Genomic DNA, 55,693 nt, shown 5'->3' with positions numbered 1-55,693 from the left:
TAGAACTATGCTTTTCAGACATCTTATTGACTGTTCTCTATGTGCGGCCCAAATGAAAATTGATGATATCGATGCCTTTGTCGAAGTGATCCGTTGCCAGTCCATCAGCCACGCCGCCGAATCGTTGCAGCTGACTCAGCCCGCCATTACCCGGCGGGTGCAGAACTTCGAGCAAGCGTTGGGCGTGGAATTGTTCGACCGCAATACCAAGCCGCTCAAGCCTACTTTGATCGGAACCCGGGTGTATGAACAGTGCCGTTTGATCCTTCGGGAAATGGACGCGCTGCGTGAACTCGTGGCCACCGACGCACCGCCCACCGGGCTATTGCGCCTGGGCGTGCCGCAAACCATTGGCGATGTGGTGCTGCTCGATGCCCTCAAGCATCTGCGCGTCGAATACCCGGAACTGCGCGCCCAGGTGGCGACAGGGTGGGGCAGTCAACTGGTGGGCAAAATCGAACGCGGTGAACTGGATGCCGCCGCGGCGCTGTTCCCGGCGGGCAAGATTTTCCCGGACAACATCGTCGGCGAATCCATCGGCAAGATGGAGCTGGTGGTGGTCTGCGCCAAAGACCAAGTGCCCAAGCGTCCGTGCAAACTCGCCGACGTGTACCAAAGTGGCTGGATTCTCAACCCCGACGGTTGTGGGTTCCGCGCCGGGCTGCAACGCACGCTGTCGGATCAAGGACTGGCGCTGCGGGTCAACCTGGAAACCTTTGGCACCGAGTTGCAGTTGGGCCTGGTCGCTGATGGACTGGGTCTCGGACTGGTGCCGCGTCCGTTGCTGGAACGCAGCGCGCATTTCGATCAATTGGCGGTGGTGCCGCTCAAGGATTTCAAACCGGTGATGGACCTGTGGCTGATTTACCCGCACTTTCTCGGCAACCTGCAGGGGCCGGTGGATGCCTTCGGAAAACTGGTCGCCGGGTCGCTGCAAAAGATCAAGAGCGCCGCATGACGGGAGGCTCAAGACATAAAAAAAAATGATAATTAGCTTAGATTAAAATGTGCTTTTTATTATTTTTTCGCTTCCCATAGGCTGGCTGCAATTCTTAAGGCCATCCAGGAAGTTTTGCCATGAGCAGCGTCAGCCCGTTGTCCAGTGTCTCGAAAAATGTCCGCCAGCGCGTCACCCCTGAAGAATGGGACGTGCGGGTCAAACTGGCCGCGGCCTATCGGTTGGCGGCGTTGTTCAAGTGGACTGATCACATCTACACGCATTTTTCCGCGCGGGTGCCGGGGCCTGAAGAGCATTTCCTGATCAATGCCTTCGGGCTGTTGTTCGATGAAATCAGCGCCTCCAACCTGGTCAAGGTCGACCTCGACGGCACCATCGTCGACGACCCCACGGGCCTTGGCATCAACTACGCAGGGTACGTGATCCACAGCGCCATCCACGGCGCGCGTCCCGACCTGCAAGCCGTCTTGCACACCCATACCCGCGACGGCATCGCGGTATCCGCCCAGCGCGACGGGCTGCTGCCGATTTCCCAGCATTCCATCGGTTTCTCCGGACGCGTGGCTTACCACGGCTACGAGGGCATCGCGCTGGATTTGGACGAGCGTGAACGCCTGGTGGCGGACCTGGGGGACAAAAGTGTGTTGATCCTGCGTAACCACGGTTTACTGACGGCCGGTGTCAGTGTTGAACATGCCTTCCAGCAACTGCATGGCCTGGAGCGCGCCTGCAACATTCAGATCGCAGCGCAGGCGGGTGGCAATGCCGAACTGGTTTTCCCGCCGGCTGAGGTGGTGGCCAAGGTCGAGAAACAGGCGGAAGTGTTCAAAAGTGGCGACGGGCCGGGCGTGGCGCGGCACTGGAATGCGCTGATCCGGCAGTTGGAGCGCAGCGATACCGCTTACAAAGAGTGAATTCCACACCACATTTAAAAAGGGGACAGATTTATTTTTCCCACATCTGTAGGAAAAATAAATCTGTCCCCTTTTTAAGGTGTGCGATCTGGCAAGTCTTCAAGCAAGTCCGCTGAAGGCACGAAGAACAAGCCGCCCGTGACCGCCGTGCTGAAGTCCAGCAAGCGGTCATAGTTGCCCGCAGGCCGGCCGACAAACATGTTCTCCAGCATCAGCTCAATCGGCTCCGGTGAACGGGCATAGCCGATGAAATAAGTACCAAACTCGCCCGCGCCGGGCCGGCCGAACGGCATGTTGTCACGCAGGATTTTCACTTCCTGGCCGTTCTGGGTGATGGTGGTCAAGGCGCTGTGGGAATTGGTTGGTTTTACGGCGTCATCCAGTTCGATATCCGACAGTTTGGTCCGCCCGATAACCCGTTCCTGAGCCTCGACGGACAGCCCGTTCCACGCGTCCATCTTGTGCAGGTATTTCTGCACCAGCACATAACTGCCGCCGGCAAACGCCGGATCTTCATCACCAATGATCGTGAATCTGGCCATGTGCCGATCATCCGGATTCTCCGTGCCATCGACAAAACCGATGATGCTGCGCATGTCGAAATAGCGGAAACCCTGGACCTCATCGACCACCGTCACCGCATCGCCCAAGGCCGAGAGCAACTGCGTGGCCAGTTCGAAACACAGGTCCATCTGGTCCGCACGAATGTGCAGCAGAATGTCCCCCGGCGTTGCTACCGCGCGCCGTCCCTCGTCACCGAACTCGCGAAAGGCATGCAGCGAAGCCGGGCGCGGGCCGCCGAAGAGCGTGTCCCAGGCACTGGAGCCAAAGCCGCAGACGCAGGACAAGTAACCGGTCGGCACACGTTTGCCGACGGAGCGGGTGAGGGCGGCGATGTCGCCGCACCAGCCTCGGACCTTTTCAGCAGCATCGCTGCCGGGCGCCAGGGTGGCCACGATGAAAATCGCGCTTTTGGTGATTGGGGCGCAGACGGCTTGAGGATCAGGCGTTTGATTGGTCATGGGCGTGAACGCTTTCGTCGACAAAAAGTGCCAAGACAGTAGCAGATTCCGCTCTCAGGGAATCAAGCCCGCCGCCCGGTAGGACGCGATCATTTGGTCATACACCGCGATGTCGTTGCGCCCACGGGACACCAGTTGCGCGCCTTGGATGGCGCCAAATACTGACAGCGCTTGCCGTTCAAGCGCCTCTGGCTGAGCGTTGGGTTGCCTCAACGCCAGTACCTTGCTCAGCCACAGCACATTCGCATCGGTGAACCCGTCCACCTCGACCCGCACTTCGTCCGGGAGATCATGGTGCTCGGCGGCGAGAATTCCGCACAGGCACATGCGATTGTCATTTTCCAGAGCCGCACGGAAAGCCGCGGTGTAGGCGTCCATCATCGCGACGGGGTCCTGGGATTGCGTCAGCAATTGCTCCAGATAACCTGCGGTGTCTTCGGTGTAGCGCTTGGCCAGCGCCGCGCCCAAATCGCCCTTGGTGGGAAAGTGGTAGTGGATGCTGGCGCTCTTGATCCCCACTTCCTTGGCCAGTTCGCGAAAACTCAACGCGTTGTAGCCCCGGGCCTGCACGACGCGGCGAGCGGCGTCGAGGATGGTCTGTTTGGTATCTGTTGCCGTCATAATCTATTTGCCTACCTACTGATAGATATCTGTTGACCGATTCGATCGCTGCCCGCATTGTCTACCTCCCGATAGATAGATAGCAACGGAGTTCACGTGAAGATCTACGACATCCCCGGTTTTCCTAGCCCGTTACGCATTCGTGTGGTCATTGCCGAGAAGGCCCTGGCGTCCAGAATCGAGTTCATTAAGGTCGATTTGCCCGCCGCTGAACACAAGCAGAGCGCGTTTCTGGCGATCAATCCGACCGGTACGGTGCCGGTTTTGCAGTTGGACGACGGCACTTACCTGTCCGAATGCACGGCCATCACCGAATACCTCGACAACCTGGAAGGCAACCCGACGCTCACCGGCACCACGGCGAAAGAGAAAGGGCTGATTCACATGATGCAGAAACGTGCCGACGACCAATTGATCGACGCCATCGGCATCTATTTCCACCACGCCACCGACGGTCTTGGCGCACAACTCAAGCCGTATAAAAAGCCTGAGTGGAGCGACCGCGCGGTGTGGGGCCAGATGCATCGCGACAAGGCGATCAATGGCATGAAGTATTTTGACGAAGTGCTGAAAACCCAGCCGTACGTGGCGGGCGATCAATTCTCGATGGCGGATATCACCGTGTGGGCAGGGTTGATTTTCGCCGGGTTTGCGCAGATTGCGATTCCCGAGGAATGCGCGGCGCTGGTGGCGTGGAATGCCAAAGTCAGTGAGCGGCCGAGTGTGAAAAATCCGGCTTGATCCGCAAGTCATAGCCGAAAGAAAAGGGGCTTGCCGCAAGGTAAGCCCCTTTGTCGTGTGCGCCGGAATCAGGCGACTTTTTCCGCCGCTTGCCGCTCCCGTTCGGCCACCAACTGACGAGTCAGCGGGATCAAGCGTTTGCCGTAATCGATGGCGTCATTGAGCGGATCAAAACCACGAATCAGGAACGTGGTGATGCCAAGATCGTAGTAATCGAGCAGCGCCTCGGCCACTTGCTCCGGCGTGCCGACCAGTGAGGTCGAATTGCCTTGGGCGCCAAGCAGGCCTGCAATCCCGGTCCACAGTCGCTTGTCCAGCCGCGAGCCTTGAGCCGCTGCCGCCAGCAGACGTCGCGAACCCTCATTCGGCGGTTCGCGCCGCACGAAGCCATTCTGTTCCGCCAGGGCCGTGGCCTGTTGCAGGATGCGCTCGGCACGCTCCCAGGCTTGCGCTTCGGTGTCCGCCAGAATCGGGCGCAACGACAGGCTGAAGCGAATGCTGCGTCCATGCTTGGCGGCTTCGGCGCGCACCTGATTCACCACTTCGCGCACCTGCTCGTAGGTTTCACCCCACAGCGCGTACACGTCCGCATGCTTGCCCGCCACCGCGATGGCCGCCGCCGACGAGCCGCCGAAATACAGCGGAATGTGCGGCTGTTGTGGGGACTTCACGGACGAGTGCGCGCCCTCGACCTGGTAGTACTTGCCCTGATAGTCGAAGGGCTTTTCGCGGGTCCATTCCTGGCGCAACACATCGAGGTATTCATCGGTGCGGGCATAGCGCTCGTCCTTGCCGATGTAACTGCCATCGGCGCGCAGTTCGCGGTCATCGCCGCCGGTAATGATGTGCACCGCGGTGCGGCCGCCATTGAACACATCGAGGGTGTTGAACTGGCGGGCGGCGAGGGTCGGTGCGGCGAAACCGGGGCGATGGGCGATGAGGAATTTCAGGTTTTTCGTCACGCTGGCGGCGTGGGAGGCAATCAGTGTGCTGTCCGGGCTGTTGGAGTGGAACGCCACCAGGGCGCGGTCGAAACCGGCCTCGTCATGGGCGCGGGCGACGGTTTCCACATAGTCGGGTTGCAACACCGGGCCGCTGCGAGGATGGATCTCCGAGGAATGGTGGCCGCCGATGTAGCCGATAAATTCGATGCTCATGCTGAGTTCCTTGTCTTTGGATAGGCGTGATTCACCTCCACCGGGCAGGGGGTCGGTCCATGGTGTCGAAAGTAGGCGCAGGAGGGCGGGGCTGTGAAATGCCGTTTTGTTCTAAGTTAATTATTAATTAAATGAATCATAATAAATTACAGATATCAGAAATACGCATTTTATAAGTCGATGCAAGCCGACGCCGTACGGGGCGCGGGCTCAAGGCTTTAATTATGCAAATAATTTATCTGGATGATTTCCTATCTGATTTTTAATCATATTAGGTTATTCCTAAAAAGCCTTTCACTGGCGTTTCTTATACGAATAGCATGAATCCGAAGCCATGTTTTTGATGAGGAAGGAAGCCTGATGACCGAAAAGACCTTCGATACACAGAGCGCCAGCAGCTCGTTTTCTGTCGATAAGGCTGTTGACCGCCCGGATGCCTCAAGGCTTATCCCCGACTGGCTGCGCAACTGGCGAACCCCAGAAGTCTTCCTGCGCTTGCTCAGCCCGATTGCGCTGCTGCTGTTGTGGGAACTGGCGTCGCAGTTCGGCTTGATCCCCCAGCGAGTGATTGCCGCACCGTCGCAGATTGGCGGTACCCTCTGGGCGATGATCATCTCTGGCGAGTTGGGCAAACATTTATTGGTATCCCTGCAGCGCGCGTTGCTGGGGTTGAGCATCGGGGTCAGCGTTGGCGTCGTCGCAGCGCTGATCACCGGCCTGTCGAAGCGCGGCGAGGTGATCCTCGATTCGCCCATGCAGATGCTGCGCACCATTCCTTCCCTGGCGCTGGTGCCGCTGTTCATTCTTTGGTTCGGCATCGGCGAGTTCACCAAAATCGCGCTGATCGTCACCGGCACCACCTTCCCGGTGTACCTCAATCTGTTCTCCGGCATTCGCAACATTGACCCCAAGTTGATCGAGGCCGCCAACACCCTGGGCCTGAACCGTCGTGAGTTGATCTGGCACGTGATCCTGCCGGGCTCCTTGCCTTCATTCTTTGTCGGCTTGCGTTATTCCCTGGGGATTTCCTGGCTGGCCCTGGTGTTTGTCGAGCAGATCAACACCACCGCCGGCATCGGCTTTCTGGCCAGTGACGCCCGGGACTTCATGCGCACCGACGTGATCGTTATCTGCCTGTTGATTTACAGCGTCCTCGGTTTGTTGATCGACGGACTGATCCGCACGCTGGAGCGTTTCGCCCTGGCCTGGCGCCCATCTTTTGTGAGGAACTGACATGTCGAACATCGATATTCTGGACACGCCATCCGCGGCGCCTGTGCAACTGCGCAACGTGGTGCGCCAGTTCGGTCAGCAGCGGGTCATCGATGGCCTGGACCTGGACATTGCACCGGGGGAATTCGTCGCTTTGCTCGGGGCCAGCGGTTCCGGCAAGACCACTTTATTGCGCAGCCTGGCCGGGCTCGACAGCATCGACAGCGGCCAGTTGCGCGTACCCAAGGCCCGGGCGGCGGTGTTTCAGGAGCCGCGCCTGATGCCTTGGAAACGCGCCTGGAAAAACGTGATTCTCGGCCTGCACATCCCGGACGCCAAGGCGCGCGCGGTGCAAGCCTTGACCGAAGTAGGGTTGGCCCATCGACTGGAGGCCTACCCGGCAACGCTCTCCGGCGGTGAAGCGCAGCGCGTGGCATTGGCCCGTGGCCTGGTGCGCGAACCCAAGCTGTTGCTGCTCGACGAACCCTTCGCCGCCCTCGATGCCTTGACCCGAATCAAAATGCATCGGCTGATCATCGAACTGTGGCGCAAACACACGCCGGCGGTGCTGCTGGTGACCCACGATGTGGACGAAGCGATCCTGCTGGCCGACCGGGTCATTGTGTTGGCCGACGGCAAAATCGCCGAGCAACTGACCATCGACCTGCCCCGCAGCCGCGACACCGGGCAGGACGGTTTCCAGGCCATTCGTGCACGGCTGCTGAGCCTGTTGGGCGTTGAAGTCGAAAGCGCTGCGGTGGCTGAACGTCAGCCGGTGCTTCGGCGGTTTGCCCATGCTTGATCGACGACTATGGAAATCAGCGATGCTGTTGCTCTCAGGTGCCGCGCTGTTGCTCGGTGGCTGCGGTGACGCCGTCGCGCCAAAAAAACAGGCGGACTTGTCCAGCGTCAAACTGATCCTCGGCGATCAAGCCAAGGGCCTGCGCACGGTGGTCGAAGCCGCCCATGCGCTGGAGGGCATTCCCTACAAGGTCGAGTGGGCCAACTTCCAGGGCGCCGCACCGCTGTTCGAGGCCTTGCGCGCTGGCGCTGTCGATCTGGGGCCGGCCGGTGATACGCCGGTGCTGGCGGCGGCAACCGGTGGCACGCCGTTGCGTATCGTCGCGGTGCGGCGCAGTCAATCCCGAGGCATCGGGATCCTGGTGCCGCAGGATTCGCCGATCCACAGCGTGGCTGATCTGAAAGGTCGCAACGTGGTGGTGTCGTCGGCGCGGGGCAGCATTTCCCAGTACCTGTTGATTCGCGCGCTGGCCAATGCCGGGGTCGATGAGAAGGACGTCAACGTCGGTTTCGTCCTGCCCACCGACGCTTTGTCGGCCTTCAACGCCGGCAAGATCGACGCCTGGGCCACGTTCGGCATTTACCAGGCGTTTGCCGAGCAGCAGGGTGCCCGGGTGCTGATCAGCGGCGAAGGGATCAACACCGGCCTGACGTTCATCACCGCCTCGGATGAAGTGCTCACCGACCCGCTCAAGCGCCAGGCCCTCAGCGATGTGTTGCAGCGATTCGCCAAGGCTTTTGAATGGGCCCGGCAAAACCCCGATGAGTACGCCCGAGTGTTCGCCAAGGCCAACGATGTGCCGCTGGAAGTCTCGCAGCGGTTGCGCAGTTGGGGCGATGAGTCGCTGTTGCCGATCGAGCCTCGGGACGTTCAGGCCTTGCAGCAGGTCGATGACTTGTTCGTCGAGAAGAAGATCTTTCCCCATCGTGTCGACGTGGAAAAATTCACTGATGCTCAGGCGTTTGCAAAAGAGTGAAATCCGCGCCAGCGTTAGATCGATTATTTCTTTCGGTTATTTATATAGGCGTGCATCGCATATCTATAACCGAGAGAAACACGTTTCCATCTACAAGTTATCTGTCATAAAAGCCGAATAAGAGCAGCAGCAGATAATCCCGTTCCGCTCACCCATTTAAAGTCGCTTGAGCATGCATTCCGGCTGTTTGATCGCCATCTTGCTGCGTATTGGCCAATCCATAGAATCCTCCCCATCAGCTTCGTCCAACTATTCAATCCTTCGGGGAACAACACCATGATGAACGCCATGCAGATGCAAATGCCGATGAACGCCAACATGCCAATGATGCCGATGATGGGCATGCCGATGATGATGGCGACCATGACCTGCGACATGATGGACGACGGCATGATGTGCAAAATGATGCCGGCTGCTGGCATGGACATGGCCATGTTCAAGAACAGCGCTGAAATGATGCAGATGATGATGAACTGCGGCATGCCGATGATGATGCATTGCGGCAACATGAGCATGATGTGCATGTCCCAGGCGGCCATGAGCATGCCGATGATGAACATGATGATGCCGATGCCGATGATGGGCATGCCGATGCCATCGATGAAGTGCGTGATGGAATGCACCCTGATGGACGACGGCATGATGTGCAAAATCATGCCGATGGCCGGCATGAACATGGACATGATGAAAAACTGCTGCACCCTGATGATGAAAATGATGAACGATTGCAGCATGCCGATGATGATGAGCTGCAACGGCATGCCGCTGATGTGCTGCACCTGCTGATTCCGGGCCGCACAAAAAAGCCCCCGCGTCCATAAGGCCGCGGGGGCTTTTGCATTCCAACAAACACCAAAAATCAAAATGTAGGAGCGAAGCTTGCTCGCGAAAGCGGTAGTTCATTAACCAGTGAGGTCGCCTGATACACCGCTTTCGCGGGCAAGCCTCGCTCCTACAGGGGTTATTTGTTAGTCCAGGCGTTCCGGGTAGGTCACCACGAGATAGGCGACCGCTTCGCTATCAGCCGGGTTGCGATAGCGGTGAGGCTGGTCGGCATAGAACAGGATCGAGTCGCCGGTAGAAAGCAGATAGCGCTCATCATTGACGCTAATCTCCAGCACACCCTGGGACACCACCAGATTCTCCTGCACCCCAGGCCCATGGCCCTCGGAAACATCCTCACCCAACGGGCTCAAGCGCAGTTCGTAAAACTCCGATTGCCGCGCCACGTCGAATGGAAACAGCGCCCGGCTGACAAACGCGCCGCTGGCACTGACCAGGCGTTTGCTCTGGTTCGCCGACAACACCGCTACCCCCTCAAACGCCCGGTGCTCAAGAAACGCCGCCACCGACACCTTCAAACCCTTGGCGATTTTGCACAGGACTTTGATCGACGGCACACTGCGGCCGGATTCGATCTGCGCCAGCATCGCCCGGCTCACACCGCACTGGCGGGCGAGGGCGTCGAGGGACAGATGCCGTTTGCCGCGCAGGCGTTGCAGGTTCTGCGCGACACGATCACAGATCGGGTCTTCTTCCAGGGATTCCAGGTTATTCAAATCCACGACAGGTTCGTCGGCGCTCGCCAGAAACCGCGAGGGTTGCTGCCCGTTCACGCGTGACGCGTCTCGGTGGCCTGTTGGGCCGCTTGCACCCACTGCCAGGCCTGCAAACCGGCGTTGCGTGCGTACATTTCCCACATGGCCCGCGCCCGTTGCTGAGCCTGTTTGCGTTTACGGTAGCTGGCGAAGTCGATGATGTTGGCAGTCGGATTCATGGGGCACTTCACTGTGTGATGAATGACGGGATGAACTGACAATACGCGGATATTTTTATAACGATAAATACTGATTTTGTATTTATTAATTCTTTTTGGTTCTTATGTCGCCCACCCCTTCAAGTCTAAACATACAAGCGGGCTTGCTCGCGAAAGCGGCCTGGCTTTCAACATCTTCGTTGACTGACGCACCGCCTTCGCGGGCAAGCCCGCTCCCACACTGGATCACTGTCGCGCACAGATTTTGCGCAAGCAGCCGATCCCCTGTAGGAGCGAAGCTTGCTCGCGAATGCGGTAGTTCATTCAATATTGCTGTTGCCTGACGCACCGCCTTCGCAGGCAAGCCTCGCTCCTACAGGGGATCATCGTCGTACATAAAATTTTCATGCACAGCAAACCCCTGTGAGTGTTATGGCTTCCAGATTTCTACGTCTTTGGCATCCACCGCTTTAGGCAGCAACCCCTCGGCAAAAAACGCATCGGCAATTTTCTGCTGTTCACCCAACTGATCCGCCTTCACCGCTTGCACCTGGTAACTGCGATGAGCGTTCGCCGCCTCGACGGTTTCCACATCCAGATTGCCCCACAACGGGCCCAGCACCTGCGCGGCGTCACGAGGGTTGTGCTTCACCCAGTCACCGGCCTTGTGCAGTTGTTCGTAAACCAGTTTCAAGACTTCAGGGTGTTCCTTGGCGTAGGCATTGCTGGTCAGGTAGTAGCGTTTGTAACTCGCCAGGCCGACACCGTCCGCCAGGGTGCGGGTCGGCAGTTGGCGTTGCACGCCGGTGAGGAAGGGTTCCCAGGTGACCCAGGCATCGACCTTGTTGTTCTCGAACGCCGCCCGGCCATCGGCAGGGGACAGGTAAGCCGGTTCAATGTCGGAGAACTTCAAACCGGCCTTGTTCAACGCGGCGATCAGCAAATAGTGGGAGCCGGCGGCTTTGGTCACCGCGATTTTCTTGCCTTTCAAATCCGCCAGTTGCTGCAACGGCGAATCCTTGCGCACGACAATCGCCTGGGCTGAAGGCGAGGGCGCTTCCTCGGCAAAGTAGGTCAATTTGGCCTGTGCTGCCTGAGCGAAAATCGGCACGGTATCGGCCACATCGGCGCTGATATCGACATTCCCCACATTCAGCGCCTCCAGCAGCGGTAAGCCACTGGAGAACTCATGCCAGGTCACGTCGATATTGTTCTGGGCGAGTGTCTTTTCCAGGGTGCCCTGGGTTTTCAGCAGGGTGATCAGGGTCGATGACTTCTGGTAACCGATGCGCACCGTTTCCCGGGCTTGAGCCGGCAGTGCGAAAGACAAGGCCAGTGCAACCACCAGACCGGTAAGGACAGCATTCTTGAAGGGTTTTGACATGGCGAGCTCGACAGTTGACAACGGAGAAGGTGGCGATCTGTCATGAGCATAGGGTTCTAAGAATTATTCTTTAAATAATTTTTGGATCTTAGCTTAGGGGATTCTTATATGCGATTCAGGAATAAATAAATCGTTATTTATTCCTTTTGTTCTCTCGGTAAGCAGTGCATTTTGAAGGCCTGCACCTCAGTGCGGTTTTGCCCCACATCAGACAGGAAGCCTCAACATGACCATCAAAGCGATCAACGTTCGTAACCAGTTCAAAGGTGTTATCAAAGAAATCCTGGAAGGCGAAGTGGTCTCGGAAATCGATGTGCAAACCGCGTCCGGCATCGTCACCTCGGTGATCACCACCCGCTCAGTGCGCGATCTGGAATTGAAGATTGGCAGCGAAGTGATTGCGTTCGTGAAGTCCACCGAAGTGTCGATTGCCAAGCTCTGAAAGACACCCAGACCTGTGGGAGCGAGCCTGCTCGCGAAAGCGGTGTGACAGTCAACGAATGGGTTGAATGTCAGAGTCCTTTCGCGAGCAGGCTCGCTCCCACAAGGGGCGTGGCGTCCAGGCTTATCGGGAAATCAACCCACGCTCAATCGCGTAGTTGAGCAACGCCGCCGGCTTATCGATGTTCAACTTGCGGCGGATGCTCAGGCGATGGGTTTCCACGGTGCGCACGCTGATGTCGAGTTCGCGGGCCATTTCCTTGTTGTTCATGCCCGACACCATTTTGCACAGCACCTCGCTTTCACGCGGGGTCAGTTCGTTATCGGCGGGGCGGTCTGCGGCCAGTTTTCGGGCGATTTCCGCACTGTAGAACGTGCCACCACTGGCAATCGCTTCGACCGCGGCAATGATTTCCCGGGAAGGGGAATTCTTCAGCACATAGCCGCTGGCCCCCGAGCGCACAGACTCGCTCACGTACTCGTTGTTGTCGTACATGCTGAGAATCAGAATCTTGATCTGCGGGTGCTCGCGGCGCAGTTGCCGGGTCAGTTCCAGGCCGTTCATGTCCTTGAGGCCGATATCCACCAGCAGCAAATCCGGCTGGGTGTCGCGAACCATTTCAATCGCGCTCGCACCGCTGTCGGCTTCACCGACGATGGCAAGAAAATCCACCACCGCCAGTAAGGCGCGGATGCCGTCGCGCACCAGTGAATGATCGTCGACCAAGGCGACGCGGATCGGGAAGGGCAGGCTCATCAATGCAGCTCTCTTATTGTTTTGTGAGGATGACGGGCCTCAAGCGGCCGTCAGGCTCATCGGGATAAGGACGTTCAGTTCACTTCGGCCCGGCGTTGAATGAAGGTCGAGTCGGCCACCAAAATGTTCGACCCGTTCACGGATATTACGCAGGCCGATGCCGGCGTTCAGACGATCGATCCGATTGACGTTAAAGCCAATGCCGTTATCCACGACGACCAGTCGCAACGCCTCTTTGGAGCCCTGCAAGGTGATCGACACCGCGCTGGCCTGGGCGTGTCGTTCAATGTTGGTCAGCCCTTCCTGGGCAATGCGGAATACCGCCACGGCGGCGCCGTCCACCAGATCACAATCGAACAAGTCGCTTTGGTAGTTCACCTGCAAGCCACTGCGCTGCTGGAATTCGGCGGCCAGTTGCCCGATGGCGGCGGGCAGGCCCAGGGTGTCGAGCAAGGACGAACGCAAGTCATGGGAAATGCTGCGCACCTCGCCGATGGCACTGCCCAGTCGCTCCGTGGCTTCGCGCAAAATATTCAAGCCATTGCCGCGCCCGGCCTCGATCAAATGGCTGGCCAGTTCGAACTGAAACTTGATCGATACCAGCAACTGGCTGATGCCATCGTGCAGTTCCCGGGAAACCCGCGAGCGCTCTTCTTCCTGCAAGCTGACGATGCGCTGGTTGAGACGTTGGAGTTTTTTGTCGGCCAGGCGATGTTCGCTGACGTTCAATGTCATGCCGCTGACGAACACCAGCAGCACCGCAATCAACGCCACCGCGGCAATCGCCAGCATGGTGCCGTGGATGCCATTGGCCACTTCATCCCGGGCTTGCTGGGTGGCCTGTTCGACGTCTTCGAGGTAGATGCCGGTGCCGAGCATCCAGCCCCAGCGGTCGAGCATGACCACGTAGGCGAGCTTGTCGGTGACCGCGCCGGTGGAGGGTTTTTTCCAGGCATAGCGCTGGAAACCGGCGCCGGATTCGGCGCTTTTCAGCAAGGCTTGAATCACCGGCAAACCGTGCGGGTCGGTCATGTTCCACAGGTATTTGCCCACCAGATCCGATTGCCGCGCGTGCATCAGGCTGCGGCCCTGGCGGTCGTAGACGAAGAAGTAGCCGTCGATGCCGAAGCTGAGCTTGCGCAGTTCTTCGAGCACCCGCTGCTGCGCCACTTCGTCGCCCTTGCCATCGGCATACAGCGGCTCGATCAGGCTCTTGGCCATTTCTACGTAGTTTTTCAGTTCGGCGCGTTTGCTCGCGAGGATGCTGTCCTCGATCAACTGCGCCTGCTGCTCGCCGAGCTGGCGATTCTGAAACATGACCAAGGCGCAAATAACGGCAATCGCCAGGATCAGCGGCAGGATGCCCAGGGCAACGATTTTATGTTTGAGCTGCATATCTACTCCTGTCCAGACCGGGCGACGGTGCGGCAGGGCCGTTGGCGGGTGGCGTGGTGGGGGCATGATAGGCCAAAAACGGCACGACCTTGCGCGTGTAAAACGCGGTCGGACTAACGGGGGCGGACGATCTGCGTAGTACTACGTAGAAGGGCCTTACGTAGTACTGCGGATTTCACTGATGGCGACATGCGCGGATATTAGGCACGCTCGCATAACGGGCACCATTATAAAAATTATCGCCGCGGCCTATCGGACTGCCGGCAGGAGACACGCAATGACCCGTCTGGTTAAACACCTCGCCTGGTTTGTCGTGGCTGTCATTGGAGCGATTGCGCTGAGTGTCGTGGCCTTGCGCCGCGGCGAAGCGATCAACGCCCTCTGGATCGTCGTCGCCGCCACCGCCATCTACCTTGTTGCCTACCGCTACTACAGCTTGTTCATCGCCAACCGGGTGATGGAACTCGATCCCAATCGCGCCACCCCCGCAGTCCTCAATAACGATGGTCTGGACTACGTCCCGACCAACAAACACATCCTGTTCGGTCACCACTTCGCGGCGATTGCTGGCGCGGGGCCTTTGGTCGGTCCGGTACTGGCGGCGCAGATGGGCTATCTGCCCGGCACGCTGTGGCTGATCGCCGGCGTGGTGTTTGCCGGTGCAGTGCAGGACTTCATGGTGCTGTTCCTGTCCACGCGCCGTAATGGCCGCTCCCTGGGCGACATGGTCCGCGAAGAAATGGGCCGCATCCCTGGCACCATCGCGCTGTTTGGCTGCTTCCTGATCATGATCATCATCCTCGCGGTGCTGGCGCTGATCGTGGTCAAGGCCCTGGCCGATAGCCCGTGGGGCATGTTCACGGTGATGGCGACCATCCCGATTGCGATGTTCATGGGCATTTACATGCGCTACATCCGCCCGGGCCGCATTGGTGAGATCTCGGTGATCGGCGTGGCGTTGCTGCTCGGTTCGATCTTCGTCGGCGGGCAGATTGCTGCTGATCCGGTCTGGGCCAAGGTCTTCAGCTTCACCGGCGTGCAGATCACCTGGATGTTGATCGGTTATGGGTTTGTCGCGGCGGTATTGCCGGTGTGGCTGATCCTGGCGCCGCGTGACTACCTCTCCACCTTCTTGAAAATCGGCACCATCCTGGCGTTGGCCGTCGGGATTCTGATCACCATGCCTGAGCTGAAAATGCCGGCATTGACCCAATTCATCGACGGCACCGGGCCGGTGTGGAAGGGCGGCTTGTTCCCGTTCCTCTTCATTACCATTGCGTGTGGCGCGGTTTCGGGTTTCCACGCGTTGATCGCTTCCGGCACCACGCCGAAACTGCTCGCCAGCGAAGGCCATGCCCGTTACATCGGTTACGGCGGCATGCTGATGGAATCATTCGTCGCGATCATGGCCATGGTCGCCGCTTCGGTGATCGAGCCAGGCGTGTACTTCGCCATGAACAGCCCGGCTGCCGTCGTCGGTGGTGATGTTATCCAGGTTGCGCAAACCGTCAGCAGCTGGGGTTTTTCGATTACTCCGGAAGCGCTGCAAGCGGTGGCTAAGGACATCGGTGAAACCACCGTGCTGGCTCGTGCCGGCGGTGCACCGACCCTGGCGGTGGGTATCGCGCAGATCCTGCACAGCGTGTTGCCAGGTGAAAACACCATGGCGTTCTGGTACCACTTCGCGATCCTGTTTGAAGCGTTGTTTATCTTGACCGCCGTCGATGCCGGCACCCGAGCCGGACGTTTCATGCTCCAGGATTTGCTCGGCTCGTTCGTGCCGGCGCTCAAACGCACTGAATCCTGGACCGCCAACCTGATCGCTACTGCCGGGTGCGTGGCGATGTGGGGCTACTTGCTCTATCAGGGCGTGATCGATCCACTTGGCGGGATCAACACTTTGTGGCCGCTGTTCGGCATCTCCAACCAGATGCTTGCTGGTATTGCACTGATGCTTGCCACGGTTGTGCTGATCAAAATGAAACGCCAACGCTACATCTGGGTGACCTTGTTGCCGGCCGCGTGGTTGCTGATCTGCACCACCACTGCGGGCTTCATCAAGTTGTTCGACGCGAATCCGGCGATCGGCTTCCTGTCCCTGGCCAAGAAATACAGCGACGCCTTGGCCAACGGCCAGATCCTCGCGCCGGCCAAGGACATCAACCAGATGCAGCACGTGATCTACAACGCGTACACCAACGCAACGCTGACGGCGCTGTTCCTGTTCGTGGTGTTCAGCATCCTGTTCTATGCGCTCAAAGTCGGCATCGCCGCCTGGGGCAGCAAAGAACGCACGGATAAAGAATCGCCCTTCCAGGCAGTACCGGACGCGTGATCGAGGATTGCCCCCCATGTTCAATGACCTGAGTCGCCTCGGTAAATACCTCGGTCAGGCCGCGCGCCTGATGGTCGGCATGCCCGACTACGACAACTACGTCGAGCACATGCAAACCAAACACCCGGACAAACCGGTGATGGACTACGAGATGTTCTTCCGCGAACGCCAGGAAGCGCGTTACGGCAGCAAGGCTGGGCCGAAGTGTTGTTGACCTGTCGGCACTGATGTAACGCATCACCCTGTGGGAGCGAGCCTGCTCGCGAAGGCAATCTGTCAGTCGGCGCTGCTGTTGACTGACACACCGCTTTCGCGAGCAGGCTCGCTCCCACATTTGATTGGGGTTGAGCCTTGTATTTGTGAGCGCCGCAAAACCACTGTGGGAGCGAGCTTGCTCGCGATAGCGGTCTGACAGTCAGCATCATTGTTGAATGTTAAGCCGTCATCGCGAGCAAGCTCGCTCCCACATTTTTTCTGCACATTCCTTTCTACTGTTGTGAATCAGTGGCCCTGGTTGCTTTTGATTAGATCGTAGGCCCTGCGCACCAACGGATTCACGGTATTCGGCCGTATCCATAGGTGATACGTCACATCCGGCAATCGCGGCAACCCGTCGTTTTCCCCCAGTACCCGCATGTCCGGCCCGAGCATTTCCATGCTTCTTGGGGTCACGCCCAACCCTGCGCGGGTGGCGGCTTTAATGCCGATCAGGTTCGACGCCAGGTACGCCTGGCGCCATGGGATATTGGCGCGTTCAAGGGCCTCCAGCGCATAACGCCGATAGATACTCGGCTCATCCACCAGAATCAGCGGCAGCGGTTCGCCGGGGTTGTGGATGTATTGCGCCGAGCAGATCCACCACACCGGCGAGGTGCGCAATGCAAAGCCTTCGAGTGATGGATCGGCGCGGGTGGAAATCACCATGTCGACCTTGCCCCGGTGCAGGTCATCCATCAGGAACGGACTGCGCCCGACATCGATCTCCAGGCGCAAGCGCGGCGCCGAACGCGCGATGTGGCTGAGCATCGGCGGCAGGATGGTGTCGGCGATGTCGTGGGGCGAGCCGATGCGCAGCACGCCGCTCAAGCTGCTTTCGCGCAGGGAATTCAGCGCGTCGTCATTCAGAGACAGCATCTGCCGCGCGTGCCGCAGCAATTGCTGACCCGCTTCCGTGAGCTGTTTTTGCCGCCCGCGCTTTTCGAACAGGCTCACGCCCACCTGCTGCTCCAGGCGTTGCATGTGTTGGGTGACGGACGATTGCGTGCGGTCCAGTTGCGCGCCGGCTTCGGCAAAGCTGTGGTGATCGACCACGGCAATGAAGGTACGCAGTAATTCGAGATCGAGGGTCGACATGGCGGCTGCTTTTTATATCAGGGGTGCAAACATAAACATTACATAATTTTATGTATTTGTTGATGGGTATTTTCCTGAAGGATCTCGGGTCCCAGCAAATACGGGGATATAAGCGTTTTACTCAAAAAGGAAATACTGCGAGTTATAACGATATTAGATATTTGTATTTCCGTTACCTGGGCGCTGTACCCAGGATGCCCACTCATTAGGTCGGGGTACGCCGATCATCCATGAGGGGGAAAATCCATGTTGCTCGAGCGCTCACCCGTAAAACGATTATTGCCTGTCATGCTGGGCGCCTTGATCTCCTTGTCCGGCATCACTGCCGCCCAAGCCGATGCCACCCTGGATAAAATCCAGGACCGCCACGTATTGGTGGTCGGCGTGCTGCTGTCCGGCGGCCCCTTCGGCGGGATCGACCCTGCCAGCCAGAAACCTCGCGGTTTGAACGTTGACCTCGCTGAAGAACTCGGTCGGCAACTGAAAGCCGAAGTGCAACTGGTGCCGGTGCTGCCGGCCAACCGCGTACAGTTCTTGCAGCAGGGCAAGGTGGATTTGCTGATCGCCAACATGGAATGGACCGCCGAACGCGGCGAGATCCTTGGCTTTGTGCCGACACCGTTCTACCGCGTCGGCGGCACCGCAGCCGTCCTGAAGGACAGCAAGATCACCCGCTGGGAAGACCTGAAGAATCAACCGGTGTGCACCTCCCAGGGCAGCAGCTATGTGAAGCCGCTGACCGAGTTGGGTGCCGAGATCAAGGCGTTCAAGAGCTCTTCGGAATCCTTGCTGGCCCTGCGCGGCAACAATTGCGTTGCCGCCGTGCACGACGCCACGCTGATCAATCCATTGATCGCCGACACCGCCGAATGGCAGGGCTATCGCGCCATTGCGCCGGAACTCAACCCGGCGCCGTCGGTGATCTGGACCCGTCGTGGCGAAAGCGAGACCCAGGCCAAACTCGACCCGATCATCAAGGAGCTGCACCGCAGCGGCTGGTTGATCGAGGCCCAGACCCGCAATCACATCACCCCGGCATCCCCGGCGCTGGTCGAGTTGCAGAAACAGTTCCAGGCCAACGGCGCCTGAGCCCGGCTCAGCGTTTTCAACCGACCAACGCGCAAGGTAGCCGTGCATGAAGCCACTTTTTTCCGCTAGAACCCTGACCACCCTGTGCCTGGCCGGGTGCGCCGCGCTGGCCGCCAGCCTGGCCCGGGCCGATGCCACCCTGGACAAAATCCAACAGCGCCACGCCATCAGCGTCGGGGTGATTCTCAGCGGTCCGCCGTTCGGCACCATTGACCCGAAGAGCGGCGAACACCTGGGCTACAACGTCGAGCTGGCCAAAGGCATCGGCAAGGCGCTGGGGGTCGAAGCCAACACCGTTTCGGTGCTGGCGCCCAACCGCGTGCAGTTTCTGCAACAGGGCAAGGTCGACATCCTGATCGCCAACATGCAGTACACCGACGAGCGCGCCGAGATTCTCGACTACGTGCCCACGCCTTACGAAGAAGTCGGCGGCGCTGCACTGATTCGCAAAGGCGCGGGCATCACCCAGTGGGACGATCTGAAGGGCAAACCGGTGTGCGTGTCCCAGGGCAGCAACTTCATCAAGCCGTTGCAGGAAACCTACGGCGCCGAGATCAAGGCGTTCCGCAGTCAGTCGGAATCGCTGCTGTCCCTGCGCGGCAATGGTTGCGTGGCGGCGGTGCATGTCAGCCCGACCATGCATGCGTTGTTGAGCGATGCCGAGTGGGCCGGTTACGAGATTCCGCTGCCGGGGGATCTGATTCCGTCGAACTCGGTGATCTGGATTCGCAAGGGCGAACACGATACCCAGGCCAAACTCGACGCCATCGTCCGTGATTGGCACCGCAGCGGTTGGCTGATCGCGCTGGGCGAACGCACCGGCATGGCGCCGTCCCAGGCCTTGCGTGACCTGCACGAACAGTATCGCAACGCCGCACCGCTGGCGGTTCAACCATGAGCCAAGGGTTGTTCGCGACATTGCAGCAGTTGCTCGACGCCAGCCATGTGCAGAGCAGTGAGGAGGCTGCGCCTTACCTGACGGATAAGCAGGGCCGCTACGTCGGGCAGGTGATCGCCGCCGTGCACCCGGCCACTACCGAGGAAGTCGCAGCGGTGGTTCGCGCTTGCGTGGCCAATGACATTCCGGTGGTGGTGCAGGGCGGCAACACCGGTCTGATGGGCGGTGCGACCCCGGACGCCAGTGGCCGCGCCGTGTTGCTGTTGCTCGATCGCCTGAACCGCGTGCGCAACGTCGATACGGACAACGACACGCTGACTGTCGAGGCCGGCTGCATTCTGCAAACCGTGCAGGACGTGGCGCGTAATGCCGGGCGCCTGTTTCCGCTAAGTCTCGGTGCCGAAGGCAGTTGCACAATTGGCGGCAACCTCGGCACCAACGCCGGCGGCACGGCGGTGCTGCGTTATGGCAACACCCGCGAACTCACCCTCGGTCTGGAAGTGGTCACCGCCCAGGGCGAAATCTGGAATGGCCTGCGCGGTTTGCGCAAGGACAACACCGGTTACGACCTGCGCGACCTGTTTATCGGCAGCGAAGGCACCCTCGGCATTATCACTGCCGCGACCCTGAAACTCTTCCCACTGCCCAAGGCCCAGGCCACCGCGCTGTTGGCCTTCGACTCGTTGGCCCAAGCCGTGCAATTCCTGTCCCACGCCAGGGCCGGTTTCGGTGCCAGCCTGACCGCGTTCGAACTGCTCAGCGCCGATTGCCTGGCGTTGCTGCGCGAACAATTTCCCCAAGGCCCGCAACCATTCCTTGGTGCAGTGCAGCCGTGGTTTGCGCTGCTGGAACTCTCTGACAACCACAGCGAAAGCCATGCCCGGGAAGCGTTTGAAACGGTGCTGGGTGAAGCCTTCGAACGGGAACTGCTGGCCAACGCGCTGATCGCTGAAAGCCTGGCCCAGAGCGAAGGCCTGTGGCTGCTGCGGGAAAACATGAGCGAGGCGCAGAAGCGTGCCGGTCGCAACATGAAACACGACATCTCAGTGCCGATTTCCCAGGTCGTAGACTTCGTCGCCCACACCGATGCGCTGCTGCAACAACACTTCCCAGGCGTGCGGAATTTCACCTTCGGCCATTTGGGCGACGGCAACCTGCATTACAACGTCGCTCATCCGCTGGACTCGACGGTCGAGGCGCACATGGCGAACTACGCGGCGCTCAGCCTGTTGGTTCACGACAGCGCCCACGCTCATGGCGGTTCCATCAGCGCCGAACATGGGATCGGCCAGCGCAAGGTCGGTTTGCTGGACCGCTACAAAAGCCCGGTGGAACTGGACCTGATGCGGCGGATCAAGCACGCGCTGGACCCGAAAAACCTGCTCAATCCGGGCAAAGTCGTGGAGGTGTTCAAGCCATGAGTGTTCGCCTGTCCAAACGCGTGCAGCGCGTATCGCTGTCGGCCAACGCAGCGGCCAAATCCCAGGCCACGGCGTTGCGCGAGACCGGTCGCGATATCCTCGACCTGACCACCGGCGAGCCGGATTTCGACACCCCGGAACACATCAAACAAGCCGCGTATGCCGCGATTGCCGCCGGGGCCACCAAGTACACGCCGACCCCGGGGGTGAAAGCGTTAAGACTTGCCGTACAACGCAAACTTCAGCGGGAAAATCGACTGGAGTACCCGCTGGAATCCATCGTGATTGCCAACGGCGCCAAACAGATCATCTTCAACGCCTTTGCCGCGACCCTCGATGACGGCGATGAAGTACTGGTGCCGACGCCGTACTGGCCATCGTTCCCGGACAGCGTGCGTTTCAATGGCGGCGAACCAGTGTTTATCGAATGCGGGTTGGTCCAGGGCTGCAAACTGACGCCGCAGCAGTTGGAGCAGAACATTGGCGAACGCACCCGCTGGCTGATCCTCAACGGCCCGGGTAACCCGAGCGGCGCGGTGTACAGCGCTGCCGAGTTGCAGGCATTGGCCGAGGTGCTGCGTCGGCATCCGCAGGTGCTGATTCTGTTGGATGAGCTCTACGAACATATTCGCTTTGACGGCAAGCAACCGCTGAGTTTGCTTAACGTCGCGCCAGATTTGCAGGCCCGTTGTTTGCTGGTGGGCGGTGTGTCCAAGACCTACGCCATGACCGGTTGGCGCATCGGTTTCGGCGCCGGGCCAAAAACGCTGACCAATGCGATGGCAGTCGTGCAGTCGCAATCGACCTCGGGCGCTTCCTCGGTCGGACAAGCCGCCGCGCTGGCAGCCTTCGACGGCGGACTGGATTTCTTGCCGGCGCAGGTCGCGGCCTATCAACAACGGCGAGATCTGCTGGTGAAAGCCTTAAGCGAAGTCGACGGCCTGGAAGTGCTCGAACCCCAGGGGGGGTTCTTCGTGTTCATCCGCTGCGAAGGCTTGTTGGGGCGTCATCGCCCGGAGGGTGAACCTCTGAACAACGACGCCGATGTCGTCGCGTACTTGCTGGAGGAGGGCGTCGCCGGCGTGGCGGGCAGCGCTTATGGACTGTCCCCGTGGTTTCGCCTGTCCATCGCCACCGCAACCGATAGCGTTGCCGAAGCCGGCCGCCGCATCGCCCACGCCTGCGGGCAACTGCGGGGCAATCCATGAGTCATCTTCTGGAGCTGTTCGTCCACTGGACCGCCGGGTTCGGCCTCAATTACAACTTCCTGCTGGACGCCTACCAGCGCGGCACCCTGGAGCAAGGCGCGCTGACCACCGCGTTGTTGTGCCTGTTCACCATCGTCGGCAGTCTGCTGGCGGGTGTCGGCTTGGCGGCGATGCTGACCTCGGGCAAACCGTGGCTGGCGAAACCGGCGCGGGTCTTCATCGAAGTCACCCGCAACACGCCGACCCTGGTGCAACTGTATTGCGCGTTCCTGGTGTTGAACATGCTGCTCACTCAGGCGGTTGGCGCGGCGAATCCGCTGACACCGTTTGCCTGGGTGGTGATCGTGATCTCGTTGCATAAAGGCGCGTTCCACGCCGAAGCCTTGCGCGCCGGCATCGAAGCGGTGCCGGCAGTGACCCTGGAAGCCGCCAGTTCCCTCGCGTTCAGCAGCCGCCAGTTGCTGTGGAACGTGCAACTGCCCCTGGCCCTGCGCTTTGCCTTGCCATCGCTGATCAACAACCTGATCGACCTGGTGAAGATGACCGCCGTGGCCTCGGCCATCGCCGTGGGCGACATCACCTACGCGGCGATCATGATCTGGACCCAAAGCGATAACGTGCTGGAGCTGATGATCCTGATCCTGAGCTTTTTCGGCCTGCTGAGTTTTATCGTCAATTGCGTGGGGCGCTTGCTTGAAGCGCGCCTGAGGATGCCCGGCTATGGCCATTGAATCGACCGTCAGCGCACCGCTGGCCTGGCCACGGCGGCATGTCGGCAAGTTGCTGTTGTTGGTTGGCGTCGTGCTGTTTTTGCTGTACTTCGCCCCGCAGAGCCCGGTGCTCAAGGCTTTGTTGCAATGGTCGCCGGCCCTGGCGGTGGGCTTCGGTCAAAACATTCTGATCAGCCTGGTGGCGATCGGTTTGGGCTCGTTTTTGGGGTTGCTGGTAGGCGCGCTGGCGGTGTCGCCGCTGCGCCTGTTGCGCCTGCCGGCACAGATCTGGGTGCAGATTTTCCGCAACGCGCCGTGGCTGGTGCTGATCTATTTCACCACCTACGTGTTCCCGTTCGAGATCAAGCTTGGCAGCACCTATGTCTCCTTCCCCGACTGGGTAAAAGTCACCATCGGCCTGGCCTTGCCGGCGAGTGCCAACGTCGCGGAAATCTTCCGGGGCGCCATCGGCTCGATCCCCAGCACTCAGTGGGAAGCCGCCCGCTCCCTGGCGTTCACCCGTGGGCAGATCTTTCGTTCGATCATCCTGCCGCAATGCTTCAAACGCATGTTGCCGCCGTGGATGAACCTCTACGCGGTGATCACCATGGGCACCGCGCTGGCGTCTTTGGTGGGCGTGCATGACGTGATCGACACCGCGCAAATCGCCAGCAACACCGTGAACATGACCGGTTTTACCGTAGTGATTTACCTGAGTCTGCTGGTGTTGTTCTTTGCCTATTGCTACCCGATTTCCCGACTGACCCAACGCCTGGAGCGACGTTATGCCTTCTATTGAAACCGTCGCCGAGCCCCTGGTCAGCCTGCGCGACCTGCACCTGTCGTTCGGCGCCAACCCGGTGCTCAAAGGTATCGACCTCGACGTTCATCGCGGCCAAGCGGTGTCGATCATCGGCCCGTCCGGCTCCGGCAAATCGACGATCCTGCGCTGCATCACCGGGCTGTTGCAGCCCCAACGCGGCAGCATTCGCGTCGGCGCCACCGAGGTGCACACCCTGGCCAAGGAAACCCAGCGCATCGAGTTGCGTAAACGGGTGGGCTTCGTGTTCCAGCAATACAACCTGTTCCCGCATTTGTCGGTGCTGGAAAACCTGGTGATCGCCCCGCGCAAAGTGCTGGGTCGCAGCCGCATCGACGCCGAAAAAGAAGCCCGAGCGTTGCTGGCCAAAGTGCGCATGGAACACAAGGCCGATGCCTATCCGGGGCAGTTGTCCGGCGGCCAGCAGCAGCGGGTGGCGATTGCCCGGGCGTTGGCCATGCGTCCGGAACTGATTCTGTTCGATGAAGTGACCTCGGCCCTCGATCCGGAAACCGTCGGCGAGGTGCTGACGGTGATTCGCGAGCTGACCGAAGAGGGCATGACCTGCGTGCTGGTGACCCACGAAATGCGCTTCGCCGAAGAAATCAGCGACATCGTCTACTTCACCGAAAACGGCGTGATCGTCGAACACGGCAGCGCCGCGCAAATCTTTCAGCACCCCACCAGCGAACGCACCCAGGAGTTTTTGCGTCATGCCCTGGGTGATCCGGGCCGCCGACCGACGAATGCCAATGATCCATACCTGTTGACCAACCTGAGCCGCTACAGCCTGTCCGTGTAACACCGAGGAGCTAATTCATGAGTACCGATAACCGTGCCGTCGTCATTGAGGATTTCCTCAAGAAAATCCGCGTGATCAATCAACGGGGCGTCGACCGCGCCGCGCTGGTGGAAATTGTTGCCTTGCTCGAAACCCTGGCCGAGCGCCGGGACCTGTTCAACTTCGACGCGTTCCCGGCGCCGGTGCCGGGGCAGGGCAGCACTGCGTTTCGCTATCGCCTCAACGACGATGGCGACACGCCGACGCTGTACCTGAATTCGTTGTTGCCGGGTAAAAGCACGATCCCGCACAACCACGAAACCTGGGCGATCATCAGCGCCGTCGAAGGCCAGGAAATCAACTATGTCTACGGTCGCAGTGATGAAGGGCGCGAGCCTGGGTTCACCACTTTGCACCTGGAAAAAGAAGTGATCGTGCAACCCGGTACGTCGATCTCGTTTCTCGGTGAAGACCTGCATGGGATTCGGGTCGAGGGCGAGCAGGCAACCCTGCATTTCCACCTCTACGGCTTGCCGCTGGAATCCCTCAATGGCCGCTATGGCGTTGAAGCCGACGGGCGGATTCTCAACTACAACGCCTCGCAAATGGCGCCATCGATCAAGGCTTACGCATGATCGACTTGTATTACTGGCCCACCGGCAACGGGCTGAAGATCGGCATCCTGCTTGAAGAACTCGGGCAGGAATACCGCGTGCTGCCGATCAACATCCGTACCGGCGAGCAGAAGCGTGCGACGTTCCAGCGCATCAGCGCCAACGGGCGGATTCCGGCGATTGTCGATCATGCGCCTGAAGGATCGGGCGCGCCGTTGAGCCTGTTCGAGTCGGGCGCGATCCTCAATTATCTGGCCGACAAGGCCGGGCGTTTTCTGCCGCCAACCGGGACGGCCGAGCGGCAAAAGGTTCAGGAATGGCTGTTCTGGCAGGTCGGGCATGTCACGCCGTACCTCAGCCAGTTGCAGGTGTTCAAAGAGAAGGCGCCGGAACCGATCCCGTTCGCCCTCGACCTGCTCAACGCCGAAGCGACGCGGTTGTATCGGGTGCTGGAAACGCGGCTGTCGAAGGTGTCGTATGTGGCGGGCGAGTACTCCATCGCCGACATGGCGATCTTCCCGTGGATTCAGCCGCTGCGACAGGGTCAGGACCTGGCGGACTACCCGCACATCGATGCCTGGCGCGAACGCCTCAAGGCCCGGCCGGCCATCCAGCGCGCTTATGCCAAAGGTCGCGAGATCGCCGCCAACGAGCGCTCCCTCGCGCTTCAATAACTCTATTTTCCAAGCGGGACTCCCATGAGCCAGACCGTAACTCCAGGGCAATTGCAGCAGTGGCTGTTCGACGGGCAGGAAATCGCCCTGTTTGACGTGCGTGAGCACGGCCAATATGGCGAAGCCCATCTGTTTTTCGGGGTGAACCTGCCCTATAGCCGACTGGAGCTGGAGGCCCGGCGCCTGGCGCCGAATCCTCAGGTTCGGCTGGTGATTTACGACCAGGACGATGGCGACGTTGCCTTGCGCGCCGCCCAGCGTTTACGGGTGTTGGGCTACGCTCATGTGCACATTCTGGAAGGCGGCGCCGAGGGCTGGCAGGCCGCCGGTTTTCAGTTGTTTGCCGGGGTGCATGTGCCGTCCAAGGCCTTTGGTGAATTGGTCGAGGAGGCCAGTCATACGCCCCACGTCACCGCCACGCAATTGGCCGAATGGCAGGCCCGAGGCGAGCCGTTGGTGGTGCTCGACGGTCGGCCGTTCGACGAATACCGCAAGATGACCATTCCCGGTTCGGTGTGCTGCCCGAATGGCGAGTTGGGCTATCGCGTCCACGATTTGGTGCCGGACGAGAACACGCCGATTGTGGTCAATTGCGCCGGTCGCACCCGCAGCATTATCGGCGCCCAGACGCTGATCAACCTTGGCGTGAAGAACCCGGTCTACGCCTTGGAAAACGGTACTCAGGGCTGGTATCTGGAAGATTTTCAGCTGGAGCATGGCAGCACGCGGCGTTATGCCGATGAAGTGTCATCTGCTGCCTTGCCAGGACAGCGCTTGGCCGCCGCGCAATTGGCGCAGAAGGCCGGGGTGAAAACCGTCGGGGCCGCGCAGGTCGAACAGTGGGCCAACGAGGCTGGACGCAGTCTGTTTCTGTGCGACGTGCGCACCGCCGAGGAATTCGCCGCTGGCAGTCTGACCGGTGCACAACACACGCCGGGCGGGCAGTTGATTCAATCCACCGATTTGTACATTGGTGTGCGCAAGGCGCGGTTGGTGCTGATCGACAGCGATGGCGTGCGGGCACCGATTGTCGCCAGTTGGCTGCGCCAGTTGGGGCATGAGGCGTATGTGCTTGAGGGTGGCGTCGGCAGTACTTTGGCGTTGCCTGTATCGGAATCCGTTGCACCTGAAGCGTTGCCATTGATCTCGACGCAAGCGCTGGCCGATGCGTTGAAGGACGATGCGCTGGCACTGATTGATCTGCGCCCGAGCATGAGTTATCGCAAAGGTCATATCGCCGGGGCGCGCTGGTCGATTCGTTCGTTGCTGGCGGCCGAGGTGGCCGGTGAACAGCGGCCGCTGGTATTGCTGGCCGACGATCCACGGTTGGCGGCGTTCGCGGCGCTGGAGTTGCCCGAACATCAGCGTCGGCAAACCCGGTACGCCGGAAATGTGGCGGGTCTTGAGCTGCAAGAGGACGCCAGCATACCGCCCGACGCGCAGTGCATCGATTTCCTGTTTTTCACCCACGACCGTCACTCCGGCAACAAGGACGCGGCGCGGCAGTACCTGGCCTGGGAAATCGGTTTGCTGGCGCAGATGAGCCAAGCGGAAATCGCCAGTCTCAACCCGCTGAAAGCGTCCAGTGATGATCGGGTCCGCACTCGCTTGGTCCATTCCTCGCGTACCGAAAAGGGCCAGGGTGGTCGTGCCGTCAACGTCCCGGTTACACGCTTAAGCACGGTGCTGTTCGACAACCTCGCACAAATGCGCGACGCCCGCGCCCGCCGCGACCACGAGCGCGTCCTGAGCTATGGCGCCCGAGGCAACCCAACGGGGTTCGCCCTGGAGGATCTGGTCACGGAACTGGAGGGCGGTTATCGCACCCGTTTGTTCGGCACCGGCCTGGCCGCCGTGGCGCAGACGTTCCTGGCCTACCTGCGGCCCGGCGATCATGTGCTGATCACCGACGCCGTGTACTCGCCGGTGCGGCGCCTGGCCCGGGAGTTTCTCCAGCCGTTTGGTATTGAAGTGAGCTACTTCGCCCCTGACGGCAGCGATCTGTCCGCGAAGCTGCAAGCCAACACCAAAATGGTCTACGCCGAAGTGCCCGGTTCGTTGCTGTACGAACTCTGTGATTTGCCGGCCCTCGCCGCACTGTGCAAACCGCGCGGCATTCTGCTGGCCGTGGACAACACCTGGGGCTCGGGCTACCTGTATCGACCGCTGACCCTGGGCGCGGACATTTCGATCATGGCATTGACCAAATACCTGTGTGGCCACAGCGACGTGGTCATGGGCAGCGTGTGCACCCGGCAAGACGTGTGGCAACCGTTGGCGGCCATGAGCGACACCTTCGGCAGCGCCGTCAGCCCTGACGACGCTTATCTGGTGCTGCGCGGCGCCCGAACCCTGGCGCCACGCCTGGAAGTCCATGAGCGCCAGGCGCTGGAAGTCGCCCACTGGCTACAGGCGCAACCGCAGGTGAAACGGGTGTTCCATCCCGCGTTGCCCGATCACCCCGGCCATGCCCTGTGGCAGCGCGACTTCAAGGGCAGCAACGGTTTGCTCTCGTTCGAACTGCGCGACGCGGATGAAGGTTATGTCGAGCGCTTCATCGATGCGCTGCAACTGTTTGGGCTGGGGGCTTCCTGGGGCGGCTACGAAAGCCTGATCACGGTCGCCGAGCTCAAGGAGCGCAATAGCGCCGAGGATCGCGCACGCAATCCAGTGCTGCGATTGCACATCGGGCTGGAGGATGTCGAGGCGTTGATCGAAGATCTGCAGCGGGGATTCGCTGCGGCAACGTGAGGTTTGAAACCTCCCTGGCAGCGAATCGGTGATGAGCGGCCGTTACCAGAATTTGTCGCGCTTGACCGGACCGGTGTTGCGCCGTTCCGGGCCGTTGGGGTTGCCGCTGTCCAGCAGTCGTCTCTCTACCAGCACATTCTGCAATGCCTGGCGGGCCACCGGGTCCAGCTGATGCTCGCGCTCCTTGAGTTCAAGCAGGATAGGGCTGGACCAGGTGCGATAGGTTTGCTCGGCGATACGAACGGGTGTCATCTATCTCTCCTTGATTAAGCGCCCGCAACTAAGTGGGGGCTGTTCGATGAGGTAGAAACGTTAGTTGAGGAAACGGGTTGTCGCCAGCCATGGGGACTGGCGGCGTGACATCGGGCAAACACATCTTGAAAACACTTCTCCCCGAGCAGAAAGCCACGTAACGTACCGCGCAAAATAATCAGACATTCAGGGATGATGCGCGTGGGGGCTTATCGACTACTGCTGGCGATGCTGGTGGCGATTTCTCATATGGGCGTGACGCTGGCGGGCTTCAATCCCGGCGTGATTGCGGTGGTGTCTTTCCTGCTCATCAGCGGCTTTGTGATGACCTCGTTGATCGAGCGCAACTACAACGCGCCTGAGCAATTCCACTTGTTTTACGCGGATCGGGTGTTGCGGCTTTACCCGCAGTTCCTGCTCTACTTCGCCTGCTCCTGCGCCGTGATCTATTTCCTGTTGCCCGGCACGCCCCAAGCGGCGGCGCTGACCGTCAACAACATCGTCACCAGCCTGCCGATCGTGCCCATGGGTTTTTACATGTACGGCATCACCGTGCCCGAGATCCTGCCAGCGGCCTGGTCGCTGGGGCTCGAAATGTGTTTCTACCTGCTGATCCCGTTCTTGCTCGTCTACAAGGTCCGGGGCGTCGCGTATGCGCTGTCCGTGGCGGTGTTCATGGTCGCTTCCCTCGGTTACATCAACACCGATGTCTACGGTTACCGACTGCTGCCCGGTGTGCTTTTCGTCTTCCTCTGCGGCAGTTACCTGTACCGGATGCAGGCCCGGGGAGGGGTGATCATTGCCGCTACCGCCATCGTCGCAGCCCTGATGTTCCTGGCCATCGTCATGGGATTCATTCCCCGCAGGCCCTTTAACGCGGAGGTCACCGCCGGCATTGCCTTGGGCGTCCCGGCGGTGTTCCTGCTGAGCAAGCTGAAGTACCACTGGATGGATGAGTTGCTGGGGAACATCAGTTATGGCGTGTTCCTCAACCATTTTGTGGTGATGTATGTGTTGCGGGCCTTCTGGCCCGTGGTGTACGACGGCCAGATGGTCACGGCGGTGCTGCTGCTCTCGCTCGTGTTGAGCGGCATTTCGTATTACTACGTCGAACGGCCGGCCCTGAAGCTTCGTCATGCGCTGCGGTCTGGGGTCAGGTATGGCGCGGGTCAAAAACAGGGCGGTGGAACCGTCGCTTAGAGCCCTTTTCAGTCAGCGTCATGCTTGATGTGGCGAAGGCAGATATTGCGCAGTCACTGGAAAATGGCTCAGGGTTCGACATTACCTTTCGGGAATTGCGAACGATGACGCTGGATAACCTTGCGCTGTTTTTGATGATCGTCGAGAAGGGCGGCTTGTCTGCCGCAGGCCGCGAATTGGGGCTGTCGCCGGCTTCGGTGTCCGAGCGCCTCGCGGTGCTTGAGAGTTACTACGGCGCGAGCCTGCTGACCCGCACCACCCGTTCGCTCAGCCTGACCGATGAAGGGCGCCTGCTGGCGGACGGTGCCCGCCGTCTGCTGGCCGAAGCCGATGAACTGGAAACCCGCATTCGCCTGGGCACGCAAAAAATCTCCGGCCTTATCCGTCTCAGTGCCCCGGTCGACCTCGGGCAATCGCGGATCGTGCCGATCCTTGACCGGTTTCTGGCCGAGCATCCGTCGGTGTCGATCGACCTCAACCTCACCGATGGTTTCGTTGACCTGGTCAGTCAAGGCATCGACTTCGCCGTGCGTTACGGGGTGTTGGCCGACAGCACGTTGCGCTCCAAACCGATTGGCGAGAACCGCCGCGTCATCTGCGCGGCGCCTGGATACCTGGAACGCAATGGCACGCCCCGACACCCGGACGATCTTTCCCGGCATGACTGCATTGTCATGCGCTTTGGCAGCAACATTGATCGGGTCTGGACGTTCCGGGTGGCGAGCGAGGCCTACCGCGTTGTCGTCAGGGGCCGCCGAGTGGCGAACGACGGTGGATTGGTCCGGCAGTGGTGCCTGGACGGCAACGGCCTCTGCAACAAGTCCATTTGGGATGTCCAGGCTGATCTCGTCGCGGGCAGGCTCGTGGAAGTGCTGCCGGATTATTCCCCCGGTCAAACGGCGCTGCAGATTGTGTATCCGCCGGTGAGTGTGTTGCCGCGGCGTGTCCGGGCCTTGATAGACACCATCAGTTCGGAACTGGCGTTAAGTGATGTCCAGCGTGGACATGATGAATAAATCCAAAACTGCCCGGTGGTTTCGCTGCCGGCGTGAAGCCGCACTGACTGACGCGAGAAGAGGCATCGCCCGATGCCTCTTTTCATGGGAGGTGCACCGAAGTCAGGCGCAGGCCTGGCCGAGGTGATTGTCCAGCGCGCCAGCGATGAGGTGCACCGGAATGTGCTGTTGCGTCTCAACGGACGGGACTTCGAAACTGCCTACGATATGAAGGTGTCGCTCGCTCAGCCCGGTCGACTCTTCTTCCTTTGCCTTAGCCATTCTCGCGTGGTTCATTGCGATTTCATTGAGAGTTGACACGTTACTTCTCCGGGGGACTGACCAAGGTATTGATTGGATGGCTGCCGCGTCAGAATTACGTCGTTCTGGGGCCGCTACGACCGCGTGTGCAAACCCCAAGCCAAGATTTGGTCGCGTAGCGGTGCAGGTTTTTATAGGCGACGAATGGTGTGGTAGAGGGGCCGTGAGAGCGCACCGACCGTCAGACCACTTGAATTATCGGTAGGGGACGAACTCCATTATTCGAGGGGCAATTGCTTCTCGATGGCGGTGAACTCCGCGCCGAGGCAAGTCAATGACATCATTCGAAGACTTCAGGAACCAATCCCAGGCGCTTCTGATCGAGCTGGATGCTGCCACTATAGGCATGATGACGTTGGTGACATCGAAATGCGTTTCAGGGCCGGAATGGGACGCGGCCACCAAGAGACAACACGATGCTTATGAACGCTGGAATGCTTTCCTGAATATCCCTGGCTAGGCCCCGTAACGCGGGCTGTTTGCGATTCGGGCGGAAAATGCCAATGCACTTCATCCAGAGGAGCCGCACATGGACACCGACCAAGTGAATAAGCAAGCATCAGAGCAACGAGTCTGGGACCGGTATTTCTGCGCTGCGCTGATAGCGGAAAGTCATCTGACGGCACCGGTCGTGGGCGTGGCCACTCACGAAGACCGGCAGGATCTGTTGATTGAAAGGGCCAAAATGCTCGCCGACAAAATGATGGAAAGCAGAAAGTGAAGAAAAGAGCCCAGCCACCGTGCCGGGCTTTTTCATGCCTGATCGAAGGCAAGCGGCTGGGTACTCCTTCCCCTAAGAAACATGGAGGGGACGAAAACGTACACTGCAGTGAGGTTCTTTTTGCCCACCCGCTTTTGAAGGAGCTTCGATCAGCCTTTACTGTGACCGCGCTCCACCATCGCGCGCCATTCCTGAACACTCGGTCGCTCCTGCATCCTGGCATGCCAGGCGCGCAGTGCTTCACATTCATCAGGCACCGGCAGTTTCACCAGCGAGGCGAAGATCATGCCGCCAAGTACCGCGATGTCGGCCATCGAAAATTCATTGCCCGCCACAAACGGCCGGGTTGCCAGGGCGCCGTTGAAATAGTGCATCCCGCGCACGGCCTTATCGCGCATCCGCTCACCCCATTCACGGTTCTGGTAAAGCTCGACGTCCGGCCCAAGCCCGGGCGTGGCGTGGTGGAAGTAGGTGCTGATCGCATCCAGGAATTCAATTTCCGCACGTTTGGTCATCATGTGGATGAGGCCCTTTTCAGCGGGGGTTTTACCGGTGAGCAGCGGCTTGTCGTCCAGCACATCAAGGTATTGGGTGATGGCCGTGCACTCGGCAATCAGCGTGCCGTCGTCCAGTTGCAGCACGGGCAATGTGCCGGAGTAGTTGATCGCTAGAAACTCCCGTTTCTTGTGCTCGCCGGTCCATAGGTTGACCGGTACGAACTTGATCCGCGATAGCAGGCCTTTCTCGGCCAGCGCAATACGCACACGGGCCGGGTAGGGGCCATCGAACCAGTCGTAGATTTTCATCATCGGGAGTGTGGATACGTCGGGATGTGGCTGTTGGGTCGTCATGGTTTATTCGCCTGCCTGTCAGTTGGTAGGTAAACCATGGGCGCATAGTTATGCCTTGTCAATCCCTACCTACCAATTGGCAGGTAACAGGCGATGGGAGTAGAATCGGGCCAAACGACCCAGTGAAAGGAGTAAAGACGTGAGCGAAAACGCGCGGGAAGCCATCTTGGAGGCGGCCAAAGGCGCTGCGCAAATCCACGGCTACAGTGGCATCAATTTCCGCAGCATTGCGGATCAGGTGGGGATCAAGAACGCCAGCATTTACTACCATTTCCCAAGCAAGGCCGACCTCGGCGCCGCAGTCGCCAAACGCTACTGGGAACAGACCTCCGGTGTTCTGGAAGCCGTCCGCGCTGCCAACCCCGATCCGGTTCACTGCCTGCAGGTGTACCCGAGCATCTTCCGCCAATCACTGGAAGACGGGAACCGGCTGTGTTTGTCCAGCTTCATGGCGGCGGAATACCAGGACCTGCCCGAAGAGGTAAAGGGTGAAGTGCTGGCGTTTGCCGACATCAACGTGGCGTGGCTGACCCACGTGCTCGCTGATCTCGGCCTGGGAAGCGTTGATCTGTGCGAGCGCCGCGCCCGCGCCATTTACACCGCCGTTGCCGGCGCACAATTGATTGCCCGGACTCGCCTCGATATCGGTTTGTTCGACGAATTGATTCAGAGCTATCAGGAGGCGGGACTGTTTTCGGCCTGACTCCCGGGCTTCAGTCAGCGTCAATCAAAGCCTGGGCCGGTGGATGGCCCCGCGTGTTTGCTGCGACGTGGGCCGCCTCTTTCATTTTATTGGGGTCAAAATCAAGAGAGGCGCCGTAGGGTACTGGACCCGTGTGCGGGGGATTCGGCGTTACTTTGAACATAAGCAGAGTTCTCATATTGTGTGCCAATCCCTCTCGCTACTAAACGAGAAAGGGTGGCAGCTGTACGCAGGTTAGTAGACCGGGGAACTCAGAAAGCCGGCGCGCCGAAGCGCCCTACGTACAGCCACCATCAAGCACAGATATGAAAATCCTGTCCGATGGATGCACGTGCAGCCTGAATTACTGCGGGCTACTAAACCCGACCACTGATGAGCAGTGGCAGGAACAAAGTTACCGACGAGCCTCAAGGCGCACAAGCCGGCGGATTCTGGCGTGCGCGTAGGCAACGACGCAAGGTCTTGTGGCCTTTTATGACGTAACACTGAGTGTCTTTAAACGCTTGCGTGGAAACCTGTTTAAGCGCGGCAAAGCCGAACGACATTCCATTCGTCTTTGCCGTCAAGTTGCGCACGCAGTGTTAGCTGGAAGCCACGGAACGTTGGTCATCATCGATATTTAAGCGGCTGCCGCCCAGCACCGCTTCTGGCCCTGCTACGCTTTGAATGCCTCGAAGGGAGTCGGGCGGTCATCAAGAAACAATGCCACTTGACTGTCGAGGTTGCGGATGTGAAGGGCCGAATGATGGGTGCCGCCATCACCATTGTGGTCATGGGTGTGACGACGCAAGCATTTATGGAATGGAAAGCTGTCGAGAGCCAACGGCGGATTGCGGCGTGCGAGGTCGCACAGCAGCATATGGAAAACCTGGAAATTCAAACACGAGCGATGGCTGCGGGGTTGTCTGTCGATGGGTACGCTGAAGCCGAGAAGACGGAAGCAGGCAAACTGATCAAAGCCCTGGATACCGCGAGTAATGAAGCTGAAGTTGAAGCGGTGATAGATGCACATGCTGCAGAATTAAAATCGCAGGAAGCTTCAACCGATGCCGAGGTAAAAAGTCAGGGAAGCCAGCTCTTTCTGGAGCAGCAGCTGAAAAAACAGCGAATATCCCCTGATATCAAGCAGGAAATCAAACGTGCCGAGAAGGCTCGGAGTGATGCCTGTGATTAATACACTTAATTGGGCGTGGCATTGCGAGTCCGCAGTTTTTGAGGTCAGTGTAGATGGCGTAGGCGATGGGATTCGAACTCCCTGTTACAGTCGACGGTTTTCAAGACCGATATTGAAAGCCGCTGAATAGATGACCAAGCCAACTATCAAAAACAGAAAGCCAGCCATAAGACTTCCACTATCCATATCAAGGACCTGATCCAATTAATTGAATCAGGACTCCACCGTTCGTGGCGCACGGCCACCATTGGTCGCATGAAGTGCCATCATACTGAACGCCTCTCACGTTCCATCCTCTACCTAGAACAATGATACGGGGGGCTCCAATGAGAGAGGCACAGCGAAGACTGGCGATGACAGCCTGGCGCGAGCTGTTCGCACTGACTGGAAGCCAAATGGACCCAGAGGTTAAGTACTTCGGGTTGTTAAGGCGGGCTGACGCCATGGAGCGCGCCGATCTCATCAACAGCGACGAGTGGCGCAAGCTTGTCCAGCAGGCAGGAGCATCACTTGCCAGCACCGCAGAGTGCATGGGCGGGCCGGGTTAGGGCAGAGCGAGAAACCAGATTTAATCGGGTCTGGATTGACCCCGCAGCCATCGACACTATTGCTTTGGTTTCTTCTCTTCTTTAGAGCTGCCCGAGGAGCCAGAATCTTTCTTCTGAGTTTCCGAATCGGCACCGGAATTTGAACCAGAAGCCTCCTCGCCCTTTTTGCTCGCTTTATCCTCGTCAGGCTTGGCGCTACCGGATTGGTTAACTCCGGGAAGAACAGTAGGGGGCACGGCTGACTCCGCAGCCATCTTCTCGACAGCAAGCGAGAAGAGCGGGCAGGACGACAGCAAGCCCGAGAGCGTGAGAGCTGCGATTCTTCTGTTCATGACTGAGGCTTCCAAACAAGGAGACATAAGCTTTGGAAGCGCGGGGGCAGGGGATGGTGCTGTGCACCGGACGAGCGGCAGAACAAAAAAGCCCAATTCAATTAATGAATGAACCTGTGGCGCTCTTCAATGAAGAGTCTTGCGACTTTCACCAATCCTGATCCTGTCCAGCGCTCTATTGAGAGCGTCCAGGGCATCAAGGAGGGCTTTCGCCTCCGCTTCTCGACCGTCACCCCACAGGCGTTCAGCCATTTTATTCAGGGCCTGGATAGAGTGTTCAATTTCAGTAGCTGACGCTGCAACTCTACTTTCTGGCTTGGTCTTCGGCATTCAGTAATCCTTCGGCTGGTATTGCTCTGTCAATTGTGGAGGGCCGACCAGGGCGATGTATAGCAAGGAAGGGAGCAGAACTGAATGGTGGACCGCGATTCCTCGGTTAAAAGACCAGCGTAGCATCGTGTTACATGAAGGATATTTAACGATCGGCAGGACGCCGGAAGAGGGGCAAAACGAGCCTGGTTATGGAACGGTTCCAGAATAGTTATGGAACACATGCCAAAAGACAGTGATTTCACCAAACCCCAGAAACGAAAAAGCCCTGACTAATCAGGGCTCTAACGTATTCAAGATGGCGGAGGCGATGGGATTCGAACTCATGGACCTGTTACAGTCGACGGTTTTCAAGACCGTTGCCTTAAACCACTCGGCCACACCTCCGTTTGCGTTGCGGGCGCCATAATACCTGAATGAAACACACTGTCAAACTCTCTGCATGGCTTGTTACAGAGCGTCTGTTATGATCTTTGCGACTGAACGTTTCAAACCAACAGGAGTGTCGCCATGCGCGAACAGGATTACGCAGTTAATAACAGCGTGCAGGCTGAGCAGCTAGAGGTTAGCCGCGTCCTGCGCAACACATACGGCTTGCTCGCTCTCACCCTCGCATTCAGCGGCGTGATGGCGTTTGTCGCCCAACAGATGCGTGTCGGCTACCCGAACGTTTTCGTGGTGCTGATCGGTTTCTACGGTCTTTTCTTCCTGACCAACAAACTCCGTGATTCCGCATGGGGCCTGGTGTCCGCGTTTGCCTTGACCGGTTTCATGGGTTTCCTGCTCGGCCCGATCCTCAACCGTTACCTGGGCATGCAGGGCGGTGCTGAAGTCGTGAGTTCGGCCTTCGCCATGACGGCGCTGGTGTTTGGTGGTCTGTCGGCGTACGTGCTGATCACTCGCAAGGACATGAGCTTCCTTGGCGGTTTCATCACTGCAGGCTTCTTCGTGCTGCTGGGCGCGACGCTGGCGAGCATCTTCTTCCAGATCAGCGGTCTGCAACTGGCGATCAGCGCAGGTTTCGTGCTGTTTTCCTCGGTCTGCATTCTGTTCCAGACCAGCGCCATCATTCACGGCGGTGAGCGCAACTACATCATGGCGACCATCAGCCTGTATGTATCGATCTACAACCTGTTCATCAGCTTGTTGCAGATCTTCGGCATCATGAGCCGCGACGATTGATCGCAAGCCTTGAGTAATAAAAAAACCCGCTTCGGCGGGTTTTTTATTGTCTGCGATTCAGGATCATTCGTTAACGATAATGCTGCCATCGGCATGCTGCCGGTAGACGGTGTAGGGCAGCAGCAGGGTGTCCGCCACGCCGGAAACGACCGCATCAACCAGCACCACAACCGGAATAGTGGTATGTGTCTGCGCATCGATGCCACTTTCCAGCGGCGCATTCAGATAACAGAAGTCATAGGTCACGCCGCTGTAGATCCGCGGGACAGCGCCGCAGTAACTCTTGCGCTCCTTGAGGTCCTTCGCAGCCGCTTCGTCACTGCGCACCACGGTCTGCACAGTGCCGCAACCCGCGAGCATCAACGCTGCCAACACCATTACCTGAGTTTTCATACCGCCAATCCTTCGCCGGAAAGCCGTCAATCTATCCTATTCATTAACAAACAGCACTTATGCCATCGGCGGCAACCGGCGTTTGACCGGGGTTTTCTTGACGATCGCGGTGTTGGTTTCGGCGTGGGTGTTGAGGCGGTCGAGCAGGGTGTCCAGTTGTTCCATCGAGCGGACATGCAAGCGCGCAATGAAGCAGTCATCGCCGGTGACCTTGTCGCACTCGGTGAACTCGGGAATCGCCTGGATTTGCCGTTCCACTTCCTGCAATTGCCCCGGCAGCGGGCGGATGCGCACGATCGCCTGCAGTTGATAGCCGAAGCATTTTGGATCGATCTCGACGGTGTAGCCCTTGAGCACGCCGCGTTCCTCAAGACGACGCAGGCGCTCGGCAACGCTGGGCGATGACAAGCCGCTGATGTGCGCCAGGGCCTTGAGCGAACGCCGTGAATCTTCCATCAATGCGCTGATCAGCACTTGATCAATGTCGTCGGTCATGGTGAAGCACCTGTTAGGCAGTTGAACGAAACAGCCTTGATAAAAAAGGCAGAAACCGAGTTTAGCCTGATTTTTGCGCTGGAGAAGCGCCTCTGCGCGTTGGCATAATTTGGCCTCAAGCACAGGAGGTTGATGATGGACAAAACACTACGTCGCGGCTCATTCGAAATGACCGCCGCCATGCTCATTTCCGGGACCATCGGCTGGTTCGTGCTGGTGTCCGGGCAACCGGTGCTGGACGTGGTGTTCTGGCGCTGCGTGTTCGGCGCCGGCACCTTGTTGCTGATCTGCGCGGCGTTCGGCTTCCTGCGGCCTGGCATTCTCACCCGCACCACGTTCCTGCTGGCGGTGCTCAGCGGCATGGCGATTGTCGGCAACTGGGTGTTGCTGTTTGCCTCCTACTCCCGCGCATCGATTGCCATCGGCACGGCGGTCTACAACGTTCAACCGTTCATGTTGGTGGGTCTGGCCGCGCTGTTTCTCGGGGAAAAAATCACCCTGCGCAAGCTGTTCTGGCTGGGTGTTTCGTTCCTCGGGATGCTGGCGATTGTCAGCGCCCATGGCGAGCAGGGCGCAGGTGGCAATGATTACCTGATGGGGATCGGTCTGGCGCTGGGTGCAGCGTTCCTTTACGCGATTGCCGCGCTGATCATCAAACGCCTGACGGGCACGCCGCCGCATCTGATCGCGTTGATTCAGGTTTGCACCGGTGTGTTGTTGCTCGCGCCTTTTGCGCACTTTTCGGCACTGCCCCAAGCACCGAGCGCCTGGGCCAGCCTGGTGACCCTGGGCATTGTGCACACCGGTTTGATGTACGTGCTGCTCTACGGCGCGATCCAGAAACTGCCAACGGCACTGACCGGTGCGCTGTCGTTTATCTATCCGATTGCGGCGATCTTTGTCGACTGGTTTGCTTTCGGCCATCGCCTGGAACCCCTGCAATGGCTCGGCGTGGCGGCGATCCTGCTGGCCGCCGCCGGTATGCAACAGGGGTGGGGCCTGAAGTTGCGTCGAGTGGTCGCGCAGTAAGCCTTAGAGGTTCCAGCGCGGCGCGGTCTTGGCCAGGCGCTGGCGCATTTCGCCGATGTTGGCGGCCAGTTGCCGGGTCAATAATCGGTAACCGTCCAGCGGGCTGTAGACCGGCGCGTCGAGGCTGGCGTCCGGCAACTCCACCGGCCGGTTGAGCCGCTGGGATGCCCCGGATTTCAGGGCCCGAGCCATGCCGATCAATTGAACGCGGATCTGCCGGTGTTCGGCTTTCAACGCGGTTTGCAGGTGGAGCATGGCGTCGGGGTCAGTGGCGTCCGGTCGTGTATTGCCAAGGATTTCCAGCGTGCTGACACACATCCGCAAGTTGCGCTGGATGGCATCCAGTTCGGTCATGGAGATCCGCACTTCCTTGGACACCGACGGCATCAGCGAGCGCAGTTGCACCAGTACCGTGTTCAGCCGACCCATGATCTTCAGGTGTTCATCCGCAGTGACCGGTTGGCCATTGATGATGCGCCCATAAAGGGTCGCGCAGTCGCGCAAGGCATCGGCCAGGTTGTAGCGCCAGGAGAACACCGCGTACAGCGGCAGGGCGAAGGAAAACGCCAGGGCCAGGGCGATGCCGATGAGAATATCGACCCCACGCCACAACCCGTCAGTGACCGGGTTATCGCCATGCCCGGCGACGATAAACACGGTGATCGCCGACAACAGTGCCGTGTAGCCGCCCTTGCCGATGGCGTGATACGAGAAGAACCCGCACACCACCGACATTGCAAAATAGGTCAGCCAAGGCATTCCAAGCCAGGCCTGTTGCGCCACCAGCAGCAGGCCGACACCCGCGCCGATCAAAGTGCCAATCGCCCGCTCGGCGGCTTTCTTGCCGATGTTGCCGTGATGCTGCAAACCGCCAATCACTACCAGCATGGTCACCGACGCCCACTCGCCGTGGGGCAAGTGGATGCCGGTGGTCAGCAGGATCGTCGCCAGCAGCCCCAGTGAAACCCGCACCGCGTGGATCACCCGGGCATTGCGATAACGCCGATACGGGTCCAGCAACGGACGCAGCAGTCGGCGCATCAACGGTGGCAGGCGATAGGCGCTCAGATCGGCTCTCCTCAGAAAATGTAATCAGTGGTCAGGAAGCTCGAATCCCGTCCGCGAATAATCTCGCTGATGAGGGCTTTGTTGCTGTCCTGGAACTTGGTCGCCACCAGTGTGCGGATCGAAAACACCCGCAACGCGTCATGCACCGACAGGGTGCCTTCGGCGGAGTTCTTGCGGCCGTTGAACGGAAAGGTGTCCGGGCCGCGCTGGCACTGGGCGTTGATGTTGATACGACCGACCTGATTGGCAAAAGTATCGACCAGTCGGCCGACCGCCACCGGATTAGTGCCGAAGATACTCAACTGCTGACCGAAGTCCGATTCCAGGACGTAATCGATCACCGTGTCCAGATGCCGGTACGGCACGATGGGCACCACAGGGCCGAACTGTTCTTCCTGATAGACGCGCATCTGCGGGTTCACCGGGTACAGCACCGCCGGATAGAAGAACGACGCACGCGCTTCGCCGCCATTGGGATTGACCACGGTCGCGCCTTTGCTCACGGCATCGGCCACCAGCCCATGCAGGTAATCGACCTTGCTCGCTTCCGGCAACGGCGTCAGGGCCACGCCGCTGTCCCACGGCATGCCGGGTTTGAGGGAGGCGAGTTTGGCGTTGAATTTCTCGATGAACGACTCGACCACGTCTTCGTGGACGAAGAGAATTTTCAGCGCCGTGCAGCGCTGACCATTGAACGACAGCGAGCCGGTGAGCGCTTCGCTGACGGCGTTGTCCAGATCCACCTCGGGCAACACGATGCCGGGGTTTTTCGCATCCAGGCCCAGTGCCGCGCGCAAGCGGTGTGGTTTCGGATGCAGTTTTTTCAGGTCGCTGGCGGCCTTGTTGGTGCCGATAAACGCAAAAATATCGATCTTGCCGCTGGCCATCAGCGCACTGACGGTTTCGCGACCGCTGCCGTAGATCACATTGATTACGCCGGTAGGGAAACTGTCGCGGAAGGCTTCCAGCAGCGGACGAATCAGCAACACACCAAGCTTGGCCGGCTTGAACACCACGGTGTTGCCCATGATCAGCGCCGGAATCAGCGTGGTGAAGGTTTCGTTCAGCGGGTAGTTGTAAGGCCCCATGCACAAGGCGACGCCCAGCGGTACGCGGCGAATCTGGCCGAGGGTGTCCTGCTCCAGCTCGAAACGGCTGGAGCGGCGGTCGAGTTCCTTGAGAGCGTTGATGGTGTCGACGATGTAATCGCAGGTGCGGTCGAACTCTTTTTCCGAGTCCTTGAGGTTCTTGCCGATTTCCCACATCAGCAACTTCACCACGGCGTCCCGTTGCTGGCGCATGCGCCCGAGGAAGGCTTCGACGTGTTGGATGCGCTCGGCCACGCGCATAGTTGGCCACAGGCCCTGGCCACGGTCGTAGGCGCGGACGGCGGCGTCGAGAGCGGTCAGCGCGGTGTCGGCGTCCAGCAGCGGCGTGCTGCCGAGGATCACTTGCTCGTCGCCATTTTCGCCGGTCAGGTACACCGGGCTGCGGACCTGGGCGAGCGGGCCGTCCCAGGTGCGCAACTGGCCATCGACCAGGTATTCGCGCTGCTCGGTCTGGCCGTCGAGGCGGTATTTTTCCGGGATGTCGCTGCTGTCGGGAAACAGATTGCCAAGGATGTGTGCTGTGGTCATGTCGCTACCCCGTCTGGATTCTGTAATGCGCTGATGAATCGTTTTAGCAGACCTGGGCCTCGCTTGTCATGACCCATCTCAGGTGAGCGTTGCTTATTCAAGATAGACGCTACTCGCACTAATCGACACCAACCCCTGTGGGAGCGGGCTTGCTCGCGAAAGCGGTAGGTCAGTCACCATTGATATTGGCTGGTCCACCGCATTCGCGAGCAGGCTCGCTCCCACAGGTAATGCGCGCTGGCCTGAGAAGCCCCCCTTTATGTCCCGCAATGCCCTCAACCTCCCGTCACGCCTGGCTTACCGTGACCTCTCCTTGATCACAATAAAAAATGTGCACACGGCTGGCCGGTGCACCACACGAGAGGACGGCTATGCCGACAAACAGGTACGCGGCGTTTCTGATCGTCGCCACGCTGCTCAGCGGCTGCGGCGAAGAACCCAAGACCCCGGCCACCCGCAGCGAAGCGGCCAACGCAGCGCCCAGCGACGCAGCACTGGCCCAGGTCTACGCCAACAGTTGCCAGCTCTGCCACGCCAACCCCGCTGCCGGGGCGCCGCTGACCGGTGACAAAAAAGCCTGGGAGCCACGGGTACAGCAGGGCGCCGATACGCTGCTCGATCACGCGATCAATGGCTACAACGGCATGCCGCCGATGGGCCTGTGCATGCAGTGCTCGGAGGAAGAATTCCTCGCGCTGATTTCGTTTATGTCCGGTCAGTCCATCCAACAATAAGAACGGCAGGTGCACTTCATGACAATGGACCTGACACGACGTCAGTTACTGCAACGGGCGAGCGTCATCGGCGCCTTCACCGCCCTCGGTTCCAGCCCGGCGCTGGCCGAGTTGCTGCGGGCGCCGCGATTGATTCCGTGGCGCAACTGGTCCGGCGGCCAGAGTTGCCTTCCCGCGGCGCGGCTGGCACCGAAAAACCTCGATGAACTGACCCAGGTGATCCGCCAGGCGCCTGGCAAAATAAGACCGGTCGGCTCGGCCCATTCCTTCAGTGCCCTGGTGCCCACCGATGGCACGTTGTTGTCCCTGAGCTACTTCACCGGCCTGCTCGGTCACGATGCCAACACCTTGCAGGCCGAGTTCGCCGCCGGTACGCCGATGTCGCGCATGGGCACACCGCTGAAAGACATCGGCCAGGCCCTGCCCAACATGGCCGACATCGACTACCAGACCCTCGCCGGGGCGATTTCCACCTCGACTCACGGCACCGGAAAAACCTTTCAATCCTATTCCGCCCATGTCTGCGGCTTGCAATTGGTAACCGCCAGCGGCGAGGTCTTGGACTGCGACAGCAGCCGTCATCCCGAAGTGTTCAACGCCGCCCGTGTCTCCCTCGGCGCCTTGGGGGTGGCCACCAAAATCCGCCTGCAAAACCGCCCGGCGTATCGACTACGGGAGCGTCAGTGGATCGCCAAGACCGAAGAACTGCTGGAAGACATCGACAAGAACACCCAGGAAAACCAGCACTGGGAAATGCTTGTGGTGACCCATTCGGACTACGCCTTGTCGATCGCCCTCAACGAAACCACCGACCCGGCCACACCACCGATCCCGGCGGACGAAGAGGGCGGCAACGAGTTCGTGACCCTGATCGAGAAGATCGACAAGTACGCCAGCGACTTCCCCGACCTGCGCCGCACGCTGCTCAATAACCTGCGCCACCTCGCCAGTTTCGATAACCGGGTCGGCGACTCGTTCGACATCTACGCCAACGTGCGCACCGTGCGTTTCAACGAGATGGAATATTCAGTGCCGGCGGAGTACGGCCCGGCCTGCCTGCGGGAAATCCTCAAGCTGATTCAGGACAAGGATCTGCGCACCTGGTTTCCTATCGAGTACCGCTACGTCAAGGCCGACGACATTCCCCTGAGCATGTTCGAAGGCCGCGACAGTTGCTCGATCTCGGTTCACCAGCATTACCAGATGGATCATCACAATTTCTTCGCTGCCGTCGAGCCGATCTTCTGGAAGTACAACGGCCGGCCGCACTGGGGCAAGTTGCATACCTTGAATGCGAAAAACCTGCAGCCGCTGTACCCACGCTGGCGGGAATTTGTTGACGTGCGCCAAGCCCTCGACCCCAGCGGCAAGTTCCTCAATGCGCATCTGACATCGATTCTGGGGGTGAACTGATGGCCGTGAATCGTCGCAATTTTCTGCTGGGGACCTTGGGCGTCGGCGCCTTGCTGGTGGGCGTCGGCGCGTGGCTGCGGCCGGGGGATCGGGGCGGGCCGTACAGCGATTATTTCCGTGCATTGAACCGTGAACTCAAGGACCACGGCCCGATGCGCCCGGTGATGCTGATCGATCTGGATCGTCTCGATCACAACATCGATGTGGTGATGCAGTCGGTCGCCCGCGCCGGCAAACACCTGCGTCTGGTGGAGAAATCCCTGCCGGCACCGGGGCTGCTGACCTACATCGCCCAGCGTGCCGGCACCAAACGCCTGATGTCGTTCCACCAGCCGTTTCTCAACCATGACGCGGTGCAGTTTCCCGATGCCGACATCCTGCTGGGCAAGCCACTGCCGGTGCGTTCGGCGCAGCTGTTTTATGACACGCATAAAGGCCCTTTCGACCCGGCGCAGCAGTTGCAGTGGTTGCTCGATACCCCCGAACGGCTCCAGCAATACCTGGCGCTTGCCCAAGGGTTGGGCACGCGGTTGCGGGTGAACATCGAACTGGACGTCGGCCTGCATCGCGGCGGCGTCAGCGACCTCGGCGTGCTCGGGCAGATGCTGACGCTGATCAGCGCCCACCCGCAGCACCTGGAATTCGCTGGGTTCATGGGTTACGACCCGTTCGTGGGCATGGGCGTGCCGGGGATTCTTGGTTCGCCGGAGGAACTGTTCGCCAAAGTGATGGTGATCTACAACCGCTGCGTTGATTTCACTCGTCAGCAGTACCCCGGCCTGTGGCGCGAAGGGCTGACGCTCAACACCGCCGGCAGCCCGAGTTATCGCATGCACGAACAGGAACGCCTGAGCACTGAAGTCTCGGTGGGCACCGCGATGCTCAAACCGACGCACTATGATTTGCCGTCTTTGGTGGACCATGTGCCGGCGGCGTACATCGCCACGCCGGTGCTGAAAAGTACCGGGGCGGTGAATATTCCGGCGCTGGATGATAAGTCGAGGCTGTTCTCCTGGTGGGACGCCAATCAGCGCCAGACGTTCTTCATCTACGGCGGCAACTGGATGGCCGAGTTCGAATCGCCCCAGGGCTTGCAGAGCAACGGGGTGTATGGCCGTAGCTCCAACCAGGAAATGGTCAACGGCTCCAGCGCCGTGGGCCTGACGGTGGAGGATCAGGTGTTCCTGCGGCCGATGCAGACGGAATCGGTGTTGCTGCAGTTTGAGGATTTGTTGGCGGTGCGGGGTGGCAGGATTGTCGACAGGTGGCCGGTTTATTCCTGAGGATTGTTTTGATCTTAAAAACCCCCTGACACACAAGTGCAGCATTCTTCAGGCAACAATCCGTAGAGCTACGCGCGGTCCACCGCGAAGGACGCAAAACCCACCAGATCGACAGGGAGTCATCGATGGCATTCACAGAACCCGCAGCGCTTCAGGACTCTGGCAATTACCGCTACCCCGAGGTGACATCCGAATCCTGGCTGGCGCTGGCGGCCGGGATCGAGGCCGAGGTGGCGCAGTACTTCATGGTCAGCGCCCGGTGCGGCTGTTTCATGCAGGCCGCGCGCAGCCTCAACGTCAGGACGACGTTGCTGCGCAAGCAACTGGCAAAACTGGAGACGCAGGTCCAGCGCTCCCTGTTCAATTTTCAGGGGAGCAACCTGACCCTCAGCCGCGAAGGGCTGCAACTGCATGCCCAACTGATTGCGCTGGCCCATGAGCGCACATTGCCGCTGGTCGAACAGCCACTGATCCGGCTCGCGGTGGCCGAATCGATCCTGCATGACATCCTCGGCCGCGACTTGATCGCGTTGCTGCGACGCAATGCCAGCGTGCGCCTGGAAATCATCTCGCTGGACAGCGAACTCGCCTTGCAAGCCGTCAGCGCCGATGTGGTGCTGTGGCTGGGGACCGGCGACTCACCGCTGCCCGGGCCGACCTTCGCCATCGATGAACCGCAACGCCTGGCGCGCCTGGAGTATTTTCCGCACATCGCCAAACGCTATTCACGGGTCACCTCCAGGCCGGAAAGCATCGACGACCTGGCGGATTTCATGCTGGTGCATTGGCAACATGACCGCCAGATCGACAGCTTCGGACCCTGGAACCACCTGGTGGAACAACGCCTGGCTGGCGTCGTGCAGTTGCAGTCCTACGAACTGATGCTGGAAATGATCCGTTGCAGCGCTTGCATCGGCCTGCTGCCCGGCTACATCAGCCGCTTCGACCGTGCACTCGTTGCGCTGCCGGGGTTGTTCAAAGAGCCGATGCAGCGCCAAGCGTGGTTGGCAGTGAATACCGATTCCCGAGCAAACGCCGAAGTGCAAGAACTCGCCGAACTGATCCGCCACACCTTCCACGAACGGCGAGACTGGTTCGAGCATTAACGGTCATCAATCCCCTGTAGGAGCGAGCGGTGCGACGATTCGACTTGCCCGCGAAGGCGGAGTGTCAGCCACCCTCAATCTTGACTGTGAAACCGCCATTGCGAGCAGGCTCGCTCCCACAATGGTTTAGCGCCATGCACAACATCTACGTACACCGCCGACCCCCGTAGGAGCGAGGCTTGCCCGCGAAAGCGGAGTGTCAGCCACCCTCAATCTTGACTGTGAAACCGCCATTGCGAGCAGGCTCGCTCCCACAATGGTTTAGCGCCATGCACAACATCTACGTACACCGCCGACCCCCGTAGGAGCGAGGCTTGCCCGCGAAAGCGGAGTGTCAGCCACCCTCAATCTTGACTGTGAAACCGCCATCGCGAGCAAGCTCGCTCCCACAATGGTTTAGCACCATGCACAACATCTACGTACACCGCCGACCCTCTGTAGGAGCAAGGCTTGCCCGCGAAAGCGGTGGGTCAGTCAACATCAATGCTGACTGTGAAACCGCCATCGCGAGCAAGCCCGCTCCCACACTGATTTGGCGCCATGCACAACATGTGCGTACACCGCCGACCCTCTGTAGGAGCAAGGCTTGCCCGCGAAAGCGGTGGGTCAGTCAACATCAATGCTGACTGTGAAACCGTCTTCGCGAGCAAGCCCGCTCCCACACTGATTTGGCGCCATGCACAACATCTACGGACACCGCCGACCCTCTGTAGGAGCGAGCGGTGCGACGATTCGACTTGCCCGCGAAGGCATCCTGACAGCCACCATCAAACCCGGCGCTTACCCACGAGCCCGAATCCGCCGCCCCAACACATCCATCACATCACACCCATCGCGCAACAACATCGCCGCCGCGTTCGCCAACTGCTGCACGTCAGCACCTTTTGCCTGGGTGATATCGAGACTGGCCAGACTCTCCACCATCTGCGTCACCGCCAGAAACCGGGTGGCAGCGTTGCTGTGCAGCACCTCCAGCGGCGCTTGCGTGGCCACCAGCAACACCGGGATATCGCCGTCGTTATGGGTCATCGGCATATGCGGATTCATGCGTCACCTCCGGCTCGTGCGGCGTGCATGCCGTCGATGGAGGCTTGAACCAGTGAGCGCGCAGTGCCGAGCATCTGCTGACTGGCCCAACGCAAGGATGCACCGTGTTCCGGGCGGGTGGCGGTGGGGGCCTGATGGGCGAGGGCTTCGGCGCAGCTTAGGTAGACGGAGGCGTGTTCGAGGGCGTCTAGGAGGGGGATGTCGGGTTGTACGGCGAAGAGGTGGTGATCGATGTGATCGCAGGGGGCGAACGGGGTGGATTTTGTGGTTGCGTTTGGCATTGGTTTAACTCTTGAGAAAGTGGGAGTTGCCACTTGCTCGCCGTCAAACGAATGGGTGGCAACTGTGCGCAGGTTGACGGACCGGTCTCAAGTACCCGGCGCACCCGAAGGTGCCCCACGCACAGTCACCATATAACTTTGCTGCGGACGAAGAAGTACGCGTGCGAAGTTAAGGAAACCATACGTCTTGAGATGCAGCCCGAGCCGTCAAACCCGATCACGAATGAGTCGTGACGGGCGTGAGGATAGGGAGCCAGGGCAGGGCAGTCAACCCGGCGCAACGCCTGAAACAGCTGCTTTTCCCGTAGGCAACTTCCGCACCCGGCCACACCCCCGTAGGAGCTGCCGAAGGCTGCGATCTTCTGATCTTGCCCTTGAAAATCAAGATCAAAAGATCGCAGCCTCGTTTCACTCGACAGCTCCTACAAGGGGCGGGGGCTCTTTCAAATCACGGGTTAAATAAATGCGTCCTCTTTGTTATTTCCTTTTTAGTTATAAAAGCGTGTCCAGTTTTCCTCTAAATAGTCGTTATGGTTAGATTATCTACTTCATAATCATTGCCGAGGCCAGTTGCTACATGATTAACAATCATGAATTCCATAATGTTAGTTTCCGCTGTGAAATCCCCCTGTATGAGTATCCAGCGGTCTGAAAGGGTTACGGGTTGAGTGAGTGCACCTTGCGTCGTACTGAGTGAAAGACTAGAGGTGTATTCTCCCCAACTGCTTCGGACCGCCATTATTGAAAATCGGTAGCGCTGTCCTATTTTTATATTTTGAAAGGTTTTCGTCAGGACTACCCCCGCGGAGTTATTGCTGTGGGTGTTATTGAATGCTCGATGATTACCGTCCCTCAGCCTAATGCTCCAATCTTGTGGATCTGTAGCAGGCCCTCGCTGCCATCCACCGAATGTTCCGTCTTCAAAGGTTGTTAAGTCATATTGCAGAGTTTGTTTAACCGTAATGAGCCATTTCTCCGACGTCTCGCCCGAATCATTTAGGGCCTTGGCGGTAAAACTGTGGGCTGCCACGCTCAATTCCGACACGTCTAGCGTCCAGATACCGGTGTTCTCATCAGCAGTGGTTTCGTCCATAGGTGTCGTGCCATCGAAAATCTGCACCTTCTGTCCTTTGGTGGCCTCTCCGGTCAAGGTCACGCTGGTTTCGAAAGTGTCGCGACCGTTGGGAATCTCCAGTCCACTCAGCGAGCCTTTTACCGAGGTAATGGTTGGGTCAACCAGTTCGATAGCCTTGACGGTATAACCCCGCACCGGAAACCTAACCGCCATCGCTCTATCCGCCACCTTGTCAAAGTTGACCATAAACGTAACGGTCAACTCCGAACCCTCCTTCAACGTCCTCAACCAATCAATAGGTGCCGGTGTCTCCAGCCCTGACGATGCGTTATGAGCCGGACCTTCCCAAATGATCAACTCATCTTCAGCACCGTTTTCTTTTATTCCTTTAAAACTCAGCCACACCCGTTGACCGCTAAGTTGCAACAGCCACTCGTTCACGGCCAATTTGTCATCACCCTTCAGCCCAGCGACGTTCAGATCCCTTGCCGTTACACCCGCGATGGTCGGTGTGGGCAAGTCGCCGCTCGGAATATTGAGGACATTCAATAGCAACGGGCGCGAAGGTTGGGCGGGGTCACTGCCGCGCGTGACGCTATACGTCACGGTGACGGTGGTCCCCAGACAAAACGCCACTAACGAGTTCGGCAGCGGCACTTCTTTTGGACTCACCGTCACAATATCGATCGACGTTGTGGTGTGAGAACCTTCGGCCGGTCTGCCAGCGGCGGCAGCCCAGGTGACGGTAATCTTGTCGCCGACCTGCATGTCGTCGTAGTCCACGACAGCAGTCAAAACGTCTTTGGCAGCCACCGGATTGAGCGTGGTGCCAGGGGCTTGTTTGATCTGCGGCGCTTTTAATTCCAACGCCACACCCACGCTAAACACCAACGCATTCGCATATTTGGTCCGTTCATTCGCCCGCTCAATAAAATACGAAGCCGACACCATCCCGCCTTCATTGCCCTTGATCAGTTCAGCCTTGATGGTAAACGGCACCGGTTTGCCTGCCGTAAACGACGACAGATCCACCCAGTCAATGTCTTTCCCGGTTTTCGAACCGACCCATTCACGGGTTACTCGGTCGCCTGGCAGGGTCAGCAGGTAGTTCACGGTCAGCGTGGTGCCTGGCCGATCTGGTGGCAGTGCGCCGTCGACCACGCCCGCCACCGTCGGCTCTGGCAATTCCAGGCGCGGTTCACCGACGTTCAGCAGCGGCAAGTGCTCCGACTCGCGGATGGCATGGGTGGCGTTGACCCGGTTCATCGTTGCGACCACCGCGTCATCGCTGAGCAACTGGTAATACAGTTCCAGCGTGCCGCCGTTGATTTCCCGCAGGTGCTGGCCGTCCACATCAATGAACAGCGGCTCCTTGGCCTCGGCCTCTCCACGGCTGATCGAGTGCAATGGCAGGTCGGGCAAGTAGGTGGTGAAATCGGGGCGGGTGCCGAGCCAGAACAGTTTGATGGCGTCGCCGGCATTGAACGATTCGTCATAGAGGATTTTTATCTGCGTGCTGGTCAGGTCCGGGTCGATCGCCCCTTGCTGGGCGTCCACGGCAATCGGGGCTTTGAGCAGTTGCAGCTCGCCGATCACGCTGATGAAGCGGCCTTTGGAGTGCAGGTCCGGGGAGCCGTCGGCCTTTTGCAGGCGATAGGAGAGCACCATTTGCGACTTGGCCAGTCGCCGCAGCAGGGCATTTTCGATTGTGACTTCCCACGCAACGGGCAGGCCGCTCAGTACCTCGCCGGGCAGTTCAATGTCGATCGGCGCGCCTTCGTGCGGGGTGCCGCGAACCCGGACGAACAGCGTGTCGCCATTTTTGAAGTGGGTGTCATCCACCGCCCAGACCTGGGCCGTGCCGTTGTTGTTGCCCAATTCATCGAGGTCGAGCACGTTGCCTTGGCTCTCTTTCAGCAACGGCGCTTGCAGCAAGGTCACATCCAGATTGACCACCACCCGCTGCTCAGAGCTCCAGTCTTCGGAGCGGTTATCGACCCGGTCATAGACTTCGAACGCCACTGCCAACCCTCTGGAGTCCGAGTCGCCGGCCTTGCGGATGGTGGCTTCGTCGATCAGCAACGTGATGGCGACTCTGCCGTCAGCCTGGTCCTGGGTCAGTGGCGGGCTGAGGACGAAGACGCCGCCCCAGGTCACCTGAATCACATCGCCTGCCGCGATGTTCGGGTAGCGGTCGCACAACATCAGCACGCCGGCGCCGACGTTGTCCTGATCGATGCCGCCGTCGATGATCGGCTGCGGCAATTTCATCACCAGTTTCGAGTGACCGGGCTGGTCGTTGTCGTCATGGCCGCCGGGGCGGGTGAGCTTGACCAGCACCTTCATCACCTCCGACGGCTCGGCCGTTTGACCCACGCGCTGCACGGTGTAGGACACATCGAACGCGCCTTCGGTGAGATGCCGCGACGGCACAAACTGGGTCAGTTCCTTGTTGACCTCTTCCGGGTCGATGGTGTCCTGCAGCACCTGATTGCCCGCGCCCCAGAAAATCCGCAGCACGTCCCCCACACCCATCACCCCCCACGGCCCGGCCCGGCACTGCAAACCCTGACGCGGAAAATTGTCCAGCGCGGCGGCGATGTTGATACCCCACACATCGGGCGCTGTGCTGACGGGACCGGTGCGACCGGGGATGTCGAGTTCTTTGAGCAGCAAAGGGCTTGCGATGGGGGTAGGCATGATGTGCTCCTGTCGGGAGAGGCGTTGGGTTATTACGCCGATGACAGGGGAGCGGTGGCTACTGTCAGATCTGACAGTGGCGACGGATGGTCAGGGGTAAACCCTTGTGGGAGCGAGCCTGCTCGCGAATGCGGTGGATCATTCCCTATTGATGTTGACTGACACGACGCCTTCGCGAGCAGGCTCGCTCCCACAGTGGTTTTGTGGTGAGTCAGGAATTTGTATGCGACACGATCCCCTGTAGGAGCGAGGCTTGCCCGCGAAAGCGTCGTGTCAGCCACCCTCAATCTTGAATGTGAAACCGCCATCGCGAGCAGGCTCGCTCCCACACTGATTTGGCGCCATGCACAACATGTGTGTACACCGCCAATCCCCGTAGGAGCGAGGCTTGCCCGCGAAAGCGTCGTGTCAGCCACCCTCAATCTTGAATGTGAAACCGCCTTCGCGAGCAGGCTCGCTCCCACACTGATTTGGCGCCATGCACAACATGTGTGTACACCGCCAATCCCCGTAGGAGCGAGGCTTGCCCGCGAAAGCGTCGTGTCAGCCACCCTCAATCTTGAATGTGAAACCGCCATCGCGAGCAAGCTCGCTCCCACACTGATTTGGCGCCATGCACAACATCTACGTACACCGCCAATCCCCGTAGGAGCGAGGCTTGCCCGCGAAAGCGTCGTGTCAGCCACCCTCAATCTTGAATGTGAAACCGCCTTCGCGAGCAAGCTCGCTCCCACAATGGTTCAGCGCCATGCACAACATTTGTGTACACCACCGATCCCCTGTAGGAGCGAGCGGTGCGACGATTCGACTTGCCCGCGAAAGCGTCGTGTCAGCCACCCTCAATGTTGACTGTGAAACCGCTTTCGCGAGCAAGCTTTGCTCCTACGGCGCTTGAGTGAGTCTGTTAAATAAATGCGTCCCCTTTTTCTGGAGCAAGCTCGCTCCCACAGGGATTGGCGGTGTATGCCGATGCCGGGATCAAAGGATCACAGTCTTCGACAGCATCCTACCGGATGCTGTTGCGGTTGGTTTAGAGTGGGGGGCCATGTACGTTTCACGGAAGAATCACCATGCCGACCACCGACGCCAACATCACCATTCAGCGTTTCAGCGAAACCCACATCGACGGTATCACCGCGCTCTACAACGATCCCGCGATCACCCGTCAGGTGTTGCAAATGCCGTTTCAATCTACCGAAGTCTGGCGCAAACGCCTGATGCCGGAGAACGAGCGCGTGGTGCAATTGATAGCGCTGCATCAAGGGGTGGTCATCGGCAATATCGGTCTGGAGCAGTTTTCGCGCATTCGCCGCAGTCACGCCGGCAGTATTGGCATGGGCGTCGCCGGGGAATGGCAGGGCAGGGGCATCGGCTCGAAGTTGCTGGCGACGGCGCTGGACGTCGCTGACAACTGGATGAACCTGCGCCGGGTCGAGCTTTCGGTGTACGCCGACAACGCTGCGGCCATCGGGCTGTACCGCAAATTCGGTTTTAAAGACGAAGGTCTGTTGCGCGACTACGCCGTGCGTGACGGCGTGCTGGTGGATGCCTTGAGCATGGCGCGGCTGCGTTCCACGCCCAAGGCCGGTTGAGTCAGTCGCCCAAGGCAAACGCCACCGCCGCCCGGGCATGCAGTTCGGTGGTGTCGAGCAGGGGCAGGGCGCTGTGCTCGGGTTTGATCAGCAGGCCGATTTCCGTGCAACCGAGGATGATCGCCTGGGCGCCGCGCCGGGTCAGCGACTCGATCACTTGCTGGTAGACCTTGCGCGACGTTTCACTGATCACCCCGACGCACAGTTCGTCGTAGATGATCCGGTGCACGGCCTGGCGTTCCTCGGCTTCCGGCACCAGGACCGTCAATCCCTTGGCCGTCAGGCGCTCCTTGAGGAAATCCTGTTCCATGGTAAACGCGGTGCCCAGCAACCCGACGTTCAGCGTCCCGGCATTCACTGCCGCTTGACCAGTCGGGTCAGCGATGTGCAGGAACGGAATGCCAATCGCCGCCTGAATCTGCCCGGCAACCTTGTGCATCGTGTTGGTACACAACACCACGCACTCGGCGCCGCCGGCCTCAAGCCTGCGCGCGGCATCCACCAGAATCGCCGCTGCATCGTCCCAGCGCCCGGCGTGCTGGGCCTGTTCGACAGGCCCGAAGTCGACGCTGTACATTAGCAATTGCGCCGAGCGCAACGGCCCGAGGCGGTCGCGGACCTGTTGGTTGATCAGGCGATAGTATTCGGCGCTGGACTCCCAGCTCATGCCGCCGATAAGGCCGATGGTGCGCATGCTGTGCTCCTGTGGTTGGCTACCCTTTGATGGAGAGTGTCCCGTGGATCCGAGCGTCGATCTATCAGGAAATTTCACATGCTGAGCCACCGCCTGCTGGGCGACAGACTTTGCCTGCAACTGCTGCCGCGCGCGGCCTACAGCGCCCGGGATCCGGCGCAATGGCACACGCTGGGCGTGACCCTGGAGCGCCAGCAAGGCGTGCATGCCATCGATTCCGACCGCCGGGTGGACTTCGACACACTGCCCGGCGTATTGGCGCATACCCCGGTCGGCGTCGAGGTGTTTTCCGAGTCAGACAGTGGCGGCGAATACCTGCTGTTGCGCCTGGACGAGCAGTTTGCCCGTCAGCACTTGCCGTCGGTCAATCATCGCGTGCAGTCACTGGGCCAAAGCCAGGCGCTGGGATTGGCCCGAACGTTGCGCCGCCTGTTGCTCGATCCGCAACCCGACGGTCTAGCGCTCGAACACGCGGCATTGCAGCTGGTGGGGCAGGCGAGTGTGCAAAGTGATTACCGGACCCCACCCAAGGCGTTCACCCGGGTACTGGACCAGATTGCCGAACAGTTCCATCAACCCTTGCGTCTGGAGCAGTTGGCCGTCACTTACGGACACAACGAACTGCGGTTTCTGCGCGACTTCACCCGAACCATTGGCCTCACGCCGCACGCCTACCTGATTGAAGTCAGGCTTCAGGCCGCTCGACGGATGATCGAGCAAACCGACCTGCCATTGGCCAGCATTGCCCTGGACGCCGGGTTCGCCCATCAGTCGCACATGGGCAGTGCCTTTCGCAAACACCTGGCCATGACCCCCAGCCAGTACCGCTCACGCTTTTAGTCGTACGCCGGTCGCTGGCATCTGCCATGCTCAAAGTCCGCAGCACCGCTTCAACCAAAGGAACACCGCAATGGACGACGTACAGCAACTGGGCGAGATGCTTCGCCACTACGCAGAAAGCGAAGCGCACAAGAAGCAATTGTTTGAGTCGCAATCGGCCGTGTGGGCGACGCGCATTGGTGAGCTGTTCGATCAGATCCAGCACTGGCTGGAACCGGTGGGTGCGCCGAACCTGCTGGAGGTGAGCCGCGAGCTGTACGTCGCATCCGGGCCGAGCGTGCCGGTCGAGACGTCGACCTTCAAGACCGAGAAACTGACGATTGTGATTGCCGGCAAACCGGTGGAATTCGTGCCGGATGTGATGGGCGTGGGTGGCCAGATTTCCCTGGCGGTGATGGGCCTGACGGCCGCGCGTTACGGCAGCATTTCCCTGGTGTGCCTGCCGCCGGCAACCAATTGGCAATGGCGCAAAACCAATGGTTTGAAAGACCCGGATACCTTTGCCTTCGATGCGAACTTTCTGGCGCAGCAGCTGCAGAGCCTGATACCCCGCGAGCGCGGCTGAAGTTTCTTGCCAGCCTGAAGAGCCACCCCTCACCCCAGCCCTCTCCCCAGAGGGGAGAGGGGGAAAGGGAGCAAACCGCGTGCTTGTGTGATCGTTCCCATGCTCCGCGTGGGAATGCAGCCCGGGACGCTCCGCGTCCCATTGGAACGCGGAGCGTCCCTTGAGGCATTCCCACGCGGAGCATGGGAACGATCATCAAACCTCCAAATTCCCCCACCCAGGCTTAACCTCTTCCGGCGCCACCGCTTTCACCTGCTTCCCTGTCGCCAATTCCACCCGCTTCGCCACCTCCGGGTCATCGGCAAACGGCATCAAACTCGCATCCTCCAGGCTCTCGGGCGT

Annotated in this window: 57 protein-coding genes and 1 tRNA gene (1 of these 58 only partly in view); 34 read left to right on the top strand and 24 right to left on the bottom strand. The window is 59.5% G+C overall.

Features of this window, described 5'->3' with window-relative positions; translation table 11 throughout:
* The first annotated feature begins 52 nt into the window (after positions 1-52).
* Complete coding sequence (locus BK667_RS16825) at positions 53-958, top strand: LysR family transcriptional regulator (RefSeq protein ID WP_123508741.1); 906 nt, start codon at positions 53-55, stop codon at positions 956-958.
* Positions 959-1,077: 119 nt separating this feature from the next.
* Positions 1,078-1,872, top strand: a complete 795-nt coding sequence (locus BK667_RS16820; protein ID WP_123508740.1) for a class II aldolase/adducin family protein — start codon at positions 1,078-1,080, stop codon at positions 1,870-1,872.
* 74 nt (positions 1,873-1,946) lie between these two features.
* Here the strand turns inward: BK667_RS16820 and BK667_RS16815 are convergent, their stop codons facing one another.
* The gene (locus BK667_RS16815) at positions 1,947-2,894 is read right to left on the bottom strand and encodes a Dyp-type peroxidase (protein ID WP_123598307.1); all 948 of its coding nucleotides are present in this window, start codon (positions 2,892-2,894) and stop codon (positions 1,947-1,949) included.
* 54 nt (positions 2,895-2,948) lie between these two features.
* Entirely contained in the window at positions 2,949-3,515 is a 567-nt protein-coding gene (locus BK667_RS16810) for a TetR/AcrR family transcriptional regulator (protein ID WP_123598306.1), read from the bottom strand.
* 96 nt (positions 3,516-3,611) lie between these two features.
* On the opposite strand from BK667_RS16810, the gene BK667_RS16805 reads away from it, so the two are divergent.
* Positions 3,612-4,256 carry a glutathione S-transferase gene (locus tag BK667_RS16805; protein ID WP_123598305.1) on the top strand — a complete coding sequence of 215 codons (645 nt, stop codon included), beginning with the start codon at positions 3,612-3,614 and terminating at the stop codon, positions 4,254-4,256.
* 68 nt (positions 4,257-4,324) lie between these two features.
* Here BK667_RS16805 and BK667_RS16800 read toward each other — a convergent pair whose 3' ends face one another.
* A complete protein-coding gene (locus BK667_RS16800; protein WP_123508736.1) occupies positions 4,325-5,413 on the bottom strand; it encodes an LLM class flavin-dependent oxidoreductase in 1,089 nt (362 codons plus the stop codon).
* 360 nt (positions 5,414-5,773) lie between these two features.
* Here BK667_RS16800 and BK667_RS16795 point away from each other — a divergent pair, with 360 nt between their 5' ends.
* The 4 genes from BK667_RS16795 to BK667_RS16780 all read left to right on the top strand — a co-directional run bounded on the left by BK667_RS16795 (position 5,774) and on the right by BK667_RS16780 (position 9,189).
* Entirely contained in the window at positions 5,774-6,646 is an 873-nt protein-coding gene (locus BK667_RS16795; protein WP_123598304.1) for an ABC transporter permease, read from the top strand.
* 1 nt (position 6,647) lies between these two features.
* Complete coding sequence (locus BK667_RS16790; protein WP_123508734.1) at positions 6,648-7,427, top strand: ABC transporter ATP-binding protein; 780 nt, start codon at positions 6,648-6,650, stop codon at positions 7,425-7,427.
* Between the two features lie 22 nt (positions 7,428-7,449).
* Positions 7,450-8,403, top strand: coding sequence for an ABC transporter substrate-binding protein (locus tag BK667_RS16785; RefSeq protein ID WP_259698049.1), 954 nt, complete (start codon positions 7,450-7,452; stop codon positions 8,401-8,403).
* Between the two features lie 276 nt (positions 8,404-8,679).
* Positions 8,680-9,189, top strand: a complete 510-nt coding sequence (locus tag BK667_RS16780) for a hypothetical protein (protein WP_185058229.1) — start codon at positions 8,680-8,682, stop codon at positions 9,187-9,189.
* A 182-nt stretch (positions 9,190-9,371) separates the two neighbouring features.
* On the opposite strand, the gene BK667_RS16775 is transcribed toward BK667_RS16780, so the two are convergent.
* From BK667_RS16775 to BK667_RS16765, 3 genes are all read right to left on the bottom strand, one after another.
* Positions 9,372-9,962 carry a helix-turn-helix domain-containing protein gene (locus tag BK667_RS16775; protein WP_185058236.1) on the bottom strand — a complete coding sequence of 197 codons (591 nt, stop codon included), beginning with the start codon at positions 9,960-9,962 and terminating at the stop codon, positions 9,372-9,374.
* 53 nt (positions 9,963-10,015) lie between these two features.
* On the bottom strand, positions 10,016-10,180 hold the full coding sequence (locus tag BK667_RS33290; protein ID WP_185058228.1) for a hypothetical protein: 165 nt from the start codon (positions 10,178-10,180) through the stop codon (positions 10,016-10,018).
* 409 nt (positions 10,181-10,589) lie between these two features.
* Positions 10,590-11,543: an aliphatic sulfonate ABC transporter substrate-binding protein gene (locus BK667_RS16765; protein ID WP_123598302.1), complete on the bottom strand. Its 954-nt coding sequence runs from the start codon at positions 11,541-11,543 to the stop codon at positions 10,590-10,592.
* A gap of 226 nt (positions 11,544-11,769) precedes the next feature.
* Here BK667_RS16765 and BK667_RS16760 point away from each other — a divergent pair, with 226 nt between their 5' ends.
* Positions 11,770-11,985 carry a TOBE domain-containing protein gene (locus BK667_RS16760; RefSeq protein WP_034150404.1) on the top strand — a complete coding sequence of 72 codons (216 nt, stop codon included), beginning with the start codon at positions 11,770-11,772 and terminating at the stop codon, positions 11,983-11,985.
* 123 nt (positions 11,986-12,108) lie between these two features.
* On the opposite strand, the gene BK667_RS16755 is transcribed toward BK667_RS16760, so the two are convergent.
* Together BK667_RS16755 and BK667_RS16750 are read right to left on the bottom strand one after the other, a co-directional pair.
* Positions 12,109-12,741 carry a response regulator gene (locus tag BK667_RS16755; RefSeq protein ID WP_123598301.1) on the bottom strand — a complete coding sequence of 211 codons (633 nt, stop codon included), beginning with the start codon at positions 12,739-12,741 and terminating at the stop codon, positions 12,109-12,111.
* A gap of 39 nt (positions 12,742-12,780) precedes the next feature.
* Positions 12,781-14,136 carry a cache domain-containing protein gene (locus tag BK667_RS16750; RefSeq protein WP_123598300.1) on the bottom strand — a complete coding sequence of 452 codons (1,356 nt, stop codon included), beginning with the start codon at positions 14,134-14,136 and terminating at the stop codon, positions 12,781-12,783.
* Between the two features lie 277 nt (positions 14,137-14,413).
* On the opposite strand from BK667_RS16750, the gene BK667_RS16745 reads away from it, so the two are divergent.
* The gene (locus BK667_RS16745) at positions 14,414-16,471 is read left to right on the top strand and encodes a carbon starvation CstA family protein (RefSeq protein WP_123598299.1); all 2,058 of its coding nucleotides are present in this window, start codon (positions 14,414-14,416) and stop codon (positions 16,469-16,471) included.
* Positions 16,472-16,487: 16 nt separating this feature from the next.
* Positions 16,488-16,685 (top strand): YbdD/YjiX family protein, encoded by a 198-nt coding sequence (locus BK667_RS16740; protein WP_054050768.1) that lies wholly within the window; start codon positions 16,488-16,490, stop codon positions 16,683-16,685.
* A 287-nt stretch (positions 16,686-16,972) separates the two neighbouring features.
* On the opposite strand, the gene BK667_RS16730 is transcribed toward BK667_RS16740, so the two are convergent.
* Positions 16,973-17,824: a LysR substrate-binding domain-containing protein gene (locus BK667_RS16730; RefSeq protein WP_123598298.1), complete on the bottom strand. Its 852-nt coding sequence runs from the start codon at positions 17,822-17,824 to the stop codon at positions 16,973-16,975.
* A gap of 246 nt (positions 17,825-18,070) precedes the next feature.
* Here BK667_RS16730 and BK667_RS16725 point away from each other — a divergent pair, with 246 nt between their 5' ends.
* From BK667_RS16725 to metC, 10 genes are read left to right on the top strand one after another with little or no spacing between them, the layout of a single operon-like run.
* Positions 18,071-18,913, top strand: coding sequence for a transporter substrate-binding domain-containing protein (locus BK667_RS16725; RefSeq protein ID WP_123598297.1), 843 nt, complete (start codon positions 18,071-18,073; stop codon positions 18,911-18,913).
* A gap of 46 nt (positions 18,914-18,959) precedes the next feature.
* Positions 18,960-19,811, top strand: a complete 852-nt coding sequence (locus BK667_RS16720; protein WP_123598296.1) for a transporter substrate-binding domain-containing protein — start codon at positions 18,960-18,962, stop codon at positions 19,809-19,811.
* Entirely contained in the window at positions 19,808-21,232 is a 1,425-nt protein-coding gene (locus BK667_RS16715; RefSeq protein WP_123598295.1) for an FAD-binding oxidoreductase, read from the top strand. The genes BK667_RS16720 and BK667_RS16715 overlap by 4 nt, the downstream gene beginning before the upstream one ends.
* The gene (locus BK667_RS16710; protein WP_123598294.1) at positions 21,229-22,440 is read left to right on the top strand and encodes an aminotransferase class I/II-fold pyridoxal phosphate-dependent enzyme; all 1,212 of its coding nucleotides are present in this window, start codon (positions 21,229-21,231) and stop codon (positions 22,438-22,440) included. The genes BK667_RS16715 and BK667_RS16710 overlap by 4 nt, the downstream gene beginning before the upstream one ends.
* The gene (locus BK667_RS16705) at positions 22,437-23,171 is read left to right on the top strand and encodes an amino acid ABC transporter permease (protein WP_054614482.1); all 735 of its coding nucleotides are present in this window, start codon (positions 22,437-22,439) and stop codon (positions 23,169-23,171) included. The genes BK667_RS16710 and BK667_RS16705 overlap by 4 nt, the downstream gene beginning before the upstream one ends.
* A complete protein-coding gene (locus BK667_RS16700; protein ID WP_123598293.1) occupies positions 23,161-23,949 on the top strand; it encodes an amino acid ABC transporter permease in 789 nt (262 codons plus the stop codon). The genes BK667_RS16705 and BK667_RS16700 overlap by 11 nt, the downstream gene beginning before the upstream one ends.
* Complete coding sequence (locus BK667_RS16695; RefSeq protein ID WP_123407667.1) at positions 23,936-24,772, top strand: amino acid ABC transporter ATP-binding protein; 837 nt, start codon at positions 23,936-23,938, stop codon at positions 24,770-24,772. Before BK667_RS16700 ends, BK667_RS16695 begins: the two co-directional genes overlap by 14 nt.
* A 17-nt stretch (positions 24,773-24,789) precedes the next feature.
* The gene (locus BK667_RS16690) at positions 24,790-25,386 is read left to right on the top strand and encodes a cysteine dioxygenase family protein (RefSeq protein WP_123508719.1); all 597 of its coding nucleotides are present in this window, start codon (positions 24,790-24,792) and stop codon (positions 25,384-25,386) included.
* Positions 25,383-26,039, top strand: a complete 657-nt coding sequence (locus BK667_RS16685) for a glutathione S-transferase N-terminal domain-containing protein (RefSeq protein WP_123598292.1) — start codon at positions 25,383-25,385, stop codon at positions 26,037-26,039. Before BK667_RS16690 ends, BK667_RS16685 begins: the two co-directional genes overlap by 4 nt.
* Before the next feature lie 24 nt (positions 26,040-26,063).
* Positions 26,064-28,790: a cystathionine beta-lyase gene (gene metC / locus BK667_RS16680; protein WP_123598291.1), complete on the top strand. Its 2,727-nt coding sequence runs from the start codon at positions 26,064-26,066 to the stop codon at positions 28,788-28,790.
* 42 nt (positions 28,791-28,832) lie between these two features.
* Here the strand turns inward: metC and BK667_RS16675 are convergent, their stop codons facing one another.
* Positions 28,833-29,042, bottom strand: a complete 210-nt coding sequence (locus tag BK667_RS16675; RefSeq protein ID WP_123598290.1) for a hypothetical protein — start codon at positions 29,040-29,042, stop codon at positions 28,833-28,835.
* A 201-nt stretch (positions 29,043-29,243) separates the two neighbouring features.
* Between BK667_RS16675 and BK667_RS16670 the strand changes: the two genes are divergently transcribed.
* The gene (locus BK667_RS16670; protein WP_123598404.1) at positions 29,244-30,242 is read left to right on the top strand and encodes an acyltransferase family protein; all 999 of its coding nucleotides are present in this window, start codon (positions 29,244-29,246) and stop codon (positions 30,240-30,242) included.
* Positions 30,243-30,346: 104 nt separating this feature from the next.
* A complete protein-coding gene (locus BK667_RS16665; protein ID WP_123598403.1) occupies positions 30,347-31,258 on the top strand; it encodes a LysR family transcriptional regulator in 912 nt (303 codons plus the stop codon).
* A 102-nt stretch (positions 31,259-31,360) separates the two neighbouring features.
* Here the strand turns inward: BK667_RS16665 and BK667_RS16660 are convergent, their stop codons facing one another.
* The gene (locus tag BK667_RS16660; RefSeq protein ID WP_123598289.1) at positions 31,361-31,558 is read right to left on the bottom strand and encodes a hypothetical protein; all 198 of its coding nucleotides are present in this window, start codon (positions 31,556-31,558) and stop codon (positions 31,361-31,363) included.
* 529 nt (positions 31,559-32,087) lie between these two features.
* On the opposite strand from BK667_RS16660, the gene BK667_RS16650 reads away from it, so the two are divergent.
* Positions 32,088-32,279: a hypothetical protein gene (locus BK667_RS16650; RefSeq protein WP_123598288.1), complete on the top strand. Its 192-nt coding sequence runs from the start codon at positions 32,088-32,090 to the stop codon at positions 32,277-32,279.
* 149 nt (positions 32,280-32,428) lie between these two features.
* Here the strand turns inward: BK667_RS16650 and BK667_RS16645 are convergent, their stop codons facing one another.
* A complete protein-coding gene (locus BK667_RS16645; RefSeq protein WP_123598287.1) occupies positions 32,429-33,130 on the bottom strand; it encodes a glutathione S-transferase in 702 nt (233 codons plus the stop codon).
* A 139-nt stretch (positions 33,131-33,269) separates the two neighbouring features.
* Between BK667_RS16645 and BK667_RS16640 the strand changes: the two genes are divergently transcribed.
* The gene (locus BK667_RS16640) at positions 33,270-33,833 is read left to right on the top strand and encodes a TetR/AcrR family transcriptional regulator (protein ID WP_123598286.1); all 564 of its coding nucleotides are present in this window, start codon (positions 33,270-33,272) and stop codon (positions 33,831-33,833) included.
* A gap of 709 nt (positions 33,834-34,542) precedes the next feature.
* On the top strand, positions 34,543-35,007 hold the full coding sequence (locus BK667_RS16635) for a hypothetical protein (protein ID WP_311198935.1): 465 nt from the start codon (positions 34,543-34,545) through the stop codon (positions 35,005-35,007).
* Positions 35,008-35,611: 604 nt separating this feature from the next.
* On the opposite strand, the gene BK667_RS16625 is transcribed toward BK667_RS16635, so the two are convergent.
* The 3 genes from BK667_RS16625 to BK667_RS16615 all read right to left on the bottom strand — a co-directional run bounded on the left by BK667_RS16625 (position 35,612) and on the right by BK667_RS16615 (position 36,604).
* A complete protein-coding gene (locus BK667_RS16625; RefSeq protein ID WP_123508708.1) occupies positions 35,612-35,887 on the bottom strand; it encodes a hypothetical protein in 276 nt (91 codons plus the stop codon).
* A 126-nt stretch (positions 35,888-36,013) separates the two neighbouring features.
* Positions 36,014-36,217, bottom strand: a complete 204-nt coding sequence (locus tag BK667_RS16620; protein WP_123508707.1) for a hypothetical protein — start codon at positions 36,215-36,217, stop codon at positions 36,014-36,016.
* A gap of 299 nt (positions 36,218-36,516) precedes the next feature.
* Positions 36,517-36,604: transfer RNA gene (locus tag BK667_RS16615), tRNA-Ser, on the bottom strand.
* Between the two features lie 123 nt (positions 36,605-36,727).
* Here BK667_RS16615 and BK667_RS16610 point away from each other — a divergent pair.
* Positions 36,728-37,399, top strand: coding sequence for a Bax inhibitor-1/YccA family protein (locus BK667_RS16610; RefSeq protein WP_123508706.1), 672 nt, complete (start codon positions 36,728-36,730; stop codon positions 37,397-37,399).
* Between the two features lie 63 nt (positions 37,400-37,462).
* Here BK667_RS16610 and BK667_RS16605 read toward each other — a convergent pair whose 3' ends face one another.
* Both BK667_RS16605 and BK667_RS16600 read right to left on the bottom strand, forming a co-directional pair.
* Complete coding sequence (locus BK667_RS16605) at positions 37,463-37,792, bottom strand: YceK/YidQ family lipoprotein (protein WP_123598285.1); 330 nt, start codon at positions 37,790-37,792, stop codon at positions 37,463-37,465.
* 57 nt (positions 37,793-37,849) lie between these two features.
* A complete protein-coding gene (locus BK667_RS16600) occupies positions 37,850-38,287 on the bottom strand; it encodes an Lrp/AsnC family transcriptional regulator (protein WP_123508704.1) in 438 nt (145 codons plus the stop codon).
* 135 nt (positions 38,288-38,422) lie between these two features.
* Here BK667_RS16600 and BK667_RS16595 point away from each other — a divergent pair, with 135 nt between their 5' ends.
* On the top strand, positions 38,423-39,316 hold the full coding sequence (locus tag BK667_RS16595) for a DMT family transporter (RefSeq protein WP_123598284.1): 894 nt from the start codon (positions 38,423-38,425) through the stop codon (positions 39,314-39,316).
* A gap of 3 nt (positions 39,317-39,319) precedes the next feature.
* Here BK667_RS16595 and BK667_RS16590 read toward each other — a convergent pair whose 3' ends face one another.
* Both BK667_RS16590 and BK667_RS16585 read right to left on the bottom strand, forming a co-directional pair.
* Complete coding sequence (locus BK667_RS16590) at positions 39,320-40,357, bottom strand: FUSC family protein (protein WP_123508702.1); 1,038 nt, start codon at positions 40,355-40,357, stop codon at positions 39,320-39,322.
* A 38-nt stretch (positions 40,358-40,395) separates the two neighbouring features.
* Entirely contained in the window at positions 40,396-42,021 is a 1,626-nt protein-coding gene (locus BK667_RS16585; protein ID WP_123598283.1) for an NADP-dependent glyceraldehyde-3-phosphate dehydrogenase, read from the bottom strand.
* Between the two features lie 371 nt (positions 42,022-42,392).
* Here BK667_RS16585 and BK667_RS16575 point away from each other — a divergent pair, with 371 nt between their 5' ends.
* From BK667_RS16575 to BK667_RS16560, 4 genes are all read left to right on the top strand, one after another.
* Positions 42,393-42,755 carry a c-type cytochrome gene (locus BK667_RS16575; protein WP_123598281.1) on the top strand — a complete coding sequence of 121 codons (363 nt, stop codon included), beginning with the start codon at positions 42,393-42,395 and terminating at the stop codon, positions 42,753-42,755.
* 18 nt (positions 42,756-42,773) lie between these two features.
* Positions 42,774-44,168 (top strand): D-arabinono-1,4-lactone oxidase, encoded by a 1,395-nt coding sequence (locus BK667_RS16570; protein ID WP_123598280.1) that lies wholly within the window; start codon positions 42,774-42,776, stop codon positions 44,166-44,168.
* Positions 44,169-44,242: 74 nt separating this feature from the next.
* Positions 44,243-45,451, top strand: coding sequence for a DSD1 family PLP-dependent enzyme (locus BK667_RS16565; RefSeq protein WP_185058233.1), 1,209 nt, complete (start codon positions 44,243-44,245; stop codon positions 45,449-45,451).
* Between the two features lie 125 nt (positions 45,452-45,576).
* The gene (locus tag BK667_RS16560) at positions 45,577-46,557 is read left to right on the top strand and encodes a LysR substrate-binding domain-containing protein (protein WP_123598278.1); all 981 of its coding nucleotides are present in this window, start codon (positions 45,577-45,579) and stop codon (positions 46,555-46,557) included.
* Between the two features lie 780 nt (positions 46,558-47,337).
* On the opposite strand, the gene BK667_RS16550 is transcribed toward BK667_RS16560, so the two are convergent.
* The 3 genes from BK667_RS16550 to BK667_RS33285 all read right to left on the bottom strand — a co-directional run bounded on the left by BK667_RS16550 (position 47,338) and on the right by BK667_RS33285 (position 51,660).
* Entirely contained in the window at positions 47,338-47,604 is a 267-nt protein-coding gene (locus BK667_RS16550) for a short-chain dehydrogenase (protein WP_123598277.1), read from the bottom strand.
* Positions 47,601-47,885: a DUF3077 domain-containing protein gene (locus tag BK667_RS16545; RefSeq protein ID WP_123598276.1), complete on the bottom strand. Its 285-nt coding sequence runs from the start codon at positions 47,883-47,885 to the stop codon at positions 47,601-47,603. Before BK667_RS16545 ends, BK667_RS16550 begins: the two co-directional genes overlap by 4 nt.
* Before the next feature lie 517 nt (positions 47,886-48,402).
* Positions 48,403-51,660 carry an Ig-like domain-containing protein gene (locus BK667_RS33285; protein WP_185058226.1) on the bottom strand — a complete coding sequence of 1,086 codons (3,258 nt, stop codon included), beginning with the start codon at positions 51,658-51,660 and terminating at the stop codon, positions 48,403-48,405.
* A gap of 1,070 nt (positions 51,661-52,730) precedes the next feature.
* On the opposite strand from BK667_RS33285, the gene BK667_RS16525 reads away from it, so the two are divergent.
* Positions 52,731-53,252, top strand: coding sequence for a GNAT family N-acetyltransferase (locus tag BK667_RS16525; RefSeq protein WP_123598275.1), 522 nt, complete (start codon positions 52,731-52,733; stop codon positions 53,250-53,252).
* A gap of 1 nt (position 53,253) precedes the next feature.
* On the opposite strand, the gene BK667_RS16520 is transcribed toward BK667_RS16525, so the two are convergent.
* Entirely contained in the window at positions 53,254-53,946 is a 693-nt protein-coding gene (locus tag BK667_RS16520) for an aspartate/glutamate racemase family protein (RefSeq protein WP_123598274.1), read from the bottom strand.
* Between the two features lie 78 nt (positions 53,947-54,024).
* Here BK667_RS16520 and BK667_RS16515 point away from each other — a divergent pair, with 78 nt between their 5' ends.
* Entirely contained in the window at positions 54,025-54,786 is a 762-nt protein-coding gene (locus BK667_RS16515; RefSeq protein ID WP_123598273.1) for an AraC family transcriptional regulator, read from the top strand.
* Positions 54,787-54,856: 70 nt separating this feature from the next.
* The gene (locus BK667_RS16510) at positions 54,857-55,351 is read left to right on the top strand and encodes a hypothetical protein (RefSeq protein ID WP_123514934.1); all 495 of its coding nucleotides are present in this window, start codon (positions 54,857-54,859) and stop codon (positions 55,349-55,351) included.
* Between the two features lie 195 nt (positions 55,352-55,546).
* Here the strand turns inward: BK667_RS16510 and BK667_RS16505 are convergent, their stop codons facing one another.
* Positions 55,547-55,693 carry the 3' portion of a cbb3-type cytochrome c oxidase subunit 3 gene (locus BK667_RS16505; protein ID WP_123514936.1) on the bottom strand. 75 nt of this gene lie beyond the right edge of the window, so 147 of the gene's 222 nt are visible here — the last part of the coding sequence; the start codon falls outside the window, past its right edge — the gene reads right to left on this strand; its stop codon occupies positions 55,547-55,549.

The sequence above is a fragment of the Pseudomonas frederiksbergensis genome, from assembly GCF_003732705.1.
Taxonomy (GTDB): Bacteria; Pseudomonadota; Gammaproteobacteria; order Pseudomonadales; family Pseudomonadaceae; genus Aquipseudomonas; species Aquipseudomonas frederiksbergensis_F.
This window is presented reverse-complemented; position numbering and strand designations above follow the sequence as displayed.

Coding starts and splice junctions, on each gene's coding strand:
- BK667_RS16825 (WP_123508741.1), top strand. CDS start 53: ATGAAAATTGATGATATCGATGCCTTTGTCGAAGTGATCCGTTGCCAG.
- BK667_RS16820 (WP_123508740.1), top strand. CDS start 1,078: ATGAGCAGCGTCAGCCCGTTGTCCAGTGTCTCGAAAAATGTCCGCCAG.
- BK667_RS16815 (WP_123598307.1), bottom strand. CDS start 2,894: ATGACCAATCAAACGCCTGATCCTCAAGCCGTCTGCGCCCCAATCACC.
- BK667_RS16810 (WP_123598306.1), bottom strand. CDS start 3,515: ATGACGGCAACAGATACCAAACAGACCATCCTCGACGCCGCTCGCCGC.
- BK667_RS16800 (WP_123508736.1), bottom strand. CDS start 5,413: ATGAGCATCGAATTTATCGGCTACATCGGCGGCCACCATTCCTCGGAG.
- BK667_RS16795 (WP_123598304.1), top strand. CDS start 5,774: ATGACCGAAAAGACCTTCGATACACAGAGCGCCAGCAGCTCGTTTTCT.
- BK667_RS16790 (WP_123508734.1), top strand. CDS start 6,648: ATGTCGAACATCGATATTCTGGACACGCCATCCGCGGCGCCTGTGCAA.
- BK667_RS16785 (WP_259698049.1), top strand. CDS start 7,450: ATGCTGTTGCTCTCAGGTGCCGCGCTGTTGCTCGGTGGCTGCGGTGAC.
- BK667_RS16780 (WP_185058229.1), top strand. CDS start 8,680: ATGATGAACGCCATGCAGATGCAAATGCCGATGAACGCCAACATGCCA.
- BK667_RS33290 (WP_185058228.1), bottom strand. CDS start 10,180: ATGAATCCGACTGCCAACATCATCGACTTCGCCAGCTACCGTAAACGC.
- BK667_RS16765 (WP_123598302.1), bottom strand. CDS start 11,543: ATGTCAAAACCCTTCAAGAATGCTGTCCTTACCGGTCTGGTGGTTGCA.
- BK667_RS16760 (WP_034150404.1), top strand. CDS start 11,770: ATGACCATCAAAGCGATCAACGTTCGTAACCAGTTCAAAGGTGTTATC.
- BK667_RS16755 (WP_123598301.1), bottom strand. CDS start 12,741: ATGAGCCTGCCCTTCCCGATCCGCGTCGCCTTGGTCGACGATCATTCA.
- BK667_RS16750 (WP_123598300.1), bottom strand. CDS start 14,136: ATGCAGCTCAAACATAAAATCGTTGCCCTGGGCATCCTGCCGCTGATC.
- BK667_RS16745 (WP_123598299.1), top strand. CDS start 14,414: ATGACCCGTCTGGTTAAACACCTCGCCTGGTTTGTCGTGGCTGTCATT.
- BK667_RS16740 (WP_054050768.1), top strand. CDS start 16,488: ATGTTCAATGACCTGAGTCGCCTCGGTAAATACCTCGGTCAGGCCGCG.
- BK667_RS16730 (WP_123598298.1), bottom strand. CDS start 17,824: ATGTCGACCCTCGATCTCGAATTACTGCGTACCTTCATTGCCGTGGTC.
- BK667_RS16725 (WP_123598297.1), top strand. CDS start 18,071: ATGTTGCTCGAGCGCTCACCCGTAAAACGATTATTGCCTGTCATGCTG.
- BK667_RS16720 (WP_123598296.1), top strand. CDS start 18,960: ATGAAGCCACTTTTTTCCGCTAGAACCCTGACCACCCTGTGCCTGGCC.
- BK667_RS16715 (WP_123598295.1), top strand. CDS start 19,808: ATGAGCCAAGGGTTGTTCGCGACATTGCAGCAGTTGCTCGACGCCAGC.
- BK667_RS16710 (WP_123598294.1), top strand. CDS start 21,229: ATGAGTGTTCGCCTGTCCAAACGCGTGCAGCGCGTATCGCTGTCGGCC.
- BK667_RS16705 (WP_054614482.1), top strand. CDS start 22,437: ATGAGTCATCTTCTGGAGCTGTTCGTCCACTGGACCGCCGGGTTCGGC.
- BK667_RS16700 (WP_123598293.1), top strand. CDS start 23,161: ATGGCCATTGAATCGACCGTCAGCGCACCGCTGGCCTGGCCACGGCGG.
- BK667_RS16695 (WP_123407667.1), top strand. CDS start 23,936: ATGCCTTCTATTGAAACCGTCGCCGAGCCCCTGGTCAGCCTGCGCGAC.
- BK667_RS16690 (WP_123508719.1), top strand. CDS start 24,790: ATGAGTACCGATAACCGTGCCGTCGTCATTGAGGATTTCCTCAAGAAA.
- BK667_RS16685 (WP_123598292.1), top strand. CDS start 25,383: ATGATCGACTTGTATTACTGGCCCACCGGCAACGGGCTGAAGATCGGC.
- metC (WP_123598291.1), top strand. CDS start 26,064: ATGAGCCAGACCGTAACTCCAGGGCAATTGCAGCAGTGGCTGTTCGAC.
- BK667_RS16675 (WP_123598290.1), bottom strand. CDS start 29,042: ATGACACCCGTTCGTATCGCCGAGCAAACCTATCGCACCTGGTCCAGC.
- BK667_RS16665 (WP_123598403.1), top strand. CDS start 30,347: ATGACGCTGGATAACCTTGCGCTGTTTTTGATGATCGTCGAGAAGGGC.
- BK667_RS16650 (WP_123598288.1), top strand. CDS start 32,088: ATGGACACCGACCAAGTGAATAAGCAAGCATCAGAGCAACGAGTCTGG.
- BK667_RS16645 (WP_123598287.1), bottom strand. CDS start 33,130: ATGACGACCCAACAGCCACATCCCGACGTATCCACACTCCCGATGATG.
- BK667_RS16625 (WP_123508708.1), bottom strand. CDS start 35,887: ATGAACAGAAGAATCGCAGCTCTCACGCTCTCGGGCTTGCTGTCGTCC.
- BK667_RS16620 (WP_123508707.1), bottom strand. CDS start 36,217: ATGCCGAAGACCAAGCCAGAAAGTAGAGTTGCAGCGTCAGCTACTGAA.
- BK667_RS16610 (WP_123508706.1), top strand. CDS start 36,728: ATGCGCGAACAGGATTACGCAGTTAATAACAGCGTGCAGGCTGAGCAG.
- BK667_RS16605 (WP_123598285.1), bottom strand. CDS start 37,792: ATGAAAACTCAGGTAATGGTGTTGGCAGCGTTGATGCTCGCGGGTTGC.
- BK667_RS16600 (WP_123508704.1), bottom strand. CDS start 38,287: ATGACCGACGACATTGATCAAGTGCTGATCAGCGCATTGATGGAAGAT.
- BK667_RS16595 (WP_123598284.1), top strand. CDS start 38,423: ATGGACAAAACACTACGTCGCGGCTCATTCGAAATGACCGCCGCCATG.
- BK667_RS16590 (WP_123508702.1), bottom strand. CDS start 40,357: ATGCGCCGACTGCTGCGTCCGTTGCTGGACCCGTATCGGCGTTATCGC.
- BK667_RS16585 (WP_123598283.1), bottom strand. CDS start 42,021: ATGACCACAGCACACATCCTTGGCAATCTGTTTCCCGACAGCAGCGAC.
- BK667_RS16575 (WP_123598281.1), top strand. CDS start 42,393: ATGCCGACAAACAGGTACGCGGCGTTTCTGATCGTCGCCACGCTGCTC.
- BK667_RS16570 (WP_123598280.1), top strand. CDS start 42,774: ATGACAATGGACCTGACACGACGTCAGTTACTGCAACGGGCGAGCGTC.
- BK667_RS16560 (WP_123598278.1), top strand. CDS start 45,577: ATGGCATTCACAGAACCCGCAGCGCTTCAGGACTCTGGCAATTACCGC.
- BK667_RS16550 (WP_123598277.1), bottom strand. CDS start 47,604: ATGAATCCGCATATGCCGATGACCCATAACGACGGCGATATCCCGGTG.
- BK667_RS16545 (WP_123598276.1), bottom strand. CDS start 47,885: ATGCCAAACGCAACCACAAAATCCACCCCGTTCGCCCCCTGCGATCAC.
- BK667_RS33285 (WP_185058226.1), bottom strand. CDS start 51,660: ATGCCTACCCCCATCGCAAGCCCTTTGCTGCTCAAAGAACTCGACATC.
- BK667_RS16525 (WP_123598275.1), top strand. CDS start 52,731: ATGCCGACCACCGACGCCAACATCACCATTCAGCGTTTCAGCGAAACC.
- BK667_RS16520 (WP_123598274.1), bottom strand. CDS start 53,946: ATGCGCACCATCGGCCTTATCGGCGGCATGAGCTGGGAGTCCAGCGCC.
- BK667_RS16515 (WP_123598273.1), top strand. CDS start 54,025: ATGCTGAGCCACCGCCTGCTGGGCGACAGACTTTGCCTGCAACTGCTG.
- BK667_RS16510 (WP_123514934.1), top strand. CDS start 54,857: ATGGACGACGTACAGCAACTGGGCGAGATGCTTCGCCACTACGCAGAA.